Here is a 43,595-nt window from a genome sequence, read left to right as displayed (position 1 = left end):
CCCGGTTACATTCCGAACCCGGAAGCTAAGCCTTTCAGCGCCGATGGTACTGCAGGGGGGACCCTGTGGGAGAGTAGGACGCCGCCGAACAAATTTTGAAACGCCTCAGTTCCCGAACCGTATGGTTCGGGGGCTGAGGCATTTTTGCGTTTAGGGTGCAGTCATGCGCTACGACCTCGTCATCTTCGACAACGACGGAGTGCTCGTCGACAGCGAGCCGCTCGCCAACCAAGTGCTGTCCGAGTACCTGACCGAACTGGGCCACCCCACCTCGTACGAGGAGTCCCTCCGCGACTACATGGGCTCCGCCGTCCACCGCGTCCACGACATCATCCGGGAGCGGACCGGCCGGCAGTTGCCGGCGGAGTTCGACGAGACGCTGCACGCCCGGACGTTCCATGTCTTCGAGCAGCAGCTCCAGCCGGTGAAGGGCGCGGCCGAACTGCTGGAGTACCTGGTCGCCGAGGGGGTCTCGTACTGCGTGGCGTCCTCGGGCACCCACGAGCGGATCAGTGTCGGGCAGCGCAAGGCCGGGCTCGACGAGTGGTTCGAGGAGGAGTGGATCTTCAGCGTGGACGACGTTGGCCAAGGCAAGCCGGCGCCCGACCTGTTCCTCCACGCCGCGCGGTCGATGGGGGTCGAGCCGGACCGGTGCGTCGTGATCGAGGACAGCCCGCTCGGGGTGGAGGCCGCCATCGCCGCGGGGATGGACGTATTCGGCTTCACCTCCATGACCCCCGCCGACCGGCTGTCCGCCGCGACCGCGGTCTTCACCGACCTGGGTGACCTCCCGCGTCTCCTGGCCTGAGCCGCCTCCGCGCCGGCCCGGGCCGGCCCTGACCCCGGCCTCGTACTCGACCCTGCCCCCAACTCCCGTAATTCGCTGTGTGATCCATCTACCCAGCGGTAGTCGCGGCCCGTACGCTCCCCGCCATGACTGCCCCCGCTGATTCAGTGGCGCGCCTGCGGCACGGCCGGCTGGCCCTGGCCGTCGGCTTCTTCGTGCAGGGCGCGGTGTTCGCGCTGCTCGTGACCCGAATCCCGGCCATTCAGGATCAGTACGGGATATCCGACGGGCTGCTGCCCGTCTTCCTGGCCGCCGTGCCGATCCTCGCGGGCGTCGGCAGTCTCGGCACGGAGCGTCTGGTGGCGCGGGCGCGGCCGAGCGTCGTGCTGCGCTGGGCGCAGCCCGTCGTGTGCCTCGCGCTTCTCGCCGCGGGCTCCGGCGACGCCGTGTGGGAGGCGGCGGTCGCCCTCGGGCTGTTCGGGCTGGCCGTGGGCGCTCTCGACGCGTCGATGAACATGCTCGGCGTGAGCCTCCAGCGGGCGTACGGGCGGAGCATCATGCTGGGGTTCCACGCCGCGTACAGCCTCGGCGGGATCATCGGGGCCTCGCTCGCCTGGGCCGGCGCCCACTGGCATCTCTCGCTCGCCGTCCTCTACGCGCCGCTCGTCGCCGTGGTGGTCCCCGCCGCCCTCGTCGCCAGCCGCTGGTACGTCGACCAGCGCCGCCCGGAGTCCGAGAGCCGCGAGAGTCGCAAGGGCTGCGAGGACCGCGAGAGCCACGAGGACTGCGAGAGTCGCGAGGGCCGAGAGAGAGCGGACACGAAGGGGACCCGGAAAGGGTCGCCGGCGGTCGCCATGCGGCTGTTGCTGCCGCTGTGCCTGGTCATGACCTTCGCCTATATAGGCGACTCGACCGTGTCCAACTGGAGCGCCAAGTACCTCCAGGACGTGCTGCACAGCTCGGAGCAGCTTTCGACGGTCCCGTACAACGTCTACATGGTGATGACCCTGCTCGGGCGGGCCGTCGGTGACCGCGGGGTGCGGCGGTTCGGGCCGGTGGCGGTCGTACGGGCCGGGGCGGTGGTGGCGGCGTGCGGCTTCGGGGCGGTCGCGGTCGCGCCCGGAGCGTGGGCCGGGATGCTCGGGTTCACGGCCCTCGGCCTCGGGCTGTGTGTGATCGTGCCGCAGACCTTCGCGGCGGCCGGGCGGCTGTTCCCCGGGGCGAGCGATATCGCCATCGCGCGGCTGAACATCTTCAACTATGTGGGCTTTCTGATCGGTTCCCCGCTCGTCGGTGCCTTGGGGGAGGCGTGGAGCTATCGAGGCGCGATGGCCGTACCGATGCTGCTGGTGCTTGCGACGCTCTTCTACGCCCACTCGTTCGGTTCCGCCGCCGACCGATACCGTGGCGGGCATGAGCGGCCGCGCACAGTTGATGTGGGATGAGGCAGTAACGGGCTACGACTTCGGCCCGGGGCACCCGATGGACCCGGTGCGGCTCGCGCTGACCATGCGGCTGATCGAGTCGTACGGGCTGCACCGCGAGGTCGACGTGGTGGCCGCGAAGTCCGCCGGCGACTCCACGCTGCGGCTCGTGCACCGGCAGGACTACGTGGACGCCGTGCGGCGGGTGTCGGCCGAGCCGGGCGCGGCCGACGGCACGTACGGGCTCGGGACCGTCGACGATCCGGCGTTCGCGGGGATGCACGAGGCGTCGGCGCTGATCGCCGGCCAGTCGGTGGGCGCGGCCGAGGCGGTGTGGCGCGGCGAGGCGCTGCACGCAGTGAACTTCACGGGCGGGCTGCACCACGCGATGCCGGGCGGCGCGTCCGGGTTCTGCGTCTACAACGACGCGGCGCTGGCGGTGGCGCGGCTCCTGGAGCTGGGGGCGCGCCGGGTCGCGTACGTGGATGTGGACGTGCACCACGGGGACGGGGTGCAGGCGGCCTTCTGGGAGGACCCGCGGGTGCTCACCATCTCGCTGCACGAGCACCCCAGCACGCTCTTCCCGCAGACCGGCTGGCCGCAGGAGACGGGGGCGGACGGCGCCGAGGGCTCGGCCGTCAACGTCGCGCTGCCGGCGGGGACCGGGGACGAGGGGTGGCTGCGGGCGTTCCACGCGGTGGTGCCGGAGCTGCTGGCGGCGTTCCGGCCCGATGTGCTGGTGACGCAGCACGGCGCCGACACGCACTTCGAGGACCCGCTGGCGCATCTGGCGGTGTCGCTGGACGCGCAGCGGATGGTGGCCGAGTCCTGCCACGCGCTGGCGCATGAGCACGCGGGCGGGCGCTGGGTGGCGCTGGGCGGCGGCGGGTACGCGGTGGTCGACGTGGTGCCGCGGACGTGGACGCATCTGGTGGGCATCGCGGCGGGGCGGGCGGTCCCGCCGGAGTCCCCGGTGCCGGACGAGTGGCGGCACGAGGTGTACCGGCGGACCCGCGAGTCGGCCCCGGCCCGTATGACGGACGGGCGGGCCCCTGGCTGGCGGGATTTCGTGGAGTCCGGATACGACCCCGCGGACCGGCTGGATCAGGCGATCCTCGCGACGCGGCGGGCGGTCTTCCCGGCGCATGGCCTGCTGCCGCTGCCATAGCCTCCGGCGGCGCCTTCTTCCAAGCCGGAAGCGCGCCCCGAAGCCCGCCCCCGGCGGCGGCCGTCCCGTCCCGTAGCGCATACTTTTGGTGATTTGCCCGCAGCGCGTCCGGCGGAGCCGCCACCATGGAGCCCGTGGTGAGTTCTCACGCCCTGCGCGCGCATCTCCTCGATGCCCGGCTGGCCGGCCCGGTGGCCACGAGCCGGGAGCGGAGTCTGCACCGCTACCGGCTCTTCGTGGCGCGGGACCCGCGCGCGCTGATCGGCTTGGAGCCCGAACGCGACTGGTCTCTTATCGAGTTACTTGGCCTTATGGGCGAGCAGTGCGGGGTTTCGGCCGATCCGGCACATACTTCTGGGCAGGATGTGATCGACCCCGACCGTACGGTGGCGGCCCTCGGTTCCTTCGCCGACCGGCTCGGCGCGGCGGCGAAGGATGGTGCCACCGTGCTGATCGGGACCGGCCACCCGCACCGGCTCCTGGGCTTCTACGCCTCGTTGGCGGCGGCCCTGTCGGCGGCGGGATGCACTGTCCTCACCCCGGCGCAGGGTCGAAGAGTCGACATGACGACCCGGTTCGGGGTACGTACGTACAACCTTGACTACGTACGGGGAGTCGCGATGGTGCGGGAACCCGGCGCGCGGGAGCCCGGTCGCACGCCGGGCGCACATACCCATTCCCCCCTCCCGATTCGTACCGCTCTGGCGGCCGCGGTAGACGCCCGGAGCGCCCTGCCCACCCTCGTCATCGGGGATCATGGATGGGTCTGCGGAGCAGGTCAGCTAGGCATTGAGGCCATCGGTCTGGCGGACACGGACGATCCGGCGCTGTTCGTCGGGCAGGCCGAGGGGCGGGTGTCCGTCGCCGTTCCGCTTGATGACACTGTGCGGTCTGATTACTACCGACCGCTTACTCGCTATGTACTCAATCGAGCGTGTCTGTCACAGTAGGCGGCCGATCGCTGCTCCTCTTCCCCACTCGTATCACCCGCCCCTAATCTGGGGAGTGAGCGCGCAGCGACGAGGAGTCACCGGAGGGGAAGCCGGTGCCCGTCATGTGCGGAAGGTTCAGGTGTGACATGGCTGCTGGCGAGAGGCCTCTGAACGAGGTCGTGTTCCTGACCGTGGCGGAAGTCGCCGCGGTGATGCGAGTGTCCAAGATGACCGTGTACCGCTTGGTGCACAGCGGTCATCTGCCGGCGATCCGGGTGGGCAGGTCCTTCCGGGTCCCAGAGCAGGCGGTGCACGAGTACCTCCGTGAGTCCTATGTGGGGGTGGAGACCGCCTAGGAGGCCGGCTGGGGGAGGCTTTTCTCCAGCGTGCGCCTCGACGGGTACCTCGGATTACGCCGATCGCTCGGTGCCGGGTAGGCTGGCCCGATGTAGGTAGTGTGGGCTCGGACGCCCCGCACCGAGTGATCGAAGTTAGCGAGGGTAGTCGTGGGCTCTGTTATCAAGAAGCGGCGCAAGCGGATGGCGAAGAAGAAGCACCGCAAGCTGCTCAAGCGCACGCGCGTTCAGCGTCGCAACAAGAAGTAAGCAGCGCCGCTGTGTACGTCCCGCAGCCCTTCCACCGCGTCCCGGTGGAAGGGCTGCGGTGTTGTGAGAGCGGGCCGGCGGCGCCGGCGTCCGGGGTGTCGTCCCACGGAGCGCGGCGTCGCTATGTGTGAACCCTTCGCTACGGCTTGAAATGTAGCTCCACGCATCGGGCGGTCATCACAGCGCAACAACGAGCCGCTACGGTGGCGGCCAAAGCTCCGCTCGTCGAGCGAGGTTTCGAGGGAAGGCGCTGATCTTGGGCAAGGTCGTGCTCGTCACCGGGGTCGCACGTCAACTGGGCGGCCGATTCGTACGGCGCGTCCTGCGGGAGCCCGACGTCGACCGGGTCATCGGCGTGGACGCCGTGCCGCCCGAGCACCACCTCGGCGGGGCCGATTTCGTACGGGCCGACATCCGGCACCCCACGATCGCCAAGGTCCTCGCCGAGCACGCCGTCGACACCGTCGTCCACATGGACGTCAACGGCACCCCGCTCGGCAAGCGCGGCGGCCGGACCCTGGTCAAGGAGACCAACGTCATCGGCACGATGCAGCTCCTCGGCGCCTGCCAGAAGGCGCCGGCCGTCAAGCGGCTCGTGATCAAGTCGAGCACCAGCGTGTACGGTTCCGCGCCCCGCGACCCCGCGATCTTCACCGAGACCACGCCGCCCAAGTCGCTGCCCAGCGGCGGCTTCGCCAAGGACACCGTCGAGGTCGAGGGGTACGTACGCGGGTTCGCGCGGCGCCGCCCCGACGTCGCCGTCTGCGTGCTGCGCTTCGCCAATGTGCTGGGCCCGTGCGCCGATTCGCCGCTCGCCGAGTACTTCGCGCTGCCCGTCCTGCCCACCGTGCTCGGCTTCGACCCCCGCCTCCAGTTCGTGCACGAGGACGACGCGATCGAGGTGCTGCGGATCGCCGCCGGCGAGCCGCGCCGCTCCACGCTCAACAGCGGCACCTTCAACATCGCCGGCGACGGCGTGCTGCTGCTTTCGCAGACCGCGCGCCGCCTCGGCCGCCCCACGCTCCCCTTCTTCCTGCCGACCGTCACCTGGATCGGCTCCGCGCTGCGCTCCCTCGGCATCAGCGACTTCTCGCCCGAGCAGATCCGGCTGCTGACGCACGGGCGGGTCGTCCAGACCACGCAGATGCGCGAGACACTGGGTTTTGAACCGAAATACACCACCGCGGAGGCGTTCGCGGACTACGCGCGCAGCCGCGGTCCGGGGCTGCTCCCGCCCGAGACCCTCGCCCGTACCGTCGACCGGATCGCCGCGGTGCTGCCTGGCGGCGGCGACCAGAATTGAGGAGCGCACCCAACATGGCGGACGCGAAGGTCATTCCGTTCGGCGAGGAACCGCGGTCCCGGCGCAGGGCGAAGCGCGCCGGGCGCGCGAGCGACCGGGCGGACGTCCCGCTGGCGCCCGTACCGCCCCGGCGGGAGGAAGATCCGGAGCCCGCCGACGAGACGCCGCGGCAGAACGGCGGCGGGGGCTGGGACCGGCGCATCGCGCACGGGCTGAGCTTTCTGCGCCGCCGGATCACGGGCGAGTACGAGGTCGACGAGTTCGGGTACGACGAGGAACTCACCGACCAGGTGATCATGTCGATGCTGCGCCCGTTCTACGACACGTACTTCCGGGTCGAGGTGAAGGGCGTCGAGAACATCCCGTCCGAGGGCGGGGCGCTGATCGTCGCCAACCACTCCGGCACCCTGCCGCTCGACGCCCTGATGCTCCAGGCCGCAGTGCATGACGAGCACCCCGCCGGGCGCCATCTGCGGATGCTGGCCGCCGATCTCGTCTTCGTACTGCCGGTGGTCAACGAGCTGGCGCGGAAGGCCGGGCACACCCTCGCGTGCGCGGAGGACGCGCAGCGGCTGCTGGAGCGCGGCGAAGTGGTGGGGGTGATGCCGGAGGGGTTCAAGGGGATAGGGAAGCCGTTCTCCGACCGGTACAAGCTCCAGCGCTTCGGGCGGGGCGGGTTCGTCTCGACGGCGCTGCGCGCGAGGGTGCCGATCGTGCCGTGCTCGATCGTCGGCGCCGAGGAGATCTATCCGATGATCGGCAACGCGCGGACCCTCGCGCGGCTGCTCGGCCTGCCGTACTTCCCGCTCACGCCGACGTTCCCGTGGCTCGGGCCGCTGGGCGCGGTGCCGCTGCCGACGAAGTGGACGATCCAGTTCGGGGAGCCGATCGCGACGGACGGCTATCCGCCGGAGGCCGCGGACGACCCGATGCTGATGTTCAACTTGACGGACCAGGTGCGGGAAACGATTCAGCACACCCTGTACAAGCTGCTGGTGCAGCGGCGTTCGGTGTTCTTCTAGGGGCCTCCCCCACCTCGATCTCCTCGGCGGGCGCGGCGGACATGCCGGAGGCGGGAGGCCCGACCGGACCTCCCGCCTCCGCTGTGACGCGCCTACTTCCCGTCGTCGCCCTCGATGCCGAGGCCCGGGAGGAGCCCCGGCAGCAGCGGCGGGATCGTGATGTCCGGCTTGCCGCTGGACTTGCCCTCCTTGCCGTCCTCGCCGTGGGACGGGGCCGGGCTGCGGCTGTGGTCCTTGGCGGGCGGGTCGAGCAGGCCCGTGCCGCCGAGGAGGCCGCTGTCCTCGCTCTTCTCCGCCGACGAGGACGGCGACGGCCGGTGCCGGGCGTCGTCCGGGCCGTTGGCGGACTGCGTCGGCCGCGGGGAGGGCGTCGGATGGTCCGGCTGCTCCGGCGCGGCGTGCCGGGGGGCGCCCTGCCGGTTCGGCGAACCGTGCTGGTCCGAGGTCTTCGGGAGCAGCGACCGCAGCGGGCCGACCTCCTCGTCTATGGCGTCGAAGACCGAACTCACCTGGTCGCGCACGTCGGTGAGCTGGAGCGGCAGCCGCTCGCGCAACTGCTGCCAGCCCTCGCGGTGCGAGGTGGTGAAGGAGGACAGGGCCCTGATCGGATTGAGCGAGCCGTCGCGCTCGTACGCCTCGTGGAGCAGCCGGTGGCCCTCGGAGGCGTCGAAGTGCATGCCGGACAGCACCTTGCGGACCTCGCTGAGCGACTCGTGATCGAGGTCGCCGAGGCGGCCGCGCTCCAGGAGGCGCCGGGCCTCCTGCATCCGCGTGGACGCCTGGTCGAGGTAGATCTGGCCGCGGTCCGAGTCACCGCCGGCCAGGCCCAGCTTGAAGTCCTCCATGCCGCGCTTGAGTCCGTACAGCGAATCGCCGGGCAGGGCGTTGTTGCTCGCCGCGGCGACGCCGCCGAACGCGCCCGCCGCCACCCCTACCGTGAGTCCGCCGGCGGCGAGCCCCTTGGACCAGCGGGAGCGCGGCCGCAGCCTGCTCAGCGGGCTCGCCCGGTGCGCTCCCTTCGGGGAGCGCTGCTCGGGGACTTGGGCGGCGCCCTCCGCGAACTGCGCCTCCATGGCAGCGATCAACCGCGCGCGCTGCACGATTTTGACTTCGGGGTCCAATTCCGGTGCCGGTAGCTCGCCGAGCCCGCTCGCCAGGGCCAGCAGCCGATTCCGCTCGGCGTGCTCCGCCGATGGATCGGACTGCTCGGCCGTTGCACCCTGGAGATCCTGCTCTTCCAGGGACTGGGCGAAGGCGTTCGCCCGCCGGTGCGCCGATACGTTCGCGATCACAGGCGGCACCTCCTCTCGTCATGACGGTCGACTCCCCAGGACACCTGGAAGGTTGCACGCCTTGAGCGCGTCCACTCGATCGAGTGAGTGGCTGCGGGCATGGCGTGACCGCAGGGAGCCTGCATCCCGCACAACGAGCGGCGCGGCACTCGGGTTACGCGGTCCGGATGATCTGACCGCAGGTGAGGGGGCGGATACCGAGGGTCAGCGGGCGTCGTCCGGCAGCAGCCGGGCGAGGGTTCGTACGGCACGGTATTGGAGGGTCTTGATGGCGCCCTCGTTCTTCCCCATGACGCGGGCGGTCTCGGCGACCGACAGGCCCTGGAGGAAGCGGAGGGTCACGCACTCCTGCTGCTGCGGGTTGAGCTTGCGCACCGCTTCCAGCAGTGCGGCGTTGGAGAGGGATTCGAGGACGGAGTCCTCCGGGCTGCGCTCGACCTCGTTGGCGTCGAGCATCTCGCCGGTGGTCACTTCGAGCCGGAACCGCGACGACTTGAAGTGGTCGGCGACGAGGTTGCGGGCGATGGTCACCAGCCAGGCGCCGAAGTCGCGGCCCTGCCAGGTGAACGTGCCGATGCGGCGCAGGGCGCGCAGGAACGTCTCGCTGGTGAGGTCCTCGGCGGTGGCCCGGCCGCCGACGCGGTAGTAGATGTAGCGGTAGACGGTGTCGGAGTACTGGTCGTAGAGGCGGCCGAAGGCGTCGGCCTCTCCGGCCTGGGCGCGCTCGACCAGGTCCATCATGCGAGCGCTGTCGCTGTCGGCGGTCGGGCGGCGGGGGGTGGCGGTGGACGTGCCGGAGCCGGTACGTCCGCGGGTGCGTCTGCCGACGGCCGTGGTGCTTTCGGCCATGGCGTAGCAGGGGCCGGCGGGACCGCCGGCGGGGGCGAGCGGGGCAAGGGCGGGGACGGCGTACGCGGTGGGGACGAAGCCGCGCAGGCGGTCGATGACCGTCGCGCGGAGCGTAGCCAGGCCCGAGGCGTCAACCCCGACGTGTGGGTACACGGGACTCCCAGAGGCAGAGCTTCCATCACGTGCAGTACGGGACCATTCACTCGTCGTAGGGACGTGCGGGTACCGGTTTGCGTCTGAGGAGGATAACGCTTCGTATAGGCGACGCTACACCCAGTTGCTCAAATCATCGTTTACGTCCGGTCTGTTGCCGGTTAACGACCGATCAAGTGTCGAACGCGTGGCTGTTATTGATCGGAGTGGAGCGTGGGCTGATTGGTTGGCTGGCGTGTTGTGGCAAGCCGGGCATAAGGGGACTGGCGGGGGCCGTGTGGGGGCGAAACCGGGGGATTGGCCTGGGGGTGACGGTGGCTACGCCGGGCGACGGGGTTTGTGCCGCGTTGTTCTTGGGGCGCCGGCCCCCTCGGCGGGTCCTCAAGCGCCGGACGGGCTGGGGCGGGCTGGTGTTTCGTGGGCTGGCCCGGCCCGGTGGACGCCGGGGCTCTGCCGGTCCTCATGCGCCGGACGGCTGGGGTGGGCGCGTTTGTGGGCCCGCCCCGGCCCGGTGGACGCCGGGGCTCTGCCAGTCCTCAAGCGCCGGACGGCTGGGGGCGCGGTCGTGGGCCTGCCCGGCCCGGTGGACGCCGGGGCTCCGCCGGTCCTCATGCGCCGGACGGCTGGGGTGGGCGCGTTTGTGGGCCCGCCCGGCCCGGTGGACGCCGGGGCTCCGCCCCGGACCCCGGTCCTCAAACGCCGGACGGGCTGATTTGGGCGGGTGTTCGTGCGCCCGCTCGGGCCTTGTCCTCAATCGTTGGACGGGCTGGGAGGGGCCGGGGCATGTGCCGGGCGGGCTGGATTTGGGCGGGGGCCCGTACGGTCGGCGGGCTGGGCCGGCCCACACAGACAACGGCCTGGGGCTGTGCCCGTACGGCCGGCGGGCTGGAGGGGGCCGGGGTTCGGGTGGAGGGGCGGGGGTCAGTGGCGGCGGCGGTGTAGGGCTACGGCTGCGGCGGCGCCGCCGGCCAGGGCGCCTACGCCTGCGGCGGCGGGGATGCCGACGCGGGCGGCTTTGCGGCCGGTGCGGTAGTCGCGCAGTCGCCAGCCGCGTTCGCGGGCGTGTTTGCGCAGGTGGGCGTCGGGGTTGACGGCGTAGGGGTGGCCGACGATCGACAGCATGGGGATGTCGTTGGCGGAGTCGCTGTACGCGGCGCAGCGGGTCAGGTCCAGGTTCTCGGCCGCGGCCAGGGCCCGTACCGCCTCCGCCTTCGCCGGGCCGTGCAGCGGTTCGCCGACGAGTTTGCCGGTGTACACGCCGCCGATGGACTCGGCGACGGTGCCCAGGGCGCCGGTCAGTCCGAGCCGGCGGGCGATGATCGTCGCGGTCTCTACGGGGGCCGCGGTCACCAGCCAGACCTTCTGGCCCGCGTCGAGGTGGGCCTGGGCGAGCGCGCGGGTGCCCGGCCAGATGCGCTCGGCCATGTACTCGTCGTAGATCTCCTCGCCGATGGACATCAGCTCCGAGACGCGGTGGCCCTTGACGATGGACAGGGCGCTGTCGCGCGCGTCCTGCATGTGCTCGGGGTCCTCGACGCCGGCCAGCCGGAACCACGCCTGCTGCCAGGCGAAGCGGACCAGCTCGCGCTTGCGGAAGAAGTGCCGCTTGTAGAGGCCGCGGCCGAAGTGGAAGAGGGCCGCGCCCTGCATCACGGTGTTGTCGAGGTCGAAGAAGGCGGCGGCCTTCTCGTCGCCGACCACGGGGAATTCCGGTGCTGCGGACTCAGTGGGTTCGGCGGGCTCAGTGGGTTCGGCGGTCGCGGCCGGTTCCGTCGTCGGCTCGGGCTGTTCGGAGGAGGCGGGCTGTGGCCCCTCCTGCGCCGCCGTGTCGGGAGTGTCGTGCGCGGACTTGCGGGCTGCCTCCGCCGCCGCCTCGCCGGCCAGCACGCTGCGTGCGGTGGCGGAGCGCCTACGGGGGGTGAGCCATCCCAGTGCGGCCATGGCGCGAGCATAGCCAGTTTGTTCGGGGCGTCCGGACTCGGAACGGATCGGTCGTGTGAACTTCCCGCCACGCTTCGGTTACCCGCCGCGCTATCCCCCGGCATCCCCTGGCATCCCCCGGTCTAGCCGCCGAGGGCTTTGCGGAGCCGGGCGGGGTCCACTCGCCAGAAGTCGTGCTGGGCGCCGTCCACCAGGATCACCGGGATCTGTTCCCAGTATTCGCGGTGCAGTTCCGCGTCCTGCGTAATGTCTTTCTTTTCCCAGCTCGCGCCGAGTTCTCCGCAGACCCGCTCGATGACCGCCTCCGCGTCGTCGCAGAGATGGCAGCCGGGCTTGCCGATCAGGGTCACCGTGCTGTTGGCGGGATTCTTACGGGCCGGGCGGCGCAGCAGCGGGGTCATGGCAGCCATTGTGCCCGGTGCGGGTCGTTCGGCGGCCGGGTGGGCGGTCGCCGACTGGGTCCGGCGTGGTCGGCCCCGGCGGCTGTCCGATCTCCCCTACATGACCGCAAAGCGGTCGTTAAGGGTGCCCGAGGCGACTACCATGGTGGGCGATTTGTTGGTGTCCGGGGGCATAGTGGTGAGGGGTGAGGGCGCGTGTCCCCGTCGGTGAATCCGCGATACGGCTGTGGTCGCGGTGACGCGGGTGATGGTTCCCGGATGCGGCCGAAAGGGCGCGTGACGCCTGTCACTTTGCTCGGACAAAGCGGACACCATCTTTGTGCACGCGTTCACAAAGACATAGCCTGCATTCGACGGGGCGGTCCTGCGACAAGATGCCGCCCGCAGCCCCGCGCTACCCGCAGGAGCACCGTGGCAACTGGCCGAACTCACCGACCGGCGACCCGAAGCCGAGGGATTCCCGAGGCCACCGTCGCCCGGCTTCCGCTGTATCTGCGTGCGCTGACCGCGCTTTCCGAGCGTTCGGTCCCCACGGTCTCGTCCGAGGAACTCGCAGCCGCCGCGGGGGTCAACTCCGCGAAGCTGCGCAAGGATTTCAGCTACCTCGGCTCGTACGGGACCCGGGGCGTCGGCTACGACGTCGAGTATCTCGTCTACCAGATCTCGCGTGAGCTCGGCCTCACCCAGGACTGGCCGGTCGTCATCGTCGGCATCGGAAATCTCGGGGCGGCGCTCGCCAACTACGGCGGCTTCGCCTCCCGCGGCTTCCGGGTCGCGGCCCTCATCGACGCCGATCCGGCCATGGCCGGCAAGCCGGTCGCGGGCCTCCCGGTCCGGCACACCGACGAGCTCGAAGCGATCATCAGCGACAACGGGGTCTCCATCGGCGTCATCGCCACCCCGGCCGGCGCGGCCCAGCAGGTCTGCGACCGGCTCGTGAACGCCGGGGTCACCTCGATCCTCAACTTCGCGCCGACCGTGCTGACCGTCCCCGAGGGCGTGGACGTACGGAAGGTCGACCTCTCCATAGAGCTCCAGATCCTCGCCTTCCACGAGCAGCGCAAGGCGGGCGAGGACGCCGACCCCGCGGCGTCCGCGGCGGCGGCCGCCGCGACGAGCGCCGCCGCGGCGGCCGTCGCCACGCCGCCCCCGGTGGCCCGTACGGCCACGGGCGCCGGCGGCGGAAAGGGACCCGACGGCGACGTACCCGCCGTGATGCCGGCATGAGCGGGTTCAGAGAACGGACCATCCACCACGACGTCCCCGGCGCGGGGCGGCCCGAGCGAAGCGAGGAGAGGGCATGAGCCTCCTGGTCGTCGGCCTGAGCCACCGCAGCGCGCCGGTCAGCGTGCTGGAGCGCGCCGCGCTCGTGGCGGACGCGCGGTCGAAGCTGCTGCACGACACCCTCGCCACCGAGCCCGCGGCCGAGGCGGCGGTGCTCGCCACCTGCAACCGGATCGAGCTGTACGCGGACGTGGACAAGTTCCACGCGGGCGTCGCCGAGCTGTCCACCCTGCTGGCCCGGCACACGGGCATAGGGCTGGAGGAGCTGACCCCCTACCTCTACGTGCACTACGAGGACCGGGCCGTCCACCACCTCTTCTCGGTGGCCTGCGGGCTCGACTCCATGGTCGTCGGCGAGGGCCAGATCCTCGGCCAGATCAAGGACGCGCTCGCCCTCGGCCAGGAGCTGCACACCGCCGGCCGGCTCCTCAACGACCTCTTCCAGCAGGCCCTGCGGGTCGGCAAGCGCGCGCACAGCGAGACCGGCATCGACAAGGCCGGCCAGTCGCTGGTCACCTTCGGCCTGGAGCAGCTCGCCGACGGCGCCCCCGTCCAGGAGTGGGCGCGCGGCAAGCGGGCCCTGGTCATCGGCGCCGGCTCCATGTCCTCCCTCGCCGCGGCCACCCTGGCCCGCTCCGGAGTCGCCGAACTGGCTGTCGCCAACCGGACGCTGGAGCGTGCCGAGCGGCTCGCGGCCGCGCTCACCGAGCCCGGCGGGCCGGGCGCGGCGGCCGGTCTCACCGCCACCGCCGTGCCGATGGCCGACGTCGCGGCCGAGCTGGCCCAGGCCGACATCGTCGTCTCCTGCACCGGCGCCACCGGCCTCGTCCTGACGGTCGAGTCGGTGCTGTCCGCCCTGACGGAGCGCCTGGCGGCGACCGCCGAGGACGTACGGGGCCGGAGCGCCGCGGACGCGGAGGCCGCCCAGGGCGTACGGGGCCAAAGCGCTACGGACGCGGAGGCCCAGGACGTACGGGGCCGGAGCGCCGCGGACGTGGAGAGCCAGGACGTACGGGCCGGGGCCGACGACGCGCGGGGCGCCTCCGACGCGGGCTCGCGGGCGGCCGAGCGCGGCGCGGCGGGCGGCGGCGCCCACGAGGGCCAGGGCCCTCGGGATGCCGCCTGCCCCCTCGGGCTCGCCGACGGCGCGCGGCGGGCGGCGCCGCTCCTGCACCTCCTCGACCTCGCGATGCCGCGCGACGTGGACGCCGCCGCGCACCGCGTCGAGTACGTACGGCTCGTCGACATCGAGTCGCTGGCCGAGGCGTCGGCCGACGCGCCGATGGCGGCCGACGTGGACCGGGTCCGCACGATCGTCGCGGACGAGGTCGAGGCGTTCGGGGCCGCGCAGCGCGCGGCGCACATCACGCCGACCGTGGTCGCGCTGCGCACCATGGCGGCGGACCTCGTGGCGAGCGAGATCTCGCGGCTGGACGGCCGCCTTCCAGACCTGGACGACAAGGAGCGCGCGGAGATCACCCAGACCGTCCGCCGGGTCGTCGACAAACTCCTGCACGCGCCCACCGTGCGGGTCAAGCAGTTGGCCGCGACGCCCGGCGGCGCCGGGTACGCGGACGCGCTGCGCGAACTCTTCGACCTCGACCCGCAGGCGGTCGCCGCCGTCAGCCGGGCGGACACGCGGTCCGACAGGCAGAACACAGCACGGGAGCGGGCATGAACGACACCTCACTCACGGCGGCCGCCGACACCCGGCCGCTCCGGCTGGGCACCCGGCGCAGCAAGCTCGCCATGGCCCAGTCAGCTCAGGTCGCCGAGGCGGTGCGCACGCTCACCGGGCGCGCCGTGGAGCTCGTCGAGATCACGACGTTCGGCGACACCTCGCGCGAGCACCTCGCGCAGATCGGCGGCACCGGCGTCTTCGTCTCCGCGCTGCGCGACGCGCTGCTCGCCGGGGACATCGACTTCGCCGTGCACTCGCTGAAGGACCTGCCGACCGCCGAGCCGGCCGAGCTGGTGCTGGCCGCGATCCCGGCCCGCGAGGACCCGCGCGACGTGCTGGTCTCCCGCGACGGGCTCGACTTCGCGTCGCTGCCGCCGGGCGCGCGGGTCGGCACCGGCTCGCCGCGCCGGATGGCGCAGCTCAACGCGTGGGCGCGGGAGCTGGGCCGGGACATCGAGACCGTGCCGATCCGCGGCAACATCGACACCCGCGTCGGATACGTCACCGGCGGGGAGCTCGACGCCGTCGTGCTGGCCGCGGCCGGCCTCACCCGCATCGGCCGGATCGGGGAGGCGAGCCAGTTCCTGCCCGCCGACGCGATCCTGCCCGCCCCCGGCCAGGGGGCCCTGGCAGTGGAGTGCGTCGCCGACCAGGTCGGTGGCGCGCCCGGACTCGCCAGCGTGCTCGCCGAGCTCGACGACCCGTTCACGCGGGCCGCCGTGACGGCCGAGCGTTCCCTGCTCGCCGCCCTGGAGGCCGGCTGCTCCGCACCCGTGGGTGCGCTGGCCGACCTGCAGGCCGACGGGCAGGCTGTCACCGAAATGCGCCTGCGCGGCGTCGTCGGCTCGACCGACGGCTCGACGCTGGTGCAGCTGTCCACCACCGGTCCCGTTCCGGCCTCCAGCGACGCAGCCTCGGCCCTCGGCCGGGAACTCGCCGCCGAGATGCTGGCCAAGGGTGCGGCCGGTCTTATGGGGGAGCGAGCACTTTGAACCCCACCGCCCCTAATCACCCCGCGCTCGGGCACGTCACCTTCCTCGGTGCCGGTCCCGGAGACCCGGGACTGCTGACGCTCCGAGCCGTGGAGGCGCTGGCGGCAGCGGACGTACTGATCGCCGATCCGCCCGTACTCGATGTGGTACGTGCGCATGTGCGCGCCAATGTCTCCGTGGAGAGCCACGGCATGCCTGCCCAGGCGGTAGCTGATGGCGCATCAAATACCGCCGAGGTCCCGGTTCTTAGGGGCACCGCCAATCTTGTCATGGGGGCGGCGCGGAGCGGCAAGCGGGTCGTCCGTGCGGTCGTCGGCGACCCCGGCCTGGACGGCAACGCCGCCGACGAGATGCTGGCCTGCGCCGCCGAGGGCGTCACCTTCGAGGTGGTGCCCGGCGTCGCCAACGCGGTGGGCGTGCCCGCCTACGCCGGGGTGCCGCTGCACGACGCGAGCGGCGCCGACGTCCGGTTCCTGGACGCCCGCAGTGCCACCGACCGGTGCTGGGCCGAGGTCGGCAGCAGCGAGGTGACCGCGGTGGTCACCGCCACCCTGGAGACCATCGCCGCCACCGCGAACGAGCTGATCTCGGCGGGCCGCAAGCCTGACACCCCGATGACCGTGACCGTCGCGGGCACCACGACGCGCCAGCGCACCTGGTCGGTGACGCTCGGCTCGGTGGCGCAGGCGCTCAAGGCCGCGAAGGTGCTGCCGTCGCCGAACGGCGCGCAGCCCGTCATAGCCGTGGTCGGCGAGCGCAGCGCGGCCGCGCAGCGCGACCAGCTCTCGTGGTTCGAGTCCAAGCCGCTGTTCGGCTGGAACGTGCTCGTGCCGCGCACCAAGGAGCAGGCCGCGTCGCTCTCCGACCAGCTCCGGTCGTACGGCGCCGTGCCCAGCGAGGTCCCGACGATCGCCGTCGAGCCGCCGCGCACCCCGCAGCAGATGGAGCGCGCGGTCAAGGGCCTGGTCACCGGGCGCTACGAGTGGATCGCCTTCACCTCGGTCAACGCCGTCAAGGCGGTGCGCGAGAAGTTCGAGGAGTACGGGCTCGACGCGCGCGCCTTCGCGGGGATCAAGGTCGCCGCGGTCGGCGAGCAGACCGCCAAGTCGCTGGTGGACTTCGGCGTCAAGCCGGACCTGGTGCCGAGCGGCGAGCAGTCGGCCGCCGGGCTGCTGGAGGACTGGCCGCCCTACGACCCGGTCTTCGACCCCATCGACCGGGTGTTCCTGCCGCGCGCCGACATCGCCACGGAGACCCTGGTCGCCGGGTTGATCGAGCTGGGCTGGGAGGTCGACGACGTCACCGCCTACCGGACCGTACGGGCCTCCCCGCCGCCCGCCGAGACCCGCGAGGCGATCAAGGGCGGCGGCTTCGACGCGGTCCTGTTCACCTCGTCCTCGACCGTGCGCAACCTCGTCGGCATCGCCGGCAAGCCGCACAACGTGACCGTGATCGCCTGCATCGGCCCGGCCACCGCCAAGACCGCCGAGGAGCACGGGCTGCGCGTGGACGTCATGTCGCCCGAGCCCTCGGTGCACAAACTGGCCGCGGCGCTCGCGGACTTCGGGGCCGCGCGGCGCGACGCCGCGGTGGAGGCCGGCGACCCGGTCACCCGGCCCAGCGAGCGGCGGCCCGGATCGCGTAGGAGGGCACGGAGTTGAGCACGCAGTACGGAAGGTTCCCCGGAGCGCGCCCGCGGCGGCTGCGCACCACCCCGGCCATGCGCCGCATGGTCGCCGAGACCCGGCTGCACCCGGCCGATCTGATCCTGCCCGCCTTCGTGCGGGAGGGCGCCAGTGAGCCGGTGCCGATCGCCTCCATGCCGGGCGTCGTGCAGCACACCCGCGACACCCTGCGCAAGGCGGCCGTCGAGGCCGTCTCGGCGGGCGTCTGCGGGCTCATGCTCTACGGCGTGCCCGAGGAGAAGGACGCGGTCGGCAGCGGGGGCACGGACCCCGACGGCATCCTCCAGGTCGCCATCCGGGACGTGCGGTCCGAGGTCGGCGACGACCTGGTGATCATGTCGGACCTCTGCCTGGACGAGTACACCGACCACGGCCACTGCGGCGTCCTCGACGCGCGGGGCCGGGTGGACAACGACGCGACGCTGGAGCGGTACGCCGAGATGGCCCGCGTCCAGGCCGACGCGGGCGTCCACGTCGTCGCGCCCAGCGGCATGATGGACGGCCAGGTCCGGGTCATCCGCGAGGCGCTGGACGGCGCGGGCCACCAGGACGTCTCCGTCCTCGCCTACACCGCCAAGTACGCGTCCGCGTTCTTCGGCCCCTTCCGGGAGGCCGTCGCCTCCTCGCTGACCGGCGACCGCAAGACGTACCAGCAGGACCCGGCCAACGCGCGGGAGTCCCTGCGCGAGCTGGCGCTGGACGTCGAGGAGGGCGCCGACATGGTCATCGTCAAGCCCGCGCTGCCCTACCTGGACATCCTGCGGCAGGTCGCGGACGCGACGGACGTGCCGGTCGCCGCGTACCAGGTCTCCGGCGAGTACGCGATGGTCGAGGCCGCCGCCGCCAACGGGTGGGTCGACCGCGACCGCATCATGATGGAGACCCTCGTCGGCGCCAAGCGCGCGGGCGCGAACATGATCCTCACCTACTGGGCGACGGAGGCCGCGCGGCAGCTCTGACACTCCTGGCGCGTCTGGAACCGGCGTGTTCCGTACAGCCCCCGGCGGTCGTCCCGCCGGGGGCTGTCGCGTGCGTACGGGCGTACGCCGCGGATACGGGCCGGGACGGGCGCGATCCCCCGTAAGGGGGGCGGGGGTGTCGAGGGGTTGACGTCCGGCGGGGTCGTACGGCCGCGCCGGGGAGCGCTGTCGCCGAGCGCCGGCGCGGGCCCGGCGGGCCCCGGATATTTTCCGGAAGCAGCGAACCGCGCGCACCGACTGGCTTACGGTGTGTGTCACTTCGCTCACGCTAGGGAGGCGCGTATGAGTTGTGCGCCGGAGCCGTACGAGGCCGGTCCGCCCGAAGACTGGGAGTACACCCTCCAGGTGCCGTGCGACCCACTCGCCCCCTGCATCGCGCGCCGGACGCTGCGCACCATCTTCGAGGAGCACGGCTTCTCGGAGTTCGCCGACACCGCGGAGCTGCTGACCTCCGAACTGGTCACCAACTCCTACCGCTACGCCGACGGGCCCGCCTCCGTGCGCGTCCGGCGGGACGGGGAACGGGTGCGGGTGAGCGTATGGGACGCCAACCCCAAGCTGCCCGCCCTCGCGAGGGCGGGGGAGCCCGCCGTGCCGCCCGGGGACGTGGAGCGGGGACGGGGGCTGGGGCTCGTACGGCTGTGCGCGGACAGTTGGGGCGGCTTCTCGCTGCGGGACCAGCAGCAGGGGCTGGGCGGCAAGATGATGTGGTTCGAACTCGGCGGCGGCGCTTTCCGAGCCGCCTCCGCCGACCCCCTCGCGGGGTGAGACACCCGCACCGGGCTGAAGCGGGGGCGGTTATCCGGTGCGGGTGTCTCCGTGGGCGGGGTCCCGCCCACGGTCTGCGGCGCGCCGGGCTCTCGCCGGGCCCCGGGCGCGGAAGGTCCCTACTTGATGGCGTCGGCCTTGTCCCGCTGCCAGTAGGTGACCTGGGCGTTGTCGTCGTAGTACGCGGCGCCGCCGGGCAGCGCCGGGTGGGCGGCCGAGCCCGTGGAGCCCGCCGCGTCGTCGGTGCCGCTGAAGTGGACGGCCAGGGACTTCGCCGTACGGCCGTGCTCCCCGTCGGCGCCGAGGGCGACCCCCGCGTACGCCGACTCGCCGGGGGCCAGCGTGACGACGGCCTGCGGCTTGGTGTCCGCCATGGGCGCGGCCGACACGGACTGGTCCTCGTCGAAGCGGAGCAGCGGATAGGAGTACGCGTTGCACGGCTTCGAGCCGGTGTTGGTGGCCGTGAGCAGCAGATAGTGGGAGGGGCGCGCCGGCGCCTCGGCGGTGACCTCCACATTCTCACCGGAGCAGGCCAGTTGTACGGGGCCTTCGTCCACCCCGGTCTCCTCCTGGGCCCTGCTGCCGCTCTTGCCGCTCACCCGGGCGCCCGGGCCGGTCTGCTTCCCGGCCTGTCCGGACGCGTCGTCGCTCTTGGTATCGGCCTTGGCGTCGTTGCCGGAGCCGGCCGGGCCGCCGGACGTCGCGGACGCGGCGGCGTTCGCGCCGGTCTTCCCGCCCGCGTCCTCGGCGGCCTTGTCGGTCCCCCCTGACTGACAGGCGGTCAGGGAGACGGCGGCGGCGAACGCCGCGACGGCGACGGCGAGGGAGCGGGTGCGGGCGCGGCGGGACTTGGCCATGATCGGTTTCTCCCCGTGCTGATCGGATGGAACGGAGGCGTCGGAAGGAGCGGAGGCGTCGGAAGGAGCGGACGGGTCAGAAGGAACGGACGAGCGCTATGACCGTGACCGTGCATGCCACGAGCACGGCGACGGCCACGGCGTCGATGAGGCTGAACCGGACGTCTGACCGCATGACTGCTCCTGGACGGATGGCGCCTCAAGGGCGGCGCTGGAGGGTGGGAACGCCGCGGACCTCGCCTCGGCATGTCCACAGCCTGCGAGGCGGCCTGTTCCAGCCGCAACGGCCGCCCGCGCATTGGGGAAGCTGGAACGGCCGCGCATAAACTGACCTGGGGAGGAACCCCATCCCTGGAACGCGTTTCCGGGACGGATCTGGAGGGGGTGGGTGGGTGTGGCGAGCGAGACCGAGGACTTTGCCGCGCTGCTCCGGGAGCTGAAGGGCCGCTCGGGACGCAGCTACGGCGCCCTGGCGGGGAAGCTCCACGTGAGCACGTCCACGCTGCACCGCTACTGCAACGGCGACGCCGTGCCCACCGACTACGCCCCCGTGGAACGGCTCGCGCGGCTGTGCGGGGCGACGCCGGACGAGCTGGTCGAGGTGCACCGGCGCTGGATCGTCGCGGACGCGGCGCGCCGCCGCAAGCCGCCGGCGGCGGCCCCCGCGCCGCAGCAGCGGCCGGAGCCCGTACGGGGGGACGCGCCCGTACGCGACGATGCCTCCGTACGCGACGATGCCTCCGTACGGGAGGACACCTCTGCACCGGAAGCCGCGCCCGTACGAGAGGACTCGCCCGTACAGCCGGACGAGACCGCTCCCGTGCCGCTGGCCCCGGAGCCCCCGGACGCTCCCGAGGCGCCGCGCGCCGTCCGGCGCTGGACGCGGAAACGGGTCGCGCTCGTGGGGGCCGGGGTGGTGGCGCTCGCCGTGCCGGCCGCCGTGGCGGTGGCGCAGGTGACCGGGGCGGGGGACGAGGGGCGCAAGGCCCCCGCCGGGTATGTGAAGACGGCCCTGCCGAGCGCCGATCCGAGCGGGTCGCGGGCGGCGGAGAGCGGGAAGCCGTCCGGCTCCCCCGGGCCGGACGGCGGGACCGGGGCGGCCAAGGGCGGCTCGTCGTCGCCGACCGCGCCGGGCGGCGGGCGGACCCCCGGCGGGGGCACGGGGCCGGGCAAGGGCGCGGGGACGGGCTCCGGTTCGGACGACGAGGACGCCATGGGCGTGCCGCTGACCGTGAGCAGTCGGATCAACTCCTGGGAGGACCGCTGCACCCAGTACTACCTGCTGGGCGACACGCCCGCCCAGGTGCCGGAGCCGCCGACCGAGCAGGACACCGGCGCGTGGGCGCGGAGCCTGGGCGCGGTGACCGGCGGCACGTCGAAGACTGAGCTGGTGGTGCAGGGCAAGAGCGAGAAGACGGTGGTCCTCCAGGCGCTGCACGTGCGGGTGGTGGGCCGTTCGGCGCCGCTCGACTGGGCCGCGTACTCCATGGGGAGCGGCTGCGGCGGCGGGATGACGCCGAGGTCCTTCGACATCGACCTCGACGCCGGACAGCCGGCGGCCCAGCCGGCCGCCGGGGAGCAGGGCGATGTGAAGATCCCCGCCACGGACTTCCCGTACAAGGTGTCGCTGAACGATCCGCAGGTCCTGAACATCACGGCGCACACCGCCGGCCACACCGTGAGCTGGTATCTGGAGCTGGAGTGGAGCAGCGGCGGCCGGCACGGCACGACGCGGATCGACGACCACGGCAAGCCGTTCCGCACGTCCGGGATGAAGGGCGCGCCGAAGTACGCGTACAACGACGAGAAGAAGGTCTGGGAGCGGGACACCGGATCGTGACGGCCCGCCGGCGGCCGCCTGCGGTCATTCCACGCTCCCGGCGGACAGGCCGCCGCGCCACTGCCGCTGGAGCACCACGAAGGCGGTGATCAGCGGGACGACGGCGAGCAGGGACCCGGTGATGACGAGGGGGTTGTAGTCGGGGAACTGCAGGGCGCGGGTGCTCCACTGGTAGATCCCGAGGGTCATGGGGAAGAGCTCGGGGTCGGTGAGCATGACCAGCGGCAGGAAGAAGTTGTTCCAGATGGCGACGTACTGGAACAGCAGGACGGTGATGAAGCCGGGCAGCATCATCGGCAGCGCGATGGTGAGGAAGACGCGCGGTTCGCCGGCGCCGTCGAGGCGCGCCGCCGCCAGCACCTCGTCGGGTACGGACGCGTCGGCGAACGTACGGGCGAGATAGACGCCGAAGGGGTTGGTCAGCAGGGGGAGGAACACCGCCCAGAAGGTGTTCACGAGGTGCAGTCGCGAGGCGAGCAGATACAGGGGCAGGGCGAGCGCCGTGGGCGGCACCAGGACGCCGGCGAGGGTCACCGAGAACAGCAGCCGCCGCCCGGGGAAGTCCAGCTTGGCGATGGCGTAGCCGCAGGCGGTGCAGATCAGGGCGCCGAGGGCGGCGCCGAGCCCCGCGTAGAGCAGGGAGTTGCGGATCCAGTACCAGAAGACGCCGCCCTCGCGGGCGAACAGCTCCGTCAGGTTGGTGAAGAGGTTGAAGTCGGCGAACTGGAAGGCGCTGGTGGCGGAGAAGTCGGCGACGGACTTGGTGGCGGAGGTGACCAGCCAGATCAGCGGCAGCACGCTGTAGAGCGTCGCGAGGAGGAGGGCGCCGTGCACGGCGCCGCGCGAAGCCCAGCGGGAGGCCGCTCCCATGGTGGGCGCGCTCATCGGGACTTCCGGGCGGACAGCCGCATCACCAGCGCCGAGAGCAGGGCCGAGGCGATGGCGAGCAGGATGGACGCGGCGGCGGCGCGCCCGTAGTCGTTGCTGATGAAGGCCGCTTCGTAGATGTAGAGGCTGGGCGTCCAGGTGCTGGTCACCGTGGAGGTGAAGGTGCGCAGCACCATGGGCTCGGTGAAGAGCTGGAGCGAGCCGATGGTGGTGAAGACGAGCGCGACGAACAGCGTCGGCCGGATCATGGGGACCTTGATGGACAGCGCGGTGCGCAGGGGCCCGGCGCCGTCGGCGCGGGCGGCCTCCAGTACCTCGCGGGGGACGGTTTGGAGCGCCGTGTAGAAGATGATCACGTTGTAGCCGGTCCACTGCCAGGTCGCCATGTTCACGATGGAGGGCAGTACTCCGGTGTCGCTGAGCGGGTCGACCGGCGGGGTCGCGCTGAGCGGGCCGATTCCGGGGCTGTAGAGGTAGGCCCAGATCAGACCGGCGATCACGCCGGGGACCGCGTACGGCAGGAAGACCGCCAATGTCCAGACCTGGCGCAGCCGTACGGTGGCCGAGTTCAGCAGCAGGGCGATGAGGAGCGCGACGGCGAACATCACCGGGATGTGGATCAGCGCGTAGCCGGCGACGTGGGCGGCGCTCGCGTGCGCGGCGGGGTCGGTGAGGACGGTCGCGTAGGTGGCGAGACCGGCGAAGACCTGGCGGTAGCCGCCGAGGCCGAGACCGGAGAGGCGGTCGGTGAACAGGCTCAGCCAGGCGGCGTAGCCGACCGGCACCAGCACGGTGCAGAGCAGCAGCACGGCGAACGGCGCGGCCAGCCCGGCGCCGGTGGAGCGGCGGCGGCGCGCCGGCCGGGCCGGCGGCGCGGGGGGCTGGGTTCGCGCGGGCGGTGCCGGGTGCGCCGGCTGGGACGAGGTCACCGTGGTGGTCATGTCCGGCCCCCGTCCGCGACGGCGAGGCCGCGGTCGCGCATCATGGCGACCGTCGAGGACTGGAGCTTGTGCATCGCCCTCGGCACGGTGGTGCCTCCGGTGGGCACCGGGGCCAGTACGTCGGCGACCGCCGAGAAGACGCTCAGCGAGGTCGGCCCCCAGGTCCACTCGGGGACGCGGACCGCGGCCCGGTCCAGCACGTCGAAGATCGGCTCGCCGGTGAAGAAGTCGTCCTGGTAGGCGGCGCGGGCCACCTTCCGGTTGGCGGCCCAGGCGGGCGAGGGGAAGGTGAGCCGCGCGCCGATCCGGGGGACGGCGGGGTCGGTGGCGAGCCAGCGCAGGAACGTGAGCGCCGCCTCCGGGACCTCGCTCTCCGCCGAGACGCCGAAGGCCGAGCCGCCGAACACGCCGTTGGCCTGCCTGTCGCCCCAGGTCGGCATGGTGGTCAGGGCCCAGCGCCCCTTGTCCGCGGCCAGGGACCTCTTGATCGTGCCCACGCCCCAGGTGGCGCCGAGCATGCCCCAGAGCTTGCCGCGGTGTATCGCGGAGGCCCAGCTCTGCGTGGCGACGGCCGTGTGGGCGACCTTCCCGGAGGCGATCAGGTCCTGCCAGTAGCCGGCCAGGGCCATGGTGCCCTCGCCGTCGATGCCGACCTGCCAGGAGTTGGCGGCGATCCGCCACCACGGGTCCCCGGTCTGCCAGGCCATCCCGGCGAAGAACGCGCCGTCGTTGATGGGGAAGGTGGCGATCCGCGCCTCGGGGTCGGCCCGGCGTACGGCCGTGGCGGCCCGCGCGAACTCCTCCCAGGTGCGGGGCGCCCCGATGCCCGCCTCGTCGTAGAGGTCCTTGCGGTAGAAGAACGTCATCGGGCAGAAGTCCATGGGCACGGCCCAGGTCCGGCCGCCGGGGCGGACGCCGCGCCACGCGGCCGGGAGGAACCCGTCGGCGAGGTCGGCCATGTCGTCGGTCAGGTCGCGCAATCCGCCGGTGGTCAGGATCTGCGGCAGCGCCTGGTACTCCGTGTGCAGGATGTCGGGGGCGTTGTGCGCGCGGATCGCGTTGGCCAGTTGGGCGTAGCCGCCGGAGACGCCGGCGGCGATGGAGCTCAGTTGGACGTGGATGTCGCGCTGGGCGGAGTTGAACGCGGCGACGTACTGGTCCATGCCGGACAGCCAGGACCAGATCCGCACGCGGGCGGCGCTGGAGGAGCGCTGGGAACACCCGGTGAGCGCGCCGCCCGCGAGGGCGCCCGCGCCGAGCCCGGAGGCGGCCCGCAGCAGCGACCTCCTCGACGGCAGGGGCCGAGATCTGCTGCCGCCGGCGGCGCCGGAGGGGGTACCGAACACCATGGGTTTCCTTTCGCACGGCGAGACGCCCGCACACTTCAGTCCCTGTCTGACCAACGGTCGACGACATCGAAGAGAAACGGTCGGAATCGCTCGGAAGCGAAGGGGTGGTGGTTCGGAGAGGGCCCGTACGTGCGTGGAGAACGGGCCCGTACGTGCGTGGAGAACGGGGCCCGTACGTGCGTACAGGGCCGGTCCTCGTGGTGGAGGACCGGCCCTGTGCCGACGATCTTTCACGGGCCGGCCCTCATGGTGGACCTGCCCTGTGCCGAGGCCCCTACAGGCGCTCGGGGGTGCGGATGCCCAGGAGCGCCATGCCCTGCCGCAGCGTGCGGCCGGTCAGCTCGCACAGGAAGAGCCGGTTTTCGGCCACGTCGGCGGGGACCTCGGCCTTGAGGACCGGGCACTGGTCGTAGAACGTCGTGTAGAGCGAGGCGAGCTGGTAGAGGTACGCGGCGAGCTTGTGCGGCTCGTACGTCTCGGCGACCGACGCCAGGATCTCGGCGAAGTCGTCGAGGTGCAGGCCCAGCGCCCGCTCGGCGGGGGCCAGCGGCAGCTCCGGGTGGGGAACGGGCCGCTTGCCGTCCGCCTTGCGCAGGATGGACTGGATACGCGCGTACGCGTACTGGAGGTACACGCTGGTGTCGCCGTTGAGGGACACCATCCGGTCCAGGTCGAAGACGTAGTCGCGGGTCAGCGACGTGGACAGGTCCGCGTACTTGACCGCGCCGATGCCCACCTGCGCGCCGCGCTCGGCGATCTCCTCCTCGGTGAGGTCCTGGGCCTTCTCCCGCACGACGGCAGAGGCGCGGTCGATCGCCTCGTCCAGCAGGTCGACCAGCCGGACCGTCTCGCCCTCACGGGTCTTGAAGGGCTTGCCGTCCTTGCCGAGCACGGTCCCGAAGGGGAGCTGCCGCGCGGTGTCCTCGGGGAGCCAGCCGGCCCGGCGGGCGGTCTCGAAGACCATCCGGAAGTGCAGCGCCTGGCGGGCGTCCACGACGTAGAGGAGGGTGTCGGCGCCCAGTTTGCCGACCCGGTCGCGGATGGCGGCGAGGTCGGTGGCCGCGTAGCCGAAGCCGCCGTTGGACTTCTGCACGATGAGCGGCGTCGGGTTGCCGTCCGGGCCCTTGACGTCGTCGAAGAAGACGCACAGGGCGCCGTCGGAGCGGACGGCGACGCCGGACTCCTCCAGCTCCTTGACGACGTTCATCAGGTCGTCGTTGTACGCGCTCTCGCCGACGATGTCCGCGTCGCGGATCTCCACGTCGAGCTTCTCGTACACGCCCTGGAAGTAGATCTTCGACTCGTCGACGATCTTGTGCCAGAGGGCGAGGGTCTCCGCGTCGCCGGACTGGAGGGCGACCACCCGGTCCCGGGCGCGGGCCTTGAACTCCTCGTCGGAGTCGAAGACCGCGCGCGACGCCTTGTAGAGGCGGTTCAGGCGCGCCATGGCGGCCTCGCCCTCGCCCTCCGCGCCGCCGGCGGAGTCGGAGGCGTGGTCCAGCTCGGCGGGGTGCTCGATCAGGTACTGGATGAGCATGCCGAACTGGGTGCCCCAGTCGCCGATGTGGTGGCGGCGGATCACCGTCTCGCCCCGGTGCTCCAGGATCTTGACGATCGCGTCGCCGATCACCGTCGAGCGCAGATGGCCGACGTGCATCTCCTTGGCCACATTGGGCTGGGAGTAGTCGATGACCGTGGTGCCCGGGTCCGGCGCGTACGGGACGCCCAGCCGGTCGTCGGCGGCGCGGGCCGCGAGCGTGTTCGTGATCGCGGAGTCGGCGATGGTGATGTTGAGGAACCCGGGCCCGGAGACCTCGACGCCGGCGATCAGCTCACCGGCCGGCAGCCCCTCGACGACCTTGGCGGCCAACTCGCGGGGGTTGCTCTTCAGCTTCTTCGCCAGCGCCAGCATCCCGTTGGCCTGGAAGTCCGCCCGGTCGCTGCGTCGCAGCAGCGGGTCGGCGGCGCCGGCCTCCGGCAGAGCAGCCGAGAGGGCGTCCGCGACGCGCTGGTGGACCGTGGCGGCGAGGGAAGGGACCGAAGCCATGGGTTGCCGTTCCGTGAGAGGTCGTATAGGTCGCTGCCAAGTATCCCACGGGGCGTGTGCCTGCCCGGCCGGATTTTCCGGGGGTAGGGGCCGTGATACGGCGGCACGGGGCGTGGTGAGGGGGCACGGGCCGGGGTGAGGCGGTACGGGCCGGGGTGAGGCGGCACGGGCCCCTGGTGAGGCGGCGTCCCCGGGGCCCGTCGGCCCGCCCGCCGGTTAATTCACGGGCGGTCGCGGAACCCCCGGGGCACCCTTGCCGTCTGGGACAATGGTCGACGCCATGACCGCAAGGAAGGAAGTGCCGAACGTGGCTCAGAGCACCGAGGCCGACTGGGTCTCCCGATTCGCCGACGAGGTCATTGCCGAGGCGGAGCGCCATGCCCCCGGCAAACCCATTGTCTGCGCCTCGGGCCTCAGCCCCTCCGGCCCGATCCATCTGGGCAACCTGCGCGAGGTCATGACCCCGCACCTGGTGGCCGACGAGATCCGGCGCCGGGGGCACGATGTCGTGCACATCATCTCCTGGGACGACTACGACCGGTACCGCAAGGTTCCGGCCGGTATCGACCCGTCCTGGTCGGAGCACATCGGCAAGCCGCTCACCTCGGTGCCGGCCCCGCCCGGCAGCCCGTACCCCAACTGGGCCGAGCACTTCAAGGCGCCGATGATCAAGGCGCTGGAGGAGTTGGGCGTCGAGTTCCGCGGCATCAGCCAGACCGAGCAGTACACGTCCGGCGCGTACCGCGAGCAGATCCTGCACGCCATGCGCGAGCGCGGCCGGATCGACGAGATCCTCGACCGGTACCGGACGAAGGAGAAGCCGGGCGCGGCGGCCGGCCCGGCCAAGGGCCAGCAGCAGAAGCAGAAGCAGGGCCAGAAGCCCGTCGACGAGGCCGAGCTGGAGGCCGCCGAGGGCTCCGGCGCGGCGAGCGAGGACGACGGCAGCGCGGGCGGCGCGGGCTACTTCCCGTACAAGCCGTACTGCTCCGTGTGCGACCGCGACCTGACGACCGTCACCGCGTACGACGACGAGTCGACCGAGCTGACCTACACCTGCGTCTGCGGCCACGAGGAGACGGTGCTGCTGCGCGAGCACGACCGCGGCAAGCTGGTCTGGAAGGTCGACTGGCCGATGCGCTGGGCGTACGAGGGCGTCGTCTTCGAGCCCAGCGGCGTCGACCACTCCTCGCCCGGCTCCTCGTACGTCGTCGGCGGCCAGATCGTCCGCGAGGTCTTCGACGGCCGGCAGCCGATCGGCCCGATGTACGCCTTCGTCGGCATCAGCGGCATGGCCAAGATGTCGTCGTCCAAGGGCGGCGTGCCGACCCCGGCCGACGCGCTGGAGATCATGGAGGCGCCGCTGCTGCGCTGGCTGTACGCGCGGCGCAAGCCCAACCAGTCCTTCAAGATCGCCTTCGACCAGGAGATCCAGCGGCTGTACGACGAGTGGGACGCCCTGGAGCGCAAGATCGCCGACGGGTCGGCGCAGCCGGGCGACGTCGCCGCGTACGGGCGCGCCACCAGGACGGCCGCCGCCGAACTGCCGAGGACGCCGCGCCCGCTGCCGTACCGCACGCTCGCCTCGGTCGTGGACATCACCGGCGGCCAGGACGAGCAGACGCTGCGCATCCTCAGCGAACTCGACCCGGCCAACCCGGTCGCCTCCCTCGACGAGACCCGGCCCCGGCTCGACCGCGCGCAGCACTGGGTCACCACCCAGGTCCCGGCCGAACAGCGGACGATCCTGCGCGACGAGCCCGACGCCGAGCTGCTGGCGTCCCTGGACGACGAGGCGCGCGAGTCGCTGCGGCTGCTGCTGGCCGGGCTCGACGAGCACTGGTCGCTCGACGGCCTGACCACGCTCGTCTACGGCGTGCCGAAGATCCAGGCGGGCCTGGCCCCGGACGCCAAGCCGACGCCGGAGCTGAAGGTCGCGCAGCGCTCGTTCTTCGCGCTCCTGTACCGGCTGCTGGTGAGCCGCGACACGGGCCCGCGCCTGCCCACGCTGCTGCTGGCGGTGGGGGCGGAGCGGGTGCGCAAGCTGCTGGGCGCGTAGCGCTTGATGTCTGACGCCTGGCGCTTGCCGCTGGCCGCTTACGGGACAGAGGGCCGTCACCCGGTGGATGAACCGGGCGGCGGCCCTCCGTCGTGGCGCTGGTCAGCGCCCGCTGTCGGCACCTACGTCCTCGCCGGCCCCGACGTCGTCACCGGCCTCCGACCGGTACCGGTGCCGGAACTCGCGCAGGAACCCGCGCAGATGGCCCTCGGTGAGCGGCCCGCCGCTCTCGTTGGTGACCCCGTCGACATCGGCGAGATGCCGGCCGAGCTGCCGGGCGTTGGGGAACTCCCCGTTGTCCTCCGTATACCGCCGATAGGCCGAGAACAACTGCTCCTCATGAGCGTCCTCAGCCCCCGCCGCCGCGGCCGGCGCGGCCGGCGCCACGAACCACGGATTGACGTGCGGCTCATCCGGCACATACTGCGGCTCCCCCGCACCGGCCACCTGCCCGCCGGCGGCCGGAAACTGCTGGGTGGCGGGCGCCTGGGCTTGGTGCGTGACGGCCTCCGGCCCGGTGGAACCCTGCCCGGCGCCCGGCTGCTCGGCGGCGGCCGCCTGCGGCCCCACACCCCCGCCCTGCCCCCGAGCGAACCACCCCGAGCCCGCCTCGCCACCATGCGCTGCGCCACTGAACTGTCCCGCGCTCGCACCCTGCATCGAACCTGCGGCTCGCGCCGCTCCGGCGAACTGACCGGCGCCTGCGGGCTGGGCGGTACCGGCGCCTTGCGGCGCGCCGTGCGCCCCGGCGAACTGACCAGCACCCGCAGGCTGGGCGGTACCGGCGCCTTGCGGCGCGGCTGCCTGCTGCGCCCCGGCTGTGCCGTGCGCTGCATGGGTGGTCTGTTCCATGCCCGGAACGCGGCCCTGGCCAGCAGGCTGCCCAGCGGCGATGCCCTGTCCCGTACCCGCAGCCTGCGCCGCCCCGGCGGACTGACCGGCGCCCGCGGGCTGGGCGGTACCAGCGCCTTGCGGCGCGGCTGCCTGCTGCGCCCCGGCCGTGCCGTGTGCCGCATGGGTGGTCTGTTCCATGCCTGGGGTGTAGCCCTGGCCACCAGGCTGCCCGGCGGCGACGCCGTGGCCCGTCCCCGCAGCCTGCGCTGCGCCGGTGAACCACCCCGCGCCCGCCTCACTGCCTTGCGCCGCGTCAGTGAACTGTCCCGCGCTCGCGCCCTGCGTCGAGCCTGCGGCTTGCGCCGCCCCGGCGAACTGCCCCGCGCCTGCGGGTTGGCCGGCGCCAGCCGCACGGGTGGTCTGTTCCATGCTTGGAACGCGGCCCTGGCCACCAGGCTGCCCGGCGGCAATGCCTTGCCCCGTACCCGCAGCGTGTCCCGCCCCCGCAGCCTGCGATGCGCCTGCGGCTAGCGCCGCCCCGGCGAACTGACCAGCGCCCGCAGGCTGGGCGGTACCGGCGCCTTGCGGCGCGTCCGCCTGCTGCGCCCCGGCCGCTCCGTGTGCCGCACGGGCGGTCTGTTCCATGCCCGGAACGCGGCCCTGGCCAGCAGGCTGCCCGGCGGCGATGCCCTGTCCCGTACCTGCAGCCTGCGCCGCCCCGGCGGACTGACCGGCGCCTGCGGGCTGGCCGGCACCAGCCCCTGGCATCGCGCCCGTCTGCTGGCCTACGGCCGAGGACTGTTCCACGCCTGGGGCGGGGCCGTTGCCAGCGGGCTGCCCGGCGGCGATGCCCTGTCCCGTACCCGCAGCGTGTCCCGCGCCCGCGGCCTGCGGCGCGCCCGCAACCTGGGCTACGCCCGCGCCCGGCGCTGCGCCCGCAGCCGGCAACGTACCGGCGCCCTCTGCGTCCCCGGCGACCGGGCCCGTACCGGTGCCCTCCGCCGCGCCAGCGGCCTGCCCCGCCCCGGCGGGGGCCTCTCCCGCAGGGGCTGCGCCGGCAGGGGCCTCTTCCGCCGGGCCCTGCCCGGCGGTGAGCTGCTTCCCGGCGGCGGCCGGGGCCGGGGCGGGGGTGACCTCGGGGGCCCCGGGGGCCGAGGCAGGGGCGACTACGGCCGTCCCCGGGGGCGGGGTGTCGCGCGGCAGTGGCGCGGCCAGTGCCGTGATGGCCAGGGAGGGGGTGATGCCGGCGGCGGCGAGGCCGGCTGGGCCGGTTTGGGAGAGGGGGACGCCGAAGCGCGCCAAGCGCAACGGCATGAGGGATTCGACGGGCGCCTTGCGCCGCCAGGCGCGGCCGTAGCGGGCCTGGAGCCGGGCGCGATAGACGAGGCGTTCCTGTTCGAGCTGGATGACCTGTTCGTAGCTGCGCAGTTCCCACAGCTTCATCCGCCGCCACAGGCGGAACGTGGGGATGGGGGAGAGCAGCCAGCGGGTGAGGCGGACGCCTTCCATGTGGCGGTCGGCGGTGATGTCGGCGATCCGCCCGACGGCGTGCCGGGCCGCTTCGACGGAGACGACGAAGAGCACCGGGATGACGGCGTGCATGCCGACGCCGAGCGGGTCGGGCCAGGCGGCGGCGCCGTTGAAGGCGATGGTGGCGGCGGTGAGCAGCCACGCGGTCTGGCGCAGCAGCGGAAAGGGGATGCGGGTCCAGGTCAGGAGCAGGTCCAGGGCCAGGAGGACGACGATGCCGGCGTCGACGCCGATCGGCAGGACGTTGGCGAAGCCGCCGAAGCCCTTTTCGAGCGCGAGGTCGCGCACGGCGGCGTACGAGCCGGCGAAGCCGATCCCGGCGATCACCACCGCGCCCGCCACGACGAGCCCGATCAGTATGCGGTGCGTACGCGTCAGCTTGGTCACTTCCGTCGCGGACACCCGCGATCCCTCCCCGCCCTCGAATACCGGCGCGCCAAGACTGGCACACCCGTTCGGGGCGGGGCGCGGCGGCTGTTGCTATGAGCTACTTGTTTGCGGCGGCGACGGAGGCGAGAGCCTCCTTGGCGGCGGCCACCGCCTGCTTCAGCAGGTCGTCGGCGTCGGGCGACTTGGCGCCCTGGAACCCGGCGCCGTTGTACTGCACGGTGACGACGGCGTTGGCCGTACGGGCGACGACCCGCTGGTCACGGTAGTCGTCGCCGTCCCTCTTGGACTCGGCCTTGACGGTGACGGCCTGGTCGCCGACGCCGTCGGCGGTGCCGGTCTTGACGTTCTTCGCGCCGTCCGCCTTGGCGGCCTTGTCGGATTCCTGCGGGACGTACGCCTTGGCGCGCTGGTCGCCGGAGCCGAGGGTGGGGTGGGAGGGGAAGAGGTTGAGGTCGATGGCGAGGTAGCGGTACTGCATGTTCTTGACGTCGTCGTCGTCCGTGCCGTTCCACATGCAGGAGGTGGAGCTGTCGTTCCTGGGCGGCTTGAGGACCTTGCCGTTCTTCTCCTTCACGTTGGGCACCAGTTTCTCCACCGTCTTCGTGGAGATCTCCTTGCATGCCTCGGGGAGCTTGGAGAACGCGGCCGGCGCGACGGTGGGCGACGCGCTGGCGGAGGAGGGGGCGGAGGCGGAGGACGAGCTCGACGAGTCCTTCTTCTTCGAGCCGGAGTCGTCGGAGCAGCCGGTGGCGACGAGCATCACCGGTACTGCTCCGCAGGCGAGGATTCGGGCGAGTCGCGGGGCTGTTCTGTGCATGGGTCCTTCGCTCATTCGGTGTCGACGGGCGGGCCGGCGGGGTGGCCGGGCGGTACCGGTGCCGGGGCCGGCGGGGACCGGACGGGGCAATCGGCACGGTACGCGGCCGGGGCGCGGGCGCGGCTCAAGTCTGCCGATACTCGCCGGAACGGGCCGCGAGGGGGTCAGTCGCTGAAGTGTCCGGCGAGCTCCTGGGCCACCCCGCGGGCCTTGCTCTGGAGGTCTTCGCTGCTGGGGATGTGCCGCTTGTCGGCCGCCCACTGGTCGTATCCGACGGTGACGAGGACGTTGGAGGAGCGGAAGACGATGGTGATGTCGCGGTGCACGCCGGAGTCGGCGGTGGCGAGCCGGTCGTTGAGGAAGGCGTCGTCGGCGAGGTCGTCGAGGGTGCGGGGGGCGAGGTCGGCGGCGTTCGCGGTGGGGGAGGCGGGGGCGGAGGGGATGCCGGTGGCGGTGGGGGTGGGGCTCGTGTCGGCGTCGACTTCGGCGTCTCCTTCGGCGGTGAGCTGGGCGGAGGTCCCGCCGCCCGCTTTGTCCCCCTTTCTATCCTTTCCTTGGTTCTTCGGGGAGCCGGCGGACGGGTTGCCGGCGGGGGTGCCGGGCGGGTGGCCCGAGGGGGTGCCGATCGGGATGTCGGCGGCGCTGGCCCGCGCCTCGTAGAGCTGCCGCGCCCGGTCGTCGTCGCTGACCTCGGGGTCGTAGGAGACGACGCGCTCGTAGTCGACGCTCAGATGGCGGGTGCCGTCGGGCCCTTCGAGGCTCCAGCGGCAGCCGACGCGGCGGTCGGTGTCGTAGGTGAGGGCGGGCTGGCCGTCGTACGTCTTCTCGGCGTCCTGGTCGCTCTGGTCGTCGACGCCGGGCAGCATCGTCCTCAGCGTCTTGCGGCTGACCTTGCCGCAGGGCTCGGGGAGCGTCTGGAACTTGCCGGGCTGGGCGGCGGTCGCGGACGGGCTGGACTCGCCGGACTTGGGGTCCTCGCCGGTGCCGGTGGTCCCGGAGCCCGTGCTGCAGCCGCTCGCCAGGCCGACGGTGAGCACGGCCGCGGCCAGTGCGGCGACCGGTGCGTACGCCTTTCGCTGCACTGTTCAGGGCTCCTCTCACCGGTTGGTCCCGCCGGCTGGTCGCACCGGTTCCCACCGATTGGTCTCGCCGGTGCCCGCCGGTTGGTTTCACCGGTTTCGCCGGAAAACTGGTTGCCGCCCCAAGGCGGCGGCTGGAAACAATGTCTACCGCACGTACTGCCGCGCCTGCCGGTTCTCCGCCGTCAATCCGACATTAGGTCCGGCTTTTGCGTTTTTCGGATTTTGTGGGGGAATGAGGTAAGTCATGTCGTACACCGAGGTGCCCGGGGCGCAGGTCCCGATCCGCATGTGGGCCGATCCGGCGACGGTCGAGGGCGTCGCGATGCAGCAACTGCGCAACGTCTCCACCCTGCCGTGGATCAAGGGCCTGGCCGTGATGCCGGACGTGCACTTCGGCAAGGGCGCGACGGTCGGCTCGGTGATCGCGATGGAGGGGGCGGTCTGCCCGGCCGCGGTCGGCGTGGACATCGGCTGCGGCATGTCGGCGGTCAAGACCTCGCTCACCGCCAACGACCTGCCGGGCGACCTCTCACGGCTCCGCTCCAAGATCGAGCAGGCCATCCCGGTCGGCCGGGCGATGCACGACGACCCGGTGGACCCGGGCCGGCTGCACGGCTTCCCGACGGCCGGCTGGGACGACTTCTGGGCGCGCTTCGACGGCGTGGCGGAGGCGGTGCGATTCCGGCAGGGGCGGGCGGTGAAGCAGATGGGGTCGCTGGGCTCGGGCAACCACTTCATCGAAGTTACGTTCGATGAAACGGGCGCCGTCTGGCTGATGCTGCACTCCGGCTCCCGGAACATCGGCAAGGAACTCGCCGAGCACCACATCGGCACGGCGCGCGACCTCCCGCACAACCAGGGTCTCGTCGACCGCGACCTCGCCGTCTTCATCGCCGACACCCCGCAGATGGCGGCGTACCGGCACGACCTGTTCTGGGCGCAGGAGTACGCGAAGCACAACCGCGCCATCATGATGGCCCTCTTCCAGGACGTCGTCCGCCGGGAGTTCAAGAAGGCGCGCGTCACCTTCGACCCCGTCATCTCCTGCCACCACAACTACGTGGCCGAGGAGCGCTACGACGGCATGGACCTGCTCGTCACCCGCAAGGGGGCCATCCGCGCGGGCAGTGGCGAGTACGGCATCATCCCCGGCTCCATGGGCACCGGCTCCTACATCGTCCGCGGCCTCGGCAACGCCGCCTCCTTCAACTCCGCCTCCCACGGCGCGGGCCGCCGCATGAGCCGCGGCGCCGCGAAGAAGCGGTTCACCGCCAAGGACCTGGAGGACCAGACCCGCGGCGTCGAATGCCGCAAGGACTCCGGCGTCGTCGACGAGATCCCGGCCGCCTACAAGCCCATCGAGCAGGTCATCGACCAGCAGCGCGACCTCGTCGAGGTCGTCGCCAAGCTCAAGCAGGTCATCTGCGTAAAGGGCTGAGGCCCCTGGCCCCGGTCCGCCCGGGGGGGCTGCGCGGGCGTACCGTCCGAGGCCCTCAGGCACGCCGACCGGTGGCATGCGGCCCGGGTCCGGGCCGGCAGCGCCGCCGGTATGCGCGACCCGGGTATCGCGGGCTTGAAAAGAGAGCGTCTGGACTCATGGGGCGTACCGGGCCACCGTGTAGGCCACCGGGCCGGTGAGGGTGGCGCTTGGGGGGCCGTTCAGCATGTCCAGCACCTCGAAGCCCGCGCTGGACGCGTAGTGCTCCAACTCGCGCGGGAAGAGTACGCGTCGACGGACCGTGTCCCGCGCGTCGTCGCCCGATGGCAGGGCCCAGTGCCTGTGCATGGTGTTGATCTGCGTTCGCAGGTCCCATTCGTAGCTGATGGTGACCTGGGCGGAGCCCGTCGGTGTCCTGACGGTCGCGCTGGTCGCCTCCGGGCGGATGATGGGCGATACGGGCGAGCAAAGGACGAGAAGGGCGCCGGGGAGCGCGTGCGCGGCGAAGGTGGCGAAGACGGCGCTGATGTCGTCGTTCTCGTGGATGTAGGCCAGAGAATTGCCGAGACATGTCATGGCGTCCAGACACCGCTGGAGGCGGACGGTGCGCATGTCGCCGATGCGGATGTCGAGTGCGGGTCGTATCCGGTGTGCGTACTCGACCAAACCGGGCTGGAGGTCCACGCCGACGCACTCGAAGCGCTTGGCCAGGATCGCCAGGTCCCGACCGGTCCCGCAGCCGAAGTCGGCCAGCGTGGCGGCACGCGGGCGGTGGCGCTCGATCAGGGCTTGGCAGGTGGCGGCGGCGCTGTTGTCCTCCTGGACCGCGTCGTACAGTGCGGGATCCCGATAGAAGAGGTTCGATGCTTCCATGTGGTGGGCTTCCCCGGAGTCGGCGTCGTCACATCGTCACATGAGGCTCCGCAGGCCGACTTCCAGGGAGAGCACGTCGCACAGCAAGTCGGACACCGTAGGCGAGCGCTCGGCAACGGCTCCGGCCCGGGCGAGCGCCTTGGGTTCGACGTAGCCGAGGTCGGCCAGCACCGATTCCCGCGTCATGCCGTCCAGAATGCGGAGCCCGTACGCGCGGAGACCTGCTTCCATGACGCCCAGGAAATTTTCCGGTTCCCGTGGTGAGGCGACCGTCTCCGGCATTCCGGCTCGCCGCAGGCGCTCCCGGAACAGGGCCTTTCCCTGTTTGTGCTCGTGTGGCAACTGCTCCATGAATCGCACGAGGCGGGGGTGTACCAGCGGGCTCACCGGCCAGATGCCGATGCGGAGGAAACCGGGATTGTGGAGCCCGAACGCCATCAGGGTCGGTACCGGAAGCACCGGCATCGGGGCCAACCGTTCATTCACATCGGCGAGCGCCTCGGTGGCCCGAGGGCCGAGCCACGGCACGGGTGTCGCTTCCGGTAGTGCCGTGTTCGTACGCGAATGGTGGGCGTTGATCTCATCGCCGCCGCTGCCCGTGAAAACCACTTCGCAGCCGTGGACCGCTGCCTGAGCGCGAACGACGTCGAATGCCTCTTGGTAGAACGCGCCGGCAGGATCGTGGGGTTCGCCCAGTGCCCGCACCCCGCCAGGTGCGAAGGGCGGATAGCGCATGGCGGGAACGGGCGTATCGGCAAAGCCGCAGTGATCCACCAGCGCCTGTCGGCGCGCCCGCTGATCGATGCCCATGCCGCCGTCCATCAGGAGCCCGAAACTGTGCACCCGATGGAAACCGACTCCGCGCACGGCCAGGGCGACATTGCCGGAATCGGCCCCGCCCGAGAGTTCGACCCCTACGCACCCAGCCGCCGTCGGGGCCTCGCGGACGGCCTCGGACAGCAGGGCGTCGAATACGTCCACCGGGTCTACGCCGGTGCGCAGTGAGCGGGGTGACAGGACGTGCTCGGCGGATTCCGGGTACCGCACGGTGAGGCCGGCGGGTGTGAAGAGGGCGGCGGCCCGTTCGGTGAGCCGGAACACCCCGTCGAACAGCGTGTCGGAGGTGTAGCGGTGCTGCCTGGTCAGGGCCCGGGCCACCACACGCGCGACCAGCCGGTCGGCTCGAATGTGCGGGTACAGTTCGGCCAGGTCCCATGATGCGTGCAGCACGTCACCGATGGCCACGAGGTACACGGGGGCCGTACCGAACAGACCCGCCGACACCCGGACTTCTCCCGGGCGCACCGTGACGGTGACGAAGTCGAAGACCGCCCCTGCCCCCTTGCACTCCTTCACCGTGAAAGTAACGCTCGGGTACTGGTCGTCGTCGAACTCCGTGCCCAGAACCGGGACGGACGCCGACTTGATCCAACTGGCTCCACTCACCCAGCGCCCCTCGCGGAAAAGCCAGTACGGGCGGTCCAGATCCGCCAGGCAGAGACGCATCGAGAGCATGTGGTCACCTTTCGAGAGTGGTGCGGCGGGGCCCGGCCGGTCCGGTCCGGCCCGCCCCGCCGCACGTCATGCGTGGATCACTTGCAGTGGTCGCCGTTGTTGTCGCCGCCGCCCGGCATCTTGTCCCGCAGTGCGGCGCTCATGGCCGGTACGCCGGTCACCAGGTCGCCGGTGAACAGTTCATCCACGTTCATGGGATCTCCTCCTCATGGGGAAGCCGAATTCGCCTCTGCCTCTACGTAATCTCCCGATCTCGGAGAGTGATACCGTTGGAGTGGCGTCAGGACTTGAAAGCCTTGAAAGTCCGCACCTGGCAGGGGAGTTGAAGGCAATGCCGGATCGCGAACCCAACGTGGCCCTCGGCCGCCTAGCGTTCTCGCGCCGGTTCAGCCGTCCGGTGACCCACGCCGAGGCCGGCCTGCCCGCCCCGAGGGGCCGCTCGGACGTCGGTGCGGGCGGTGTGGAGGGAATCGTCGACCTGGGGAGGCAGGATATGGATCCGTCCCGGCGCGGCGTTCTGGGAGCAGGGCTGTTCTCCGTGGCGCTCACGATCCCCGGCTGGCCCGATGTGATCGGGCGGGCCGTGGCGGTGGAGTCCGGGCGGGTTACACGGATCGGTATGAGCGATGTGGACATGGTCGTCGCCATGACAGAGCGCGTTTCCGAACTCGACGACCAGTTCGGCGGTCGTCACGCGCGTCCCATGGCGGCTTCGTTCATGGTCAACACAGTGGCGGCGTACCTGCGCGCCGACGCGTCCGCCGAGGTGCGCCGGGCGATGCTGTCGGCCGCTTCCGACCTGCTCTATCTGACCGGGTACATGGCCGTGGACGAAGGGCTGCACGGCCTCGCGCAGCGCTACTACCTCAAGGCCTTGGAACTGGCGGGAGCGGCTGAGGACCACCTGACGTACTGCACGACCCTGCGTGGCATGAGCGTGCAGGCTGTCGACCTGGGACACGGCGACCGGGCCCTGGAACTGGCGGACGCGGCAGCCGCCGCCGCTCCCGCGGCCGGACCTCGTATGCGGGCTTTCCTCGCCGGGCAGCAGGGGCACGCGGCCGCGCAGACCGGGGACCGTGCAGCGGCGCTCCGGTATGTCCGCGAGGCGGAGGCCGCCATGGATCGCGCGGAAGCGCGGGGCAAGGCATTCGGTTCGTACGATCCGGCGTCGCTGAACTACCACGTCGGCCAGGTGCGTCACGAACTGGGCGACGTGCCCGGTGCCATCGAGGCCATGCGGCAGTCGGACAGGGTGCGGCACAGCGTCTACCGGCGCGCCCGGGTGCGGCACAGGGCCACGCTGGCCGAGTGGCAACGGGAGGCCGGCCACCTCGAAGCGGCGTGCGCCACCTGGCACCTGGCCCTCGACGACTACCCCATGGTCCAGTCGGGGCGCGCCGACGAGCGCGTGAAGGCGATGACCGCCCTGGTGCGCCCGTACGTGAGGAACGCAGCCGCCCGCGACCTCTATGACCGTGCACGGGCCCTCACGCGGCCGGCCCCGGCCGCCGCCGTGTGAGGTGCGGCCGGGGGCGGGGGCTACGCGGCGTCCTGCGGGTACCAGCGGAGTTCGATGGTGTTGTGGTCGGGGTCGAGGATGTAGATGGAGTGGGCGTCGCCGCGGGCGCCGAAGCGTTGGACGGGGCCCTCGGTGACGGTGAAGGTGTCGGAGTCGAGGACCTCCTGCCAGTCGAGGGGGTCGACGACGAGGCAGAAGTGGTCGACGTTGGACTCGCCGCGGGCGCCGTGGACCAGGTCGATGATGGTGGTGGGGCTGATGCGCACCGAGGGGAACGGGGCCTCGCCGGCGCGCCATTCGTCCACGCGGACCGGCTCCAGGCCGAGCGGGCCGCAGTAGAAGGCCAGGGAGCGTTCGACGTCGGCGACGTTGAGGACCAGGTGGTCGAAGGCGGTTACGCGCATGGGAAATCCTCCTCGGGCGGTCAGTTCTCGCGGTGCACCTTGTAGTTGGATGCCTGGGCCCGGGGGCGCAGGACCAGCAGGTCGACGTTGACGTGGGCGGGGCGGGTGACCGCCCAGGCGATGGTGTCGGCCACGTCGTCGGCCGTCAGCGGCTCGGCCACCCCCGCGTACACCTTGGCGGCCTTCTCCCGGTCGCCGCGGAAGCGGGTGAGGGCGAACTCCTCGGTCTTGACCATGCCGGGCGCGATCTCTATGACGCGTACGGGCTGTCCGCACAGCTCCAGGCGCAGCGTCTCGGCGATGGCGTGCGCGCCGTGCTTCGCGGCGACGTAGCCCCCGCCGCCCTCGTACGTGCCGAGGCCCGCCGTCGAGGACAGGATCAGCACCGTGCCGTCCCCGGAGGCGACCAGCGCCGGCAGCAGGGCCTGGGTCGTGTGGAGCACCCCGAGGACGTTGACCTCGTACATCGCGCGCCAGTCCGCCGGGTCCGCCTCGGCGATCGGGTCCGTGCCCAGCGCCCCGCCCGCGTTGTTGACCAGCACGTCGCAGCGGTCCAGGCCGCCCGCGAACGCGTCCACCGCGGCGCGGTCGGTGACGTCGAGGGCGTGCGCCTCGGCCCGGTGGCCGGCCTCGGTCAGCTCGGCGGCCAGCGCCTCGACGCGGTCCTTGCGGCGGGCGGTGAGGACGACGCGGTAGCCCTCGGCGGCCAGCCGGCGGGCGGTCGCGGCGCCGATGCCGCTGCTGGCGCCCGTGATGACGGCCGTACGGGCCGGGGCGGCGGGGGTGCTGGAGGGGGCGGTGGAGGGGGCGGTGGCGTCGGTGGGCATGGGCTCTGCTCTCCTCGGGTCGGGGTCGGGGTGGGTGAGCCGGGTTTCCGTTCGGGCTTCGGTGCGGGTTTCGCTTCGTGTTTCCGCGGGTGCCGTGTTTTCTGGGGGTCCGCGCAGGATATGTCGCCTCGCCGCCGCTCACCGGCCCCTCGGCGCATACATGATCACGGCTACCCCGGCGAGGCAGAGCAGCGCGCCGATCACGTCGAAGCGGTCCGGGCGGTAGCCGTCCGCGGCCATGCCCCACGCCAGCGAACCGGCGACGAACACCCCGCCGTACGCCGCGAGGATGCGGCCGAAGTCCGCGTCCGGCTGGAGGGTGGCGACGAAGCCGTACGCGCCGAGGGCCACGATCCCGGCGCCGATCCACGCCCAGCCGCGCTGCTCGCGCACGCCCTGCCAGACGAGCCACGCGCCCCCGATCTCCAGGAGGGCGGCGAGGAGGAAGAGGCCGATGGAGCGCGCGGTGAGCATGGGGCAACCGTACGGTGGCCGAATCGTGGTCGGGAATGTCACCTTCCGTCGAGAACGGCTTAATTGAGAACAACTGAGAACGATAGGGAAAATTACCGGCTGATCATATGAACTAGCTGCTATAAATCCATTCTTGGGGTTGCGCGCGCGGGGGAGGGGCAGCCCATGGCCGGTTCGGAGCAGGTTCGCATCGACGGCGATGTCCCTGGGCAGGTTGTCGTCGGCGACCGCAACGTGGTGATCAACGCCGAGCGCGGCTCGTCCGTCAGCTACCGGCCCGAGGGCCCGCCGCCCGTCCGGCGGCGCGACCGCCCGCTCGGCTGGGCCTTGCCCGCCCGCGCCCCCGCCCTGCTCGCCCGTACCGGCGAACTCGCCGCGCTGGAACGCTGGCTGGCTGCCGGCGTGCCGGTGCAGGTGTACGGGCCGCCGGGGACCGGCAAGACCGCCCTGCTGCGCGCCTTCGCGGCCGGCCGGATCGCGCGCGGCGGCGCCGTGGTCCATCTCCCCGCCGCCGGGATGCCCGCCGAGGACGTCCTCCAGGAGATCTTCCATGCCTGTTTCGAGACGTTCGAGACGTCCGGGATGTTCGGGACGTTCGAGTCGACGGACTACAAGCCCGAACCGGCCGTCATGCGGCGGCTGCTGGGCTCCCTGAGCGGCCCGCTGCTCGTCATCGACGACTTCGGCGGTACGGCGGAGGAGCTGGCCGCCCTCGTACGGGCCACCTCGGGCTGCGAGCTGCTGCTCTCCTCCGTGGAACGCGGGCTCGGCGGGCCCCCGGACCGCCCCGGCGGCAACCCCGCTGTTCAACCCAGCGGTCACCCCGCTGGTCACCCCAGCAGCCGGCCCACCGGTCACCCCGCCGGTCACCCCAGCGGCCGGCCCGGCGAACCGGCCGTCGACGGGCTCGGCGGGCGGCCGATGCGGCTCGAAGGGCTGCCCGAGCACGCCGCCCTCGACCTGCTCGTACGCGAACTGGGCCGTCCGCTGCGCGGCCGCGAGACATCCGCCGCGCGCCGTCTCGTCGCCACCGTAGGCGGGCACCCGCTCACCCTGGTGCAGGCCGCCGCCGCCATGAGCGCGTCCGCCACCAGCGGCGCCGTCACCGGCCCCGTCGGCCACGGCGCGTACGACGTGTACGAGGCGTTCGAAGCGCTCGCGACGGACGAGTCGGTGTTCGCGGTCGGCGTCGCCGGCCGGCTGAGCGAGCGGGCGGCGCGGCTGCTGCGGCTGCTGTGCGCCTTCGACCCGCTGCCCGTCTCCCTGGGGCTGCTGACCGTGTTCACCGGGGGCGCGGACCGCGCCGCCCTGGCCGAACTGGGCGCCCTGCGGCTCGTCGAGGCCGACGGCGCCGGGTACCGGGCCGGCGGCCGGTTCGCCGCGCTGGTCGCCGAACGGATCGGCCCGCCGCGCCGGCCCGCCGAGTTCGCCGTGCCGCTGCTCGCCTGGGTACGGACCAGAGCCACCCGGCAGCAGACGGCGGCCGAGGCCGTCACCATCGGGCGGGTCCTGGACTCGGCGAGCTGGGCCGGCAACCACGCGGCCGTACGGGACCTGGCGCGCGCCGTCGCCCCCGCGCTGGCCAGGTCGCTGCGCTGGGGCGCGTGGCGGCAGGCCCTCGAACTCGGCGAGCGCGCGGCCCTCGAACTCGGCGCGCACCACGACGCCGCGTACTTCGCCCACGAACGGGACGTCCGCCGGCGCGCGCTGGCCGCCGGGTTCGGCGCGCTCGCCGGTGGCGGCGGCGGGGGCTACGCGCTGGCGGCTCAGCACAGCGCGCCCGCCGCCGGCCCCGCGCCCGGCCCCGGCCCGCAACCCGGCTCCCCGGCACCTGAGCCGTCGGCCCCCGGCTCCCCGTCGCAAGCGCAGGGGCCCGCGCAGGGGCACGCGCAGGGGCCCGCGCCGGGGAGCAAGTCCGGCCACTGGCCCAAGCCCAAGGGGCGGGCCGGACTGCGCGGGGCCGTCTCGCATCCGGCGGCCGTCGGGGCCGCGGTCGCCGCCGTGGTGGCGGGCGGCGTGCTCGCGGCGGCGGTCACGGCCGACGGCGACGGGCCGAAGGCGCCCGCCCCGTCGAGGTCCGGCGCGTCGGCCCCCGGGTTGTCGCCGCCTGCCCTGGGCGTCGGCGGGCCCGGCGGGACCAGCTCGGGCAGCGGGAGCGGTGGGACTACGGGCGCGTCCTCGGCCGGGCCGTCACAGGCTCCGTCGAGCGGGCCCTCCGGCGGCACGGACTCCGCGGCGCCGCCGCCGTCCGGCCGCCCCACGGACGGCAGCGGCCCGTCCTCCGGTACGTGCACCCCGGTCGGCCTCCCCGCCCAGGACTTCGGGCAGGTGGTGGTCGGCAAGTCGGTGACGAAGACGGTCCGCTTCGACCAGTGGCTGCCGTGCGACGACGAGGACTCGCTGAGCGTCGGCGACGAGCAGGGGGTGGCCGCGGGCGGTCCGAGCGCGTGGCGCGCCGCCCTGACGGCCTGCCCGCCGCCGGCCGGCTCCCGGCTGTGCCTCTTCGACGTGACCTTCCGGCCGACGCGGCCGGGCGCGTACCGGGCGACCGTCACCATGCGCGACGACTGGGGGAAGGCGGACGTGTCGATGACGGTGTCTGGGGTCGCGGTGGGGGACAAGCCGACCGGCCCGACCGGACCCA

Annotated in this window: 35 protein-coding genes, 1 rRNA gene and 1 pseudogene (1 of these 37 running past the window's edge); 20 read left to right on the top strand and 17 right to left on the bottom strand. The window is 72.4% G+C overall.

The window, feature by feature from the left end:
• The 9 genes from rrf to IF55_RS14485 all read left to right on the top strand — a co-directional run.
• Positions 1-90, top strand: a 5S ribosomal RNA gene (rrf, locus tag IF55_RS14520); the annotation flags it as partial.
• 73 nt (positions 91-163) lie between these two features.
• Positions 164-808: an HAD family hydrolase gene (locus IF55_RS14515; protein WP_030883384.1), complete on the top strand. Its 645-nt coding sequence runs from the start codon at positions 164-166 to the stop codon at positions 806-808.
• Between the two features lie 125 nt (positions 809-933).
• Positions 934-2,232: an MFS transporter gene (locus IF55_RS14510; RefSeq protein WP_030883381.1), complete on the top strand. Its 1,299-nt coding sequence runs from the start codon at positions 934-936 to the stop codon at positions 2,230-2,232.
• On the top strand, positions 2,201-3,379 hold the full coding sequence (locus IF55_RS14505; protein ID WP_030883380.1) for an acetoin utilization protein AcuC: 1,179 nt from the start codon (positions 2,201-2,203) through the stop codon (positions 3,377-3,379). The genes IF55_RS14510 and IF55_RS14505 overlap by 32 nt, the downstream gene beginning before the upstream one ends.
• 134 nt (positions 3,380-3,513) lie before the next feature.
• On the top strand, positions 3,514-4,329 hold the full coding sequence (locus IF55_RS14500; protein WP_030883379.1) for a phosphatase: 816 nt from the start codon (positions 3,514-3,516) through the stop codon (positions 4,327-4,329).
• 128 nt (positions 4,330-4,457) lie between these two features.
• The gene (locus IF55_RS14495; RefSeq protein WP_067299677.1) at positions 4,458-4,667 is read left to right on the top strand and encodes a helix-turn-helix domain-containing protein; all 210 of its coding nucleotides are present in this window, start codon (positions 4,458-4,460) and stop codon (positions 4,665-4,667) included.
• Between the two features lie 150 nt (positions 4,668-4,817).
• Positions 4,818-4,916, top strand: coding sequence for a 30S ribosomal protein bS22 (locus IF55_RS37150; RefSeq protein WP_003948845.1), 99 nt, complete (start codon positions 4,818-4,820; stop codon positions 4,914-4,916).
• Positions 4,917-5,172: 256 nt separating this feature from the next.
• Positions 5,173-6,219: an NAD-dependent epimerase/dehydratase family protein gene (locus tag IF55_RS14490; protein WP_030883375.1), complete on the top strand. Its 1,047-nt coding sequence runs from the start codon at positions 5,173-5,175 to the stop codon at positions 6,217-6,219.
• A gap of 14 nt (positions 6,220-6,233) precedes the next feature.
• Entirely contained in the window at positions 6,234-7,241 is a 1,008-nt protein-coding gene (locus tag IF55_RS14485; protein WP_030883372.1) for a lysophospholipid acyltransferase family protein, read from the top strand.
• Positions 7,242-7,333: 92 nt separating this feature from the next.
• Here IF55_RS14485 and IF55_RS14480 read toward each other — a convergent pair whose 3' ends face one another.
• The 4 genes from IF55_RS14480 to IF55_RS14465 form a co-directional block, all read right to left on the bottom strand.
• Positions 7,334-8,533: a DUF5667 domain-containing protein gene (locus IF55_RS14480; protein ID WP_030883370.1), complete on the bottom strand. Its 1,200-nt coding sequence runs from the start codon at positions 8,531-8,533 to the stop codon at positions 7,334-7,336.
• A gap of 204 nt (positions 8,534-8,737) precedes the next feature.
• Positions 8,738-9,535 (bottom strand): ECF subfamily RNA polymerase sigma factor, BldN family, encoded by a 798-nt coding sequence (locus tag IF55_RS14475; RefSeq protein WP_030883369.1) that lies wholly within the window; start codon positions 9,533-9,535, stop codon positions 8,738-8,740.
• A 921-nt stretch (positions 9,536-10,456) separates the two neighbouring features.
• On the bottom strand, positions 10,457-11,476 hold the full coding sequence (locus IF55_RS14470; RefSeq protein WP_030883367.1) for an HAD family hydrolase: 1,020 nt from the start codon (positions 11,474-11,476) through the stop codon (positions 10,457-10,459).
• 122 nt (positions 11,477-11,598) lie between these two features.
• Complete coding sequence (locus tag IF55_RS14465; RefSeq protein ID WP_030883365.1) at positions 11,599-11,877, bottom strand: glutaredoxin family protein; 279 nt, start codon at positions 11,875-11,877, stop codon at positions 11,599-11,601.
• Positions 11,878-12,288: 411 nt separating this feature from the next.
• On the opposite strand from IF55_RS14465, the gene IF55_RS14460 reads away from it, so the two are divergent.
• The 6 genes from IF55_RS14460 (at position 12,289) to IF55_RS14435 (ending at position 19,267) form a co-directional block, all read left to right on the top strand.
• A complete protein-coding gene (locus tag IF55_RS14460; RefSeq protein WP_030883363.1) occupies positions 12,289-13,104 on the top strand; it encodes a redox-sensing transcriptional repressor Rex in 816 nt (271 codons plus the stop codon).
• 73 nt (positions 13,105-13,177) lie between these two features.
• The gene (locus tag IF55_RS14455) at positions 13,178-14,839 is read left to right on the top strand and encodes a glutamyl-tRNA reductase (RefSeq protein WP_030883361.1); all 1,662 of its coding nucleotides are present in this window, start codon (positions 13,178-13,180) and stop codon (positions 14,837-14,839) included.
• Entirely contained in the window at positions 14,836-15,834 is a 999-nt protein-coding gene (gene hemC, locus IF55_RS14450; protein WP_030883359.1) for a hydroxymethylbilane synthase, read from the top strand. The genes IF55_RS14455 and hemC overlap by 4 nt, the downstream gene beginning before the upstream one ends.
• A complete protein-coding gene (locus IF55_RS14445) occupies positions 15,831-17,495 on the top strand; it encodes a bifunctional uroporphyrinogen-III C-methyltransferase/uroporphyrinogen-III synthase (protein ID WP_030883357.1) in 1,665 nt (554 codons plus the stop codon). The genes hemC and IF55_RS14445 overlap by 4 nt, the downstream gene beginning before the upstream one ends.
• Positions 17,492-18,478, top strand: coding sequence for a porphobilinogen synthase (gene hemB / locus IF55_RS14440; protein WP_030883355.1), 987 nt, complete (start codon positions 17,492-17,494; stop codon positions 18,476-18,478). Before IF55_RS14445 ends, hemB begins: the two co-directional genes overlap by 4 nt.
• 303 nt (positions 18,479-18,781) lie before the next feature.
• Entirely contained in the window at positions 18,782-19,267 is a 486-nt protein-coding gene (locus tag IF55_RS14435) for an ATP-binding protein (protein WP_048831965.1), read from the top strand.
• Positions 19,268-19,386: 119 nt separating this feature from the next.
• Here IF55_RS14435 and IF55_RS35985 read toward each other — a convergent pair whose 3' ends face one another.
• Complete coding sequence (locus IF55_RS35985) at positions 19,387-20,124, bottom strand: DUF4232 domain-containing protein (RefSeq protein ID WP_030883352.1); 738 nt, start codon at positions 20,122-20,124, stop codon at positions 19,387-19,389.
• A 394-nt stretch (positions 20,125-20,518) separates the two neighbouring features.
• Between IF55_RS35985 and IF55_RS14425 the strand changes: the two genes are divergently transcribed.
• Entirely contained in the window at positions 20,519-21,964 is a 1,446-nt protein-coding gene (locus IF55_RS14425; protein ID WP_211269989.1) for a helix-turn-helix domain-containing protein, read from the top strand.
• Between the two features lie 24 nt (positions 21,965-21,988).
• On the opposite strand, the gene IF55_RS14420 is transcribed toward IF55_RS14425, so the two are convergent.
• The 4 genes from IF55_RS14420 to argS form a co-directional block, all read right to left on the bottom strand.
• Positions 21,989-22,849, bottom strand: a complete 861-nt coding sequence (locus tag IF55_RS14420) for a carbohydrate ABC transporter permease (protein ID WP_030883349.1) — start codon at positions 22,847-22,849, stop codon at positions 21,989-21,991.
• A complete protein-coding gene (locus IF55_RS14415) occupies positions 22,846-23,793 on the bottom strand; it encodes a carbohydrate ABC transporter permease (RefSeq protein WP_030883347.1) in 948 nt (315 codons plus the stop codon). The genes IF55_RS14420 and IF55_RS14415 overlap by 4 nt, the downstream gene beginning before the upstream one ends.
• A complete protein-coding gene (locus tag IF55_RS14410) occupies positions 23,790-25,142 on the bottom strand; it encodes an extracellular solute-binding protein (RefSeq protein ID WP_048831963.1) in 1,353 nt (450 codons plus the stop codon). Before IF55_RS14410 ends, IF55_RS14415 begins: the two co-directional genes overlap by 4 nt.
• A gap of 274 nt (positions 25,143-25,416) precedes the next feature.
• Complete coding sequence (gene argS / locus IF55_RS14405; protein ID WP_030883344.1) at positions 25,417-27,189, bottom strand: arginine--tRNA ligase; 1,773 nt, start codon at positions 27,187-27,189, stop codon at positions 25,417-25,419.
• 280 nt (positions 27,190-27,469) lie between these two features.
• Here argS and lysS point away from each other — a divergent pair, with 280 nt between their 5' ends.
• Positions 27,470-29,245, top strand: coding sequence for a lysine--tRNA ligase (gene lysS, locus IF55_RS14400; RefSeq protein ID WP_030883342.1), 1,776 nt, complete (start codon positions 27,470-27,472; stop codon positions 29,243-29,245).
• 2,066 nt (positions 29,246-31,311) lie between these two features.
• On the opposite strand, the pseudogene IF55_RS41455 reads toward lysS, so the two are convergent.
• The 3 genes and pseudogenes from IF55_RS41455 to IF55_RS14385 all read right to left on the bottom strand — a co-directional run.
• Positions 31,312-31,996 (bottom strand): annotated as a pseudogene (locus IF55_RS41455) (DUF2637 domain-containing protein); the annotation flags it as partial.
• A gap of 100 nt (positions 31,997-32,096) precedes the next feature.
• Positions 32,097-32,816, bottom strand: a complete 720-nt coding sequence (locus IF55_RS14390) for a hypothetical protein (RefSeq protein ID WP_030883337.1) — start codon at positions 32,814-32,816, stop codon at positions 32,097-32,099.
• A gap of 164 nt (positions 32,817-32,980) precedes the next feature.
• Positions 32,981-33,898, bottom strand: a complete 918-nt coding sequence (locus IF55_RS14385; RefSeq protein ID WP_030883334.1) for a hypothetical protein — start codon at positions 33,896-33,898, stop codon at positions 32,981-32,983.
• Between the two features lie 244 nt (positions 33,899-34,142).
• Here IF55_RS14385 and IF55_RS14380 point away from each other — a divergent pair, with 244 nt between their 5' ends.
• On the top strand, positions 34,143-35,336 hold the full coding sequence (locus tag IF55_RS14380; RefSeq protein ID WP_030883332.1) for an RtcB family protein: 1,194 nt from the start codon (positions 34,143-34,145) through the stop codon (positions 35,334-35,336).
• Positions 35,337-35,492: 156 nt separating this feature from the next.
• Here IF55_RS14380 and IF55_RS14375 read toward each other — a convergent pair whose 3' ends face one another.
• Positions 35,493-36,209 carry a class I SAM-dependent methyltransferase gene (locus IF55_RS14375; RefSeq protein WP_030883331.1) on the bottom strand — a complete coding sequence of 239 codons (717 nt, stop codon included), beginning with the start codon at positions 36,207-36,209 and terminating at the stop codon, positions 35,493-35,495.
• Between the two features lie 36 nt (positions 36,210-36,245).
• Positions 36,246-37,724: an asparagine synthase-related protein gene (locus IF55_RS14370; RefSeq protein ID WP_030883330.1), complete on the bottom strand. Its 1,479-nt coding sequence runs from the start codon at positions 37,722-37,724 to the stop codon at positions 36,246-36,248.
• Between the two features lie 331 nt (positions 37,725-38,055).
• Between IF55_RS14370 and IF55_RS14365 the strand changes: the two genes are divergently transcribed.
• Complete coding sequence (locus IF55_RS14365; protein WP_245661194.1) at positions 38,056-39,246, top strand: NsdA family TPR-like regulatory protein; 1,191 nt, start codon at positions 38,056-38,058, stop codon at positions 39,244-39,246.
• Positions 39,247-39,266: 20 nt separating this feature from the next.
• Here IF55_RS14365 and IF55_RS14360 read toward each other — a convergent pair whose 3' ends face one another.
• The 3 genes from IF55_RS14360 to IF55_RS14350 all read right to left on the bottom strand — a co-directional run bounded on the left by IF55_RS14360 (position 39,267) and on the right by IF55_RS14350 (position 40,951).
• Positions 39,267-39,650 (bottom strand): VOC family protein, encoded by a 384-nt coding sequence (locus IF55_RS14360; protein ID WP_030883328.1) that lies wholly within the window; start codon positions 39,648-39,650, stop codon positions 39,267-39,269.
• Positions 39,651-39,670: 20 nt separating this feature from the next.
• On the bottom strand, positions 39,671-40,477 hold the full coding sequence (locus IF55_RS14355) for an SDR family NAD(P)-dependent oxidoreductase (protein WP_048831961.1): 807 nt from the start codon (positions 40,475-40,477) through the stop codon (positions 39,671-39,673).
• Positions 40,478-40,615: 138 nt separating this feature from the next.
• Positions 40,616-40,951, bottom strand: a complete 336-nt coding sequence (locus tag IF55_RS14350) for a YnfA family protein (RefSeq protein WP_030883326.1) — start codon at positions 40,949-40,951, stop codon at positions 40,616-40,618.
• A gap of 165 nt (positions 40,952-41,116) precedes the next feature.
• Between IF55_RS14350 and IF55_RS14345 the strand changes: the two genes are divergently transcribed.
• Positions 41,117-43,595, top strand: the 5' portion of a protein-coding gene (locus tag IF55_RS14345; RefSeq protein WP_030883324.1) for an ATP-binding protein. 224 nt of this gene lie beyond the right edge of the window; the window shows 2,479 of its 2,703 coding nt (coding positions 1-2,479); the start codon lies at positions 41,117-41,119; the stop codon falls past the right edge of the window.

This window comes from Streptomyces varsoviensis (assembly GCF_000718635.1).
Lineage (GTDB): Bacteria > Actinomycetota > Actinomycetes > Streptomycetales > Streptomycetaceae > Streptomyces > Streptomyces varsoviensis.
Note: the sequence above shows the minus strand (reverse complement) of the source record. Positions and strands in the feature narration are given on the sequence as shown.

Excerpts from the sequence above, each read along its gene's own strand:
- IF55_RS14515 (WP_030883384.1), top strand. The coding sequence starts at position 164 with ATGCGCTACGACCTCGTCATCTTCGACAACGACGGAGTGCTCGTCGAC.
- IF55_RS14510 (WP_030883381.1), top strand. The coding sequence starts at position 934 with ATGACTGCCCCCGCTGATTCAGTGGCGCGCCTGCGGCACGGCCGGCTG.
- IF55_RS14505 (WP_030883380.1), top strand. The coding sequence starts at position 2,201 with ATGAGCGGCCGCGCACAGTTGATGTGGGATGAGGCAGTAACGGGCTAC.
- IF55_RS14495 (WP_067299677.1), top strand. The coding sequence starts at position 4,458 with ATGGCTGCTGGCGAGAGGCCTCTGAACGAGGTCGTGTTCCTGACCGTG.
- IF55_RS14485 (WP_030883372.1), top strand. The coding sequence starts at position 6,234 with ATGGCGGACGCGAAGGTCATTCCGTTCGGCGAGGAACCGCGGTCCCGG.
- IF55_RS14470 (WP_030883367.1), bottom strand. The coding sequence starts at position 11,476 with ATGGCCGCACTGGGATGGCTCACCCCCCGTAGGCGCTCCGCCACCGCA.
- IF55_RS14465 (WP_030883365.1), bottom strand. The coding sequence starts at position 11,877 with ATGACCCCGCTGCTGCGCCGCCCGGCCCGTAAGAATCCCGCCAACAGC.
- IF55_RS14455 (WP_030883361.1), top strand. The coding sequence starts at position 13,178 with ATGAGCCTCCTGGTCGTCGGCCTGAGCCACCGCAGCGCGCCGGTCAGC.
- hemC (WP_030883359.1), top strand. The coding sequence starts at position 14,836 with ATGAACGACACCTCACTCACGGCGGCCGCCGACACCCGGCCGCTCCGG.
- IF55_RS14435 (WP_048831965.1), top strand. The coding sequence starts at position 18,782 with ATGAGTTGTGCGCCGGAGCCGTACGAGGCCGGTCCGCCCGAAGACTGG.
- IF55_RS35985 (WP_030883352.1), bottom strand. The coding sequence starts at position 20,124 with ATGGCCAAGTCCCGCCGCGCCCGCACCCGCTCCCTCGCCGTCGCCGTC.
- IF55_RS14420 (WP_030883349.1), bottom strand. The coding sequence starts at position 22,849 with ATGAGCGCGCCCACCATGGGAGCGGCCTCCCGCTGGGCTTCGCGCGGC.
- IF55_RS14415 (WP_030883347.1), bottom strand. The coding sequence starts at position 23,793 with ATGACCACCACGGTGACCTCGTCCCAGCCGGCGCACCCGGCACCGCCC.
- IF55_RS14410 (WP_048831963.1), bottom strand. The coding sequence starts at position 25,142 with ATGGTGTTCGGTACCCCCTCCGGCGCCGCCGGCGGCAGCAGATCTCGG.
- argS (WP_030883344.1), bottom strand. The coding sequence starts at position 27,189 with ATGGCTTCGGTCCCTTCCCTCGCCGCCACGGTCCACCAGCGCGTCGCG.
- lysS (WP_030883342.1), top strand. The coding sequence starts at position 27,470 with ATGACCGCAAGGAAGGAAGTGCCGAACGTGGCTCAGAGCACCGAGGCC.
- IF55_RS14390 (WP_030883337.1), bottom strand. The coding sequence starts at position 32,816 with ATGCACAGAACAGCCCCGCGACTCGCCCGAATCCTCGCCTGCGGAGCA.
- IF55_RS14380 (WP_030883332.1), top strand. The coding sequence starts at position 34,143 with ATGTCGTACACCGAGGTGCCCGGGGCGCAGGTCCCGATCCGCATGTGG.
- IF55_RS14375 (WP_030883331.1), bottom strand. The coding sequence starts at position 36,209 with ATGGAAGCATCGAACCTCTTCTATCGGGATCCCGCACTGTACGACGCG.
- IF55_RS14370 (WP_030883330.1), bottom strand. The coding sequence starts at position 37,724 with ATGCTCTCGATGCGTCTCTGCCTGGCGGATCTGGACCGCCCGTACTGG.
- IF55_RS14365 (WP_245661194.1), top strand. The coding sequence starts at position 38,056 with ATGCCGGATCGCGAACCCAACGTGGCCCTCGGCCGCCTAGCGTTCTCG.
- IF55_RS14360 (WP_030883328.1), bottom strand. The coding sequence starts at position 39,650 with ATGCGCGTAACCGCCTTCGACCACCTGGTCCTCAACGTCGCCGACGTC.
- IF55_RS14355 (WP_048831961.1), bottom strand. The coding sequence starts at position 40,477 with ATGCCCACCGACGCCACCGCCCCCTCCACCGCCCCCTCCAGCACCCCC.
- IF55_RS14350 (WP_030883326.1), bottom strand. The coding sequence starts at position 40,951 with ATGCTCACCGCGCGCTCCATCGGCCTCTTCCTCCTCGCCGCCCTCCTG.